The sequence below is a fragment of the Nonomuraea sp. NPDC059194 genome (assembly GCF_042754765.1).
Taxonomy (GTDB): Bacteria; Actinomycetota; Actinomycetes; order Streptosporangiales; family Streptosporangiaceae; genus Nonomuraea.
On sequence record NZ_JBHZBH010000001.1, the window covers coordinates 338,154 to 393,766 of the forward strand.

Annotated in this window: 51 protein-coding genes and 1 pseudogene (2 of these 52 cut by a window edge); 28 read left to right on the forward strand and 24 right to left on the reverse strand. The window is 71.0% G+C overall.

Translation table 11 applies throughout. The features are described 5' to 3' along the window. Window positions 1-107: the 5' end (the start) of a glycosyltransferase family 2 protein gene (locus ACFXJ8_RS01580; RefSeq protein ID WP_379641849.1), read on the reverse strand. It extends 1,393 nt beyond the left edge of the window; the window shows 107 of its 1,500 coding nt (coding positions 1-107); it begins with the start codon at window positions 105-107; the stop codon falls past the left edge of the window. 129 nt (window positions 108-236) lie between these two features. Between ACFXJ8_RS01580 and pseH the strand changes: the two genes are divergently transcribed. Together pseH and pseI are read left to right on the forward strand one after the other, a co-directional pair. Beyond that, window positions 237-737 carry a UDP-4-amino-4,6-dideoxy-N-acetyl-beta-L-altrosamine N-acetyltransferase gene (gene pseH, locus ACFXJ8_RS01585; RefSeq protein ID WP_379641850.1) on the forward strand — a complete coding sequence of 167 codons (501 nt, stop codon included), beginning with the start codon at window positions 237-239 and terminating at the stop codon, window positions 735-737. Further along, window positions 734-1,777, forward strand: coding sequence for a pseudaminic acid synthase (gene pseI, locus ACFXJ8_RS01590; protein ID WP_379641851.1), 1,044 nt, complete (start codon window positions 734-736; stop codon window positions 1,775-1,777). The genes pseH and pseI overlap by 4 nt, the downstream gene beginning before the upstream one ends. On the opposite strand, the gene ACFXJ8_RS01595 is transcribed toward pseI, so the two are convergent. Beyond that, entirely contained in the window at window positions 1,770-2,759 is a 990-nt protein-coding gene (locus tag ACFXJ8_RS01595) for a PseG/SpsG family protein (protein ID WP_379641852.1), read from the reverse strand. The genes pseI and ACFXJ8_RS01595 overlap by 8 nt on opposite strands. Beyond that, window positions 2,756-3,484, reverse strand: coding sequence for a cytidylyltransferase domain-containing protein (locus tag ACFXJ8_RS01600; RefSeq protein WP_379641853.1), 729 nt, complete (start codon window positions 3,482-3,484; stop codon window positions 2,756-2,758). The genes ACFXJ8_RS01595 and ACFXJ8_RS01600 overlap by 4 nt, the downstream gene beginning before the upstream one ends. Before the next feature lie 128 nt (window positions 3,485-3,612). Here ACFXJ8_RS01600 and pseB point away from each other — a divergent pair, with 128 nt between their 5' ends. Then, entirely contained in the window at window positions 3,613-4,572 is a 960-nt protein-coding gene (pseB, locus tag ACFXJ8_RS01605) for a UDP-N-acetylglucosamine 4,6-dehydratase (inverting) (RefSeq protein WP_379641854.1), read from the forward strand. Beyond that, complete coding sequence (locus ACFXJ8_RS01610) at window positions 4,572-5,696, forward strand: DegT/DnrJ/EryC1/StrS family aminotransferase (protein WP_379641855.1); 1,125 nt, start codon at window positions 4,572-4,574, stop codon at window positions 5,694-5,696. The genes pseB and ACFXJ8_RS01610 overlap by 1 nt, the downstream gene beginning before the upstream one ends. Here the strand turns inward: ACFXJ8_RS01610 and ACFXJ8_RS01615 are convergent. Genes ACFXJ8_RS01615 through ACFXJ8_RS01625 form a run of 3 tightly spaced genes read right to left on the reverse strand, consistent with a single transcriptional unit; the run spans window position 5,689 to window position 9,976 of the window. Then, entirely contained in the window at window positions 5,689-7,560 is a 1,872-nt protein-coding gene (locus tag ACFXJ8_RS01615) for a glycosyltransferase family 2 protein (protein ID WP_379641856.1), read from the reverse strand. The genes ACFXJ8_RS01610 and ACFXJ8_RS01615 overlap by 8 nt on opposite strands. Before the next feature lie 20 nt (window positions 7,561-7,580). After that, complete coding sequence (locus tag ACFXJ8_RS01620; protein ID WP_379641857.1) at window positions 7,581-9,239, reverse strand: hypothetical protein; 1,659 nt, start codon at window positions 9,237-9,239, stop codon at window positions 7,581-7,583. After that, a complete protein-coding gene (locus ACFXJ8_RS01625; protein ID WP_379641858.1) occupies window positions 9,230-9,976 on the reverse strand; it encodes a hypothetical protein in 747 nt (248 codons plus the stop codon). Before ACFXJ8_RS01625 ends, ACFXJ8_RS01620 begins: the two co-directional genes overlap by 10 nt. 265 nt (window positions 9,977-10,241) lie before the next feature. Between ACFXJ8_RS01625 and ACFXJ8_RS01630 the strand changes: the two genes are divergently transcribed. Genes ACFXJ8_RS01630 through ACFXJ8_RS01650 form a run of 5 tightly spaced genes read left to right on the forward strand, consistent with a single transcriptional unit; the run spans window position 10,242 to window position 14,834 of the window. After that, window positions 10,242-10,481, forward strand: coding sequence for an acyl carrier protein (locus ACFXJ8_RS01630; RefSeq protein ID WP_379641859.1), 240 nt, complete (start codon window positions 10,242-10,244; stop codon window positions 10,479-10,481). Beyond that, on the forward strand, window positions 10,468-11,214 hold the full coding sequence (locus tag ACFXJ8_RS01635) for an SDR family NAD(P)-dependent oxidoreductase (protein ID WP_379641860.1): 747 nt from the start codon (window positions 10,468-10,470) through the stop codon (window positions 11,212-11,214). The genes ACFXJ8_RS01630 and ACFXJ8_RS01635 overlap by 14 nt, the downstream gene beginning before the upstream one ends. A gap of 31 nt (window positions 11,215-11,245) precedes the next feature. Then, window positions 11,246-12,559 (forward strand): AMP-binding protein, encoded by a 1,314-nt coding sequence (locus ACFXJ8_RS01640; protein ID WP_379641861.1) that lies wholly within the window; start codon window positions 11,246-11,248, stop codon window positions 12,557-12,559. Then, window positions 12,556-13,584, forward strand: coding sequence for an acyl-protein synthetase (locus ACFXJ8_RS01645; RefSeq protein ID WP_379641862.1), 1,029 nt, complete (start codon window positions 12,556-12,558; stop codon window positions 13,582-13,584). Before ACFXJ8_RS01640 ends, ACFXJ8_RS01645 begins: the two co-directional genes overlap by 4 nt. Continuing rightward, the gene (locus ACFXJ8_RS01650) at window positions 13,584-14,834 is read left to right on the forward strand and encodes an acyl-CoA reductase (RefSeq protein WP_379641863.1); all 1,251 of its coding nucleotides are present in this window, start codon (window positions 13,584-13,586) and stop codon (window positions 14,832-14,834) included. The genes ACFXJ8_RS01645 and ACFXJ8_RS01650 overlap by 1 nt, the downstream gene beginning before the upstream one ends. Here the strand turns inward: ACFXJ8_RS01650 and ACFXJ8_RS01655 are convergent. Then, window positions 14,794-16,218, reverse strand: a complete 1,425-nt coding sequence (locus tag ACFXJ8_RS01655) for a glycosyltransferase family 39 protein (protein ID WP_379641864.1) — start codon at window positions 16,216-16,218, stop codon at window positions 14,794-14,796. The two genes, ACFXJ8_RS01650 and ACFXJ8_RS01655, sit on opposite strands and share 41 nt — an antisense overlap. A 161-nt stretch (window positions 16,219-16,379) precedes the next feature. Here ACFXJ8_RS01655 and ACFXJ8_RS01660 point away from each other — a divergent pair, with 161 nt between their 5' ends. From ACFXJ8_RS01660 to ACFXJ8_RS01670, 3 genes are all read left to right on the forward strand, one after another. After that, window positions 16,380-17,066, forward strand: a complete 687-nt coding sequence (locus tag ACFXJ8_RS01660; protein WP_379641865.1) for a polysaccharide deacetylase family protein — start codon at window positions 16,380-16,382, stop codon at window positions 17,064-17,066. A gap of 4 nt (window positions 17,067-17,070) precedes the next feature. Next, window positions 17,071-18,429: a hypothetical protein gene (locus ACFXJ8_RS01665; RefSeq protein ID WP_379641866.1), complete on the forward strand. Its 1,359-nt coding sequence runs from the start codon at window positions 17,071-17,073 to the stop codon at window positions 18,427-18,429. 91 nt (window positions 18,430-18,520) lie between these two features. Further along, the gene (locus ACFXJ8_RS01670; RefSeq protein ID WP_379641867.1) at window positions 18,521-19,678 is read left to right on the forward strand and encodes an acyltransferase family protein; all 1,158 of its coding nucleotides are present in this window, start codon (window positions 18,521-18,523) and stop codon (window positions 19,676-19,678) included. On the opposite strand, the gene ACFXJ8_RS01675 is transcribed toward ACFXJ8_RS01670, so the two are convergent. Next, window positions 19,675-19,956 (reverse strand): winged helix-turn-helix transcriptional regulator, encoded by a 282-nt coding sequence (locus ACFXJ8_RS01675; protein ID WP_379641868.1) that lies wholly within the window; start codon window positions 19,954-19,956, stop codon window positions 19,675-19,677. The two genes, ACFXJ8_RS01670 and ACFXJ8_RS01675, sit on opposite strands and share 4 nt — an antisense overlap. A gap of 52 nt (window positions 19,957-20,008) precedes the next feature. Here ACFXJ8_RS01675 and ACFXJ8_RS01680 point away from each other — a divergent pair. Further along, window positions 20,009-20,731 (forward strand): annotated as a pseudogene (locus ACFXJ8_RS01680) (MFS transporter); the annotation flags it as partial. After that, the gene (locus ACFXJ8_RS01685; protein ID WP_379642058.1) at window positions 20,614-21,294 is read left to right on the forward strand and encodes an MFS transporter; all 681 of its coding nucleotides are present in this window, start codon (window positions 20,614-20,616) and stop codon (window positions 21,292-21,294) included. The pseudogene ACFXJ8_RS01680 and the gene ACFXJ8_RS01685, both read left to right, overlap by 118 nt. A gap of 322 nt (window positions 21,295-21,616) precedes the next feature. On the opposite strand, the gene ACFXJ8_RS01690 is transcribed toward ACFXJ8_RS01685, so the two are convergent. From ACFXJ8_RS01690 to ACFXJ8_RS01710, 5 genes are all read right to left on the reverse strand, one after another. Then, window positions 21,617-22,180, reverse strand: coding sequence for a hypothetical protein (locus tag ACFXJ8_RS01690; protein ID WP_379641869.1), 564 nt, complete (start codon window positions 22,178-22,180; stop codon window positions 21,617-21,619). A 38-nt stretch (window positions 22,181-22,218) separates the two neighbouring features. Further along, window positions 22,219-23,769: a glutamine-hydrolyzing GMP synthase gene (gene guaA, locus ACFXJ8_RS01695; RefSeq protein ID WP_379641870.1), complete on the reverse strand. Its 1,551-nt coding sequence runs from the start codon at window positions 23,767-23,769 to the stop codon at window positions 22,219-22,221. Window positions 23,770-23,840: 71 nt separating this feature from the next. Beyond that, on the reverse strand, window positions 23,841-24,722 hold the full coding sequence (locus ACFXJ8_RS01700; protein ID WP_379641871.1) for an SDR family NAD(P)-dependent oxidoreductase: 882 nt from the start codon (window positions 24,720-24,722) through the stop codon (window positions 23,841-23,843). Window positions 24,723-24,963: 241 nt separating this feature from the next. Next, window positions 24,964-26,457, reverse strand: a complete 1,494-nt coding sequence (locus tag ACFXJ8_RS01705; protein WP_379641872.1) for a DUF885 family protein — start codon at window positions 26,455-26,457, stop codon at window positions 24,964-24,966. After that, on the reverse strand, window positions 26,454-27,431 hold the full coding sequence (locus ACFXJ8_RS01710; RefSeq protein ID WP_379641873.1) for a LacI family DNA-binding transcriptional regulator: 978 nt from the start codon (window positions 27,429-27,431) through the stop codon (window positions 26,454-26,456). Before ACFXJ8_RS01710 ends, ACFXJ8_RS01705 begins: the two co-directional genes overlap by 4 nt. A 92-nt stretch (window positions 27,432-27,523) precedes the next feature. Between ACFXJ8_RS01710 and ACFXJ8_RS01715 the strand changes: the two genes are divergently transcribed. Next, a complete protein-coding gene (locus tag ACFXJ8_RS01715) occupies window positions 27,524-28,756 on the forward strand; it encodes an MFS transporter (protein WP_379641874.1) in 1,233 nt (410 codons plus the stop codon). Here the strand turns inward: ACFXJ8_RS01715 and ACFXJ8_RS01720 are convergent. Beyond that, window positions 28,749-30,104 carry a pyridoxal phosphate-dependent decarboxylase family protein gene (locus tag ACFXJ8_RS01720; RefSeq protein WP_379641875.1) on the reverse strand — a complete coding sequence of 452 codons (1,356 nt, stop codon included), beginning with the start codon at window positions 30,102-30,104 and terminating at the stop codon, window positions 28,749-28,751. The two genes, ACFXJ8_RS01715 and ACFXJ8_RS01720, sit on opposite strands and share 8 nt — an antisense overlap. Window positions 30,105-30,170: 66 nt before the next feature. Between ACFXJ8_RS01720 and ACFXJ8_RS01725 the strand changes: the two genes are divergently transcribed. Both ACFXJ8_RS01725 and ACFXJ8_RS01730 read left to right on the forward strand, forming a co-directional pair. Further along, window positions 30,171-30,638, forward strand: coding sequence for an Lrp/AsnC family transcriptional regulator (locus ACFXJ8_RS01725; RefSeq protein WP_379641876.1), 468 nt, complete (start codon window positions 30,171-30,173; stop codon window positions 30,636-30,638). An 11-nt stretch (window positions 30,639-30,649) separates the two neighbouring features. Next, window positions 30,650-31,390, forward strand: coding sequence for an N-acetyltransferase (locus ACFXJ8_RS01730; RefSeq protein ID WP_379641877.1), 741 nt, complete (start codon window positions 30,650-30,652; stop codon window positions 31,388-31,390). Window positions 31,391-31,429: 39 nt separating this feature from the next. On the opposite strand, the gene ACFXJ8_RS01735 is transcribed toward ACFXJ8_RS01730, so the two are convergent. From ACFXJ8_RS01735 to ACFXJ8_RS01745, 3 genes are read right to left on the reverse strand one after another with little or no spacing between them, the layout of a single operon-like run. Continuing rightward, on the reverse strand, window positions 31,430-31,588 hold the full coding sequence (locus ACFXJ8_RS01735; RefSeq protein ID WP_379641878.1) for a hypothetical protein: 159 nt from the start codon (window positions 31,586-31,588) through the stop codon (window positions 31,430-31,432). Then, window positions 31,585-33,231, reverse strand: coding sequence for a GMC oxidoreductase (locus tag ACFXJ8_RS01740; protein WP_379641879.1), 1,647 nt, complete (start codon window positions 33,229-33,231; stop codon window positions 31,585-31,587). Before ACFXJ8_RS01740 ends, ACFXJ8_RS01735 begins: the two co-directional genes overlap by 4 nt. Further along, window positions 33,228-34,748, reverse strand: a complete 1,521-nt coding sequence (locus ACFXJ8_RS01745) for a succinic semialdehyde dehydrogenase (RefSeq protein WP_379641880.1) — start codon at window positions 34,746-34,748, stop codon at window positions 33,228-33,230. Before ACFXJ8_RS01745 ends, ACFXJ8_RS01740 begins: the two co-directional genes overlap by 4 nt. Before the next feature lie 56 nt (window positions 34,749-34,804). On the opposite strand from ACFXJ8_RS01745, the gene ACFXJ8_RS01750 reads away from it, so the two are divergent. The 3 genes from ACFXJ8_RS01750 to ACFXJ8_RS01760 are packed head-to-tail and all read left to right on the forward strand — an operon-like array spanning window position 34,805 to window position 40,889. Then, window positions 34,805-36,850, forward strand: coding sequence for a protein kinase (locus tag ACFXJ8_RS01750; protein WP_379641881.1), 2,046 nt, complete (start codon window positions 34,805-34,807; stop codon window positions 36,848-36,850). 56 nt (window positions 36,851-36,906) lie between these two features. Then, complete coding sequence (locus ACFXJ8_RS01755) at window positions 36,907-38,925, forward strand: protein kinase (RefSeq protein WP_379641882.1); 2,019 nt, start codon at window positions 36,907-36,909, stop codon at window positions 38,923-38,925. Window positions 38,926-38,957: 32 nt separating this feature from the next. Beyond that, entirely contained in the window at window positions 38,958-40,889 is a 1,932-nt protein-coding gene (locus ACFXJ8_RS01760; protein ID WP_379641883.1) for a beta-propeller domain-containing protein, read from the forward strand. A 127-nt stretch (window positions 40,890-41,016) separates the two neighbouring features. Here ACFXJ8_RS01760 and ACFXJ8_RS01765 read toward each other — a convergent pair whose 3' ends face one another. Next, window positions 41,017-42,753 carry a glycerol-3-phosphate dehydrogenase/oxidase gene (locus ACFXJ8_RS01765; RefSeq protein ID WP_379641884.1) on the reverse strand — a complete coding sequence of 579 codons (1,737 nt, stop codon included), beginning with the start codon at window positions 42,751-42,753 and terminating at the stop codon, window positions 41,017-41,019. 46 nt (window positions 42,754-42,799) lie between these two features. Next, window positions 42,800-43,570 carry a DeoR/GlpR family DNA-binding transcription regulator gene (locus ACFXJ8_RS01770; protein WP_379641885.1) on the reverse strand — a complete coding sequence of 257 codons (771 nt, stop codon included), beginning with the start codon at window positions 43,568-43,570 and terminating at the stop codon, window positions 42,800-42,802. A 103-nt stretch (window positions 43,571-43,673) separates the two neighbouring features. Here ACFXJ8_RS01770 and ACFXJ8_RS01775 point away from each other — a divergent pair, with 103 nt between their 5' ends. From ACFXJ8_RS01775 to ACFXJ8_RS01795, 5 genes are read left to right on the forward strand one after another with little or no spacing between them, the layout of a single operon-like run. Beyond that, on the forward strand, window positions 43,674-44,546 hold the full coding sequence (locus tag ACFXJ8_RS01775; RefSeq protein ID WP_379641886.1) for an SIS domain-containing protein: 873 nt from the start codon (window positions 43,674-43,676) through the stop codon (window positions 44,544-44,546). Then, the gene (gene nagA, locus ACFXJ8_RS01780) at window positions 44,543-45,676 is read left to right on the forward strand and encodes an N-acetylglucosamine-6-phosphate deacetylase (RefSeq protein ID WP_379641887.1); all 1,134 of its coding nucleotides are present in this window, start codon (window positions 44,543-44,545) and stop codon (window positions 45,674-45,676) included. Before ACFXJ8_RS01775 ends, nagA begins: the two co-directional genes overlap by 4 nt. Next, window positions 45,676-46,554, forward strand: coding sequence for a 1-phosphofructokinase family hexose kinase (locus ACFXJ8_RS01785; RefSeq protein WP_379641888.1), 879 nt, complete (start codon window positions 45,676-45,678; stop codon window positions 46,552-46,554). The genes nagA and ACFXJ8_RS01785 overlap by 1 nt, the downstream gene beginning before the upstream one ends. An 18-nt stretch (window positions 46,555-46,572) precedes the next feature. Beyond that, window positions 46,573-47,394: a ketose-bisphosphate aldolase gene (locus ACFXJ8_RS01790; RefSeq protein WP_379641889.1), complete on the forward strand. Its 822-nt coding sequence runs from the start codon at window positions 46,573-46,575 to the stop codon at window positions 47,392-47,394. Window positions 47,395-47,426: 32 nt separating this feature from the next. Continuing rightward, on the forward strand, window positions 47,427-48,074 hold the full coding sequence (locus ACFXJ8_RS01795; RefSeq protein WP_379641890.1) for a hypothetical protein: 648 nt from the start codon (window positions 47,427-47,429) through the stop codon (window positions 48,072-48,074). 70 nt (window positions 48,075-48,144) lie between these two features. Here the strand turns inward: ACFXJ8_RS01795 and ACFXJ8_RS01800 are convergent, their stop codons facing one another. Further along, window positions 48,145-48,717 carry a TetR/AcrR family transcriptional regulator gene (locus ACFXJ8_RS01800; protein ID WP_379641891.1) on the reverse strand — a complete coding sequence of 191 codons (573 nt, stop codon included), beginning with the start codon at window positions 48,715-48,717 and terminating at the stop codon, window positions 48,145-48,147. Window positions 48,718-48,788: 71 nt separating this feature from the next. Here ACFXJ8_RS01800 and ACFXJ8_RS01805 point away from each other — a divergent pair, with 71 nt between their 5' ends. Further along, a complete protein-coding gene (locus tag ACFXJ8_RS01805; RefSeq protein WP_379641892.1) occupies window positions 48,789-49,361 on the forward strand; it encodes a dihydrofolate reductase family protein in 573 nt (190 codons plus the stop codon). Window positions 49,362-49,417: 56 nt separating this feature from the next. On the opposite strand, the gene ACFXJ8_RS01810 is transcribed toward ACFXJ8_RS01805, so the two are convergent. Further along, entirely contained in the window at window positions 49,418-50,536 is a 1,119-nt protein-coding gene (locus ACFXJ8_RS01810) for a GuaB3 family IMP dehydrogenase-related protein (RefSeq protein WP_379641893.1), read from the reverse strand. 9 nt (window positions 50,537-50,545) lie between these two features. After that, window positions 50,546-52,027, reverse strand: a complete 1,482-nt coding sequence (gene guaB / locus ACFXJ8_RS01815; RefSeq protein ID WP_379641894.1) for an IMP dehydrogenase — start codon at window positions 52,025-52,027, stop codon at window positions 50,546-50,548. 447 nt (window positions 52,028-52,474) lie between these two features. On the opposite strand from guaB, the gene ACFXJ8_RS01820 reads away from it, so the two are divergent. Further along, complete coding sequence (locus tag ACFXJ8_RS01820; protein ID WP_379641895.1) at window positions 52,475-53,485, forward strand: helix-turn-helix domain-containing protein; 1,011 nt, start codon at window positions 52,475-52,477, stop codon at window positions 53,483-53,485. A gap of 28 nt (window positions 53,486-53,513) precedes the next feature. After that, a complete protein-coding gene (locus ACFXJ8_RS01825; protein ID WP_358143143.1) occupies window positions 53,514-53,891 on the forward strand; it encodes a DUF5319 domain-containing protein in 378 nt (125 codons plus the stop codon). A gap of 106 nt (window positions 53,892-53,997) precedes the next feature. On the opposite strand, the gene ACFXJ8_RS01830 is transcribed toward ACFXJ8_RS01825, so the two are convergent. Then, on the reverse strand, window positions 53,998-54,636 hold the full coding sequence (locus ACFXJ8_RS01830) for a sigma-70 family RNA polymerase sigma factor (RefSeq protein ID WP_379642059.1): 639 nt from the start codon (window positions 54,634-54,636) through the stop codon (window positions 53,998-54,000). 266 nt (window positions 54,637-54,902) lie between these two features. Continuing rightward, window positions 54,903-55,613, reverse strand: the 3' portion of a protein-coding gene (locus tag ACFXJ8_RS01835; RefSeq protein ID WP_379641896.1) for a DeoR/GlpR family DNA-binding transcription regulator. Its footprint extends 72 nt past the window's final position; 711 of the gene's 783 nt are visible here — the last part of the coding sequence; the start codon falls outside the window, past its right edge; it ends in the stop codon at window positions 54,903-54,905.

The window sequence follows — 55,613 nt, forward strand, 5'->3', positions numbered from 1 at the left end:
AGGATCACTTCAAGGTCTGTCAAAGACTGGGACTCGAGCGACTTCAGACATTCGGTGATGTACGGCTCGACATTGCAGAACGGCACGATCACGCTGAGCAGGGGCATGCTCGCAGGATGCCCTTCCCATGACAGGACGGCAGCCACCATGCCTGTCCCTGATCAGCTCTTTACCTTCACTCGAATCCGCTACGTTGAGCTTCTGGACGAGCACGCTTCGTGCAGGAGGGGGGCGAGGTGCTGAGACACGTCGGCGAGCACGACCTGGAGACCATCAGGCGCTGGCGCAACCATCCGAGGGTCCGCGCGGCCAGCCTGACCACGCACGAGATCGGCCCCGACGAGCACGCCCGATGGTGGGCGGGCGTGAGCGGCGACCCGAGCCGCGAGGTGCTCGTCTACGAGCACGGCGGCACGCCGTCGGGCGTGGTGACGTTCACCGGGCTCGGCCCCGGCGCCACGAGCGCCGTCTGGGGCTTCTACCTCGACCTTGACGGCCTGGAGTCGTCGGGCGAGCTGCTGCGGGCGTGGATCGGCCTGGAGCGGGCCGCGATCGAGCACGCCTTCGGCCCACTCGGCCTGGCGACGCTGCGCGGCGAGGTGCTCGAGGACAACGAGTCGGTCAGGCGCCTGCACCGGCGGTTCGGATTCGCCGAGGTCGGCTCGGACCCGCGCGCCATCGACGGCGTCGACAGGAACGTCATCACCATCCAGCTCACCAGGGAGGCATCCGCGTGATCTCCATCGCAGGGCGCGAGATCGGGGCGGGCCATCCGCCGTTCGTCATCGCCGAGATGTCCGGCAACCACAACGGCGACCTCCGCCGGGCGCTGGCCATCGTCGACGCGGTCGCCGCCGCGGGGGCTCATGCGCTGAAGCTGCAGACCTACCGGCCCGACACCATCACCGTCGACGCCGACGGCCCCGCCTTCCGCATCGGCGAGGGCCACGAGCTGTGGGGCGGCGAGAACCTCTACCGGCTCTTCGAGCGGGCGCACACCCCGTGGGAGTGGCACCAGCCGATCTTCGAGCGGGCCCGCGAGCGGGGGCTGGTGCCGTTCTCCTCGCCGTTCGACCCCACCGCGATCGACCTGCTGGAGAAGCTCGGCGCGCCCGCCTACAAGATCGCCTCCTCGGAGATCGTGGACCTGCCGCTCATCAGGCTGGCGGCGGCCACGGGCAAGCCGCTGATCATCTCCACCGGCATGGCGACGATCGGCGAGATCCACGCCGCCGTCGACGCCGCCCGCGCGGCGGGCTGTGAGCAGCTGGCGGTGCTGGCGTGCACGGCCGCCTATCCGGCCGCGCCCACCGAGAGCAACCTGCGTTCGCTGCCGCTGCTGGCGGGACTGACCGGCACGGTGGTCGGCGTCTCCGACCACACGCCGGGGATCGGGGTGCCGCTGGCGGCGGTCGCGCTGGGCGCGTGCCTGATCGAGAAGCACGTCACGCTCTCGCGCGAGGCCGGAGGGGTCGACGCCGCTTTCTCGCTGGAGCCCGCCGAGCTGGCGGCGCTCGTCGTGGAGAGCGAGCGGGCCTGGCAGTCGCTCGGCGCGCCGGTGATCGGGCCGCGGCCGAGCGAGCGTGAGGGGCTGCGGTTCAGGCGCTCGCTGTACGTCGTGCGCGACGTGCGCGCAGGCGAGCCGCTAACGCCGGAGAACGTCAGGTCGATCAGGCCCGCGGGCGGCCTGCCGCCGGAGACGGCGAGCGAGGTGATGGGCCGCACGTTCAGCAGGGACGCCACCCTGGGGACTCCGCTGACCTGGGACCTCATCTGAGGAAGGCGTCGGCGACGCGCTCCCTGCCCCGGCCGTCGACGAGCGCCGCGCCGCGCGTGCCGTACTCCGCTCGCAGCTCCGGCTCGGTGAGCAGCCGCCGCAGCGTGGGCACGGCCCGCTCGGCGCTGCCGCCGAGCCCGGCGGCCAGGCCGCGACCCACCAGCGCCTCGTAGCCGATGAGCTGGTTGTCGGCCACCCAAGTGAGCGCCGCGGGCACGCCGAGGTAGAGCAGCTCCCAGACGGCCGAGCCCGCGGCGGTCACCACCAGGTCGGCCTCGGCCATCAGGTTCGGCAGCAGGTCGGTGGGCGGCAGGACGGTGATGCCCGCCCTCGCACGCAGCGGCGCCGCGCTGATCTCCGCGCTGATCTCCGCGCTGATCTCCGCGCTGATCACGGTGGCGGTGAACGGCACGCCGGTCGCCCGCAGCGCCTCCACCCATTCGGGCGCCACCCCGGCGGCGTCGGTGCCGCCGAAGAAGCACAGCACGTGCGGCGGGGCGGAGGCGGGGCGGGCGGGCGCGCGTACGGCCCGCCGTACGCTGTCGCGCAGCAGCACATAGCGCACCCCGGCCAGCCGCACCCCCGGGTACGGCAGCGCGCACGGCACCTCCTCCGCGCCGAGGTTCTGGTCAAGGTAGAGGTGCGCCTGCTGACCCAGCGGATCGCCGTCCATGATCGTCAGCACGCGCGCGCCCGCCGACATGAGCACGCCGCCCGTCTCAGGGGGCAGCGTGTAGGAGTCGAGCACGACCGCGTCGAACCCGAGCGCCGCGAGCCGGTCGGGCTCGGCGGGCGCGGGGCGCACCGGCAGGGCGCGCAGGTCGAGCTGCCGCATGGCCCACGGCAGCGACCCCATGTCACCGAGGAAGGACACGTGCGTGCCGCGCGCCCGCAGCTCCTCGGCCAGCGCGACGCAGCGCACCAGGTGCCCCACGCCGATCGAGGTGCCCGCGTCGCAGCGGATGCCGACGCGCACGATCACGCCTCCCGCAGGGCCTTCTGCTCGACATGCGCGTTGATCAGGCACGCCTCCGGCCGTGCGCGCAGCCACGCGACCAGCTCGCGCACGCGCGCGCACCGGTCGCCCATGGCGGCCACCATGGTGGCGATCAGCTGCCAGTCGTCCTCGGTGTCGAGCGTGACCCGCAGGTCGGCGGCGTGCGGGAGGTAGCTGAGGCCGAGCAGGTGGAAGTCGTCGGGATGGGTGTAGATGTGGGAGGTGACGTGCGTGCGGTGGTAGCCGGTGGCGACCTTGCCCACGGCCTCCAGCACATCTCTGCCGACGATCTCGACGTCCATGCCGCGCGGCAGCGTGCGGACCAGGCTCGTGGTCAGGTAGTCGAGGCCGGGAAGCGCGCCGTAGGCCAGCGCGACCTGCCTGATCATCTCGGGGTCGAGCAGCGGGCAGTCGGCGGTGAAGCGCATGACGGCCTCGCACGGCCGGCTCTCCAGCGCCTCGACGAACCTGGTCAGCACGTCGTCGACCGGGCCGCGGTGCCAGGCGACGCCAAGCCGCTCGCACTCCGCCACGATCGCATCGTCGGCGGCCTCCGTCGTGGTCGCGACCACGAGGTCGTCGACGATGTCCGACCGGTCGACGGCCCTGACCACCCAGCCGAGCACCGAGCGACCCCCCAGGTCGCGCAGCACCTTGCCGGGTAGTCGCGATGACCCCATGCGCGCTTGGATGACTCCGACAATACGCACTGATGCCCCATTCCCCCGTGTGACCGTGCGTGTCTATCTCGTCGCGCTAGGCTACCGGCCAGCGTGCGCAGACGCGGGAAGTACCACCGAAATCAGGGGGCGACGTGAGCGTGGTGACGGGATCGTCAATGTTGATCACAGGAGGCACTGGCTCCTTCGGCAAGGCCTTCGTGCGCCACGCCCTCGACCATCTCGGCGTCCGCCGCCTGGTGATCTTCTCTCGCGACGAGCTCAAGCAGTACGAGGCCAGGCAGCTGTTCGGTGAGGACGAGCGGCTGCGCTGGTTCATCGGCGACGTGCGCGACCGCGACCGGCTGACCCGCGCCATGCACGGCGTCGACCACGTCGTGCACGCCGCCGCGCTCAAGCAGGTCGACACCGCCGAGTACAACCCCTTCGAGTACGTCAGGACCAACATCGCGGGCTCGCAGAACGTCGTCGAGGCGGCGATCGACTGCGGCGTGCGCAAGGTCGTGGCGCTGTCCACCGACAAGGCCTCCAGCCCCATCAACCTGTACGGCGCGACCAAGCTCGTCGCCGACAAGCTCTTCGTCTCGGCCAACCACTACGCCGCCAGCCACGTGACCAGGTTCGCCGTGGTGCGCTACGGCAACGTGGTGGGCAGCCGCGGCTCGGTCGTGCCGTTCTTCCTGCGCCTGGCCAAGGAGGGCGGCAGCCTGCCGATCACCGACAAGCGGATGACCCGCTTCTGGATCACGCTCGACCAGGCGGTCAGGTTCGTCGTCGACTCCTTCGACATGATGCAGGGCGGCGAGCTGTACGTGCCGCGCATCCCGAGCATGCGCATCACCGACCTGGCCGAGGCGCTGGCCCCCGAGAGCCCGATGGAGGAGATCGGCATCAGGCCGGGCGAGAAGCTGCACGAGGAGATGATCGCGCCCGACGACGGCAGGCGCACGCTGCGCCTGGCCGACCGCTACGTGGTCCAGCCGACGATCGCGACCTGGGGCTACGTCCCTCCGCAGGGCGGCGAGCTGCTGCCCGAGGGGTTCGCCTACCGCTCCGACACCAACGACCGCTGGCTGTCGGTCGACGAGCTGCGCGAGATGGTGGGGGTGACCGCCTGATGCTTCCCTATGGACGTCAGTCGATCATCGACGCCGATATCGAGGCCGTCGCCGAGGTGTTGCGCGGCGACTGGCTGACGACGGGTCCTGCCGTCGCCCTGTTCGAGCGCGAGCTGGCCGCCTGGACGGGCGGCGTGCCGTGCGTCAGCGTCACCTCGGGCACCGCCGCGCTCCACGTCGCCTACGCGGCGGCGGGCCTCGGCGACGGCGACGAGGTCGTCACCTCGCCGCTGACGTTCGTCGCCACCGCGGCCACGGCCGCCCTCCTGGGTGCGAAGGTCGTCTTCGCCGACGTGGAGCCCGACACCGGCAACCTCGATCCGGCCGCGGCCGCCGCCGCGGTGACGGGCAGGACGCGCGCGATCACCGCGGTCGACTACGCGGGCCATCCGGCCGAGTACGACACGTTGCGCCAGGTCGCCGACGGGTGCGGCGCGACGCTGGTGGGCGATGCCGCCCACTCCATCGGGGCCGCCTACCGGGGCCGCCCGGTCGGCTCGCTGTGCGACCTGACGACGTTCTCGTTCTTCCCCACCAAGACGGTCACCACGGCCGAGGGCGGCGCCGTCGCCGCCGCGGACGCCGGCCTGTTCGGGCGGGCGGCGATGTTCAAGAACCACGGCCTGGTCAGAGACCCCGCTCTGCAGCGCGACCCCGGGGTCGGCGGCTGGCACCAGGAGGTCCACGCCTTCGGCCTCAACTACCGGCTGCCCGACGTGCTGTGCGCGCTCGGGATCAGCCAGCTGCGCCGCCTGGCCGCCTTCAGGGCCCGCAGGGCCGAGCTGGTGGCGCGCTACGACAAGCTGCTGGCCGGGGTGCCCGGCCTGGGCCTGCCCGTCCGGCGCGACCACGTCGAGCCCTCGTGGCACCTCTACCCCGTCCGCGTGCGGGAGGGGCGGCGGCGTGAGGTCTACGACAGGATGCGCGCGGCGGGCATCGGCGTCCAGGTCAACTACATCCCCGCCTACTGGCACCCGGTCTTCGAGGACCTCGGCTACCGGCGTGGCCTGTGCCCAGAGGCCGAGGCGTACTACGGCGAGCAGCTCTCGCTGCCGCTGTTCCCCGACCTGTCCGACGGCGACCAGGACCGCGTCGTCGAGTGCCTGGCAGGCATCCTCAGCTGACGCCGGTCTCCCTGATCATGAGGCAGCCGTCCTCGCTCCTGTCGACGAGGTAGCGCCTGCCCTTCACCTCGACCTCGGGCCTGGCCGCGGTCTCCACCACGGGCCTGACGACCTTGCCCTGGTCGAGGACGAGGTCCCAGCAGGCCTCCTCCTGCTTGGAGTCGTCGATCTCGGCGAACGCGACGCGGGCGGTGAAGGCGTGGCCGTCGAGGGCGACGGGGAAGTAGACCTCCTCGCCGTCGTTCCTGCGGATCAGGCGCAGGACGGGCTCGCCGTCGCCGAGCTTGGCCAGCTCGCCCGACACGACCAGCTCGTCGCCGTGGACGTGGCATTCGCGCACGACGGAGTTGCGCCGGAACAGCTTGACGCCCCATGAGCCGCGGGGGGTCCGCACGGGCACCAGCCACAGGCCGCGCTGCCGTACGGGCACCGGGGTCGTGGGCTGCGCCCAACGCCGGCCGCCGATCCTGCCCTGCAGGTGCAGCCCAGGGCGGCGCAGCTCCATGTGGAGCTCCCAGTGTCCTGAGCCGTGGGCGGCGAGCGTGGCGGGGTCGAGCGTGAACGCGAAGTCGTAGCCGCTCTCCAGCGCGGTGGAGTCGTCCTCCCAGGCGGTCTCCGCCCAGGTGGGGAAGGCCGTCGCGGACCCGAGCGAGATCCTGGCGCCGCTCTTGCGCTCCTTCAGCGAGGTTCTGAGCTGCACCCTGCCGACGGCGCCCGCGTCGAACCTGCCGATCGAGACGCGTCCCTCGCCGCGCAGCATGCCCTCGCGCCAGTCCAGCCGTACGAGACGGGAGGCGAGGGACAGGTCGCCGGACAGCGGCATCAGGTGGTCGGGCATGCGGGAGTGCTCGGCGACCCAGCGCCGCCGCGGCCTGCCGGTCCTGCGCATCAGGGGTTGCAGCGCGCCGCTCTCCACCTCGGCGAAGACCTCCGCGAGCGGGCCGAGCTCCCGCCGGTGCAGGAGGTGGACCAGCAGCCGGCGCTCGAACGGCAGGCCGAGCCAGCCCGACAGCGGGACCTGGTCGAGGTAGGACACGGCCAGCTCGACGATGTCGGACGGCAGGCGGTCGCCGTGACGGGCGACCGCCTCCGCCACCACGTGCATGTCGATCTCGAGCGTGTCGGTGTCGAACGCCGCGCCCAGGCCCGGCGCTCCCCCGCGCAGGATCCTGGAGGCGTCGCAGACCGAGAGCAGCCGGTCGCGCAAGTTGTCGGGTTCGAGCTTGCGCTGCGTGATGGACGACTCGGCCTCGTCGCGCTGCCGCCAGTGGTAGACGACCTCGCGCAGCACGTCGACGGAGGCGGCGCGGACGTGCGCGGCCATGGCGACGGGCTGGTCCTCGTACATCCGGTCGGGGAAGGCCAGGCGCAGATCGTCCCAGAACGAGCGCCTGAAGACCTTGTTCCACACCATGCGGTCGCGGATCAGCGCCGGATGGCGGGTGATGTGGGTGCGCTTCCTCGACACCTTGAAGGCTTCCTTGTGCGCCCACGATCGCACCAGCTGCCCGCCGATGAGCCGCATGGCGTCGCCGCACGCCAGGTCGGAGCCGGTCGACTCCAGGGAGCCGACCAGCTTGGCGAAGGCCGCCCGCGGCACCACGTCGTCGCCGTCGACGAAGGCGAGATAGCGGCGCGTCGCGTGGCGCAGGCCGACGTTGCGCGCCATGCCGGGGCCCATGTTGTGCTGCCTGACCAGGCGGAAGCGATCGTCGATCGCGCACATCGCCGCCGCCACGTCCGCGCTGCCGTCGGTCGATCCGTCGTCGACGCAGATCACCTCGAAGTCGCGCAGGGACTGCCCCGCGACCGACTCCAGGCACTCGCCGACGTACTTCTCCACGTTGCGGAAAGGGATGATCACCGAAAGCACTGAGACTCTCTTCAGTTGGAGAATGTGCGGAGGACCTTGCGGGCCAGCCGCCCTGGGCGGGCGAGCTTCAGCGACAGCCGGTAGCCGAAGGTTCTGCGGCAGGCCAGGACCTTGCGCTGCGCCTTCTTCAGCTTCGCCTTGGTCTTCTTCAGGTCGCGCTCGCGGTAGGTCAGCTTCGCCTCCAGCCTGCTCACCCTCGACTGGGAGGCCGACAGGCACTGGTGGAGGTGGTCGCGGGCGTCGAGCAGCTCGCGGTAGGCGGGCGGCGTCTGGCCCGGCTCGATGACGGTGCCGATCTCCTCCTCCAGCCGCGTCGCCGCCTCCAGGTGCTCCTTGTCGCACGGGATCCCGCACATCCCGGCCAGCGTGAGCGTGAGCTGGTCGGCCTCGATCGGCCATGGCCAGGGGTGGTGGTGACCGGCGGCGAGCAGCCGTACGGCGAAGCGCCACAGGATCCGGCACAGCACCACCTCGACGGCGGGGGCGTCGTCCAGCGTCCACCCCGGCTCGGCCAACTGCAGTTGCTCGCCGTCCCACACGAGGTTGTCGGTCGTGCCGAAGGCGGCGATCGAGGGCGGCTGCGCCTTCACCCACGCGCCGAGCGCGGCGCAGGTGTCCCTGAGCGCCCGCAGGTCGCCGCGGGCGCAGCCCTCCAGCAGGATCTCCTCCAGCACCCTGCCGTGCGGGATGGCCACGGAGGCGTCCCCGGCCACCAGGCGCACCCTTCCGGTGTCCGGAGGCTCTGAGAGCGCGGCGCGGCTCCAGCCCGCGCTGCCGTAGACCACCTCGTGGACGAGGGGGCCGCTCTGCAGCAGGCCCATCGGCAGGATGGTGTGGCTGGGCGCGCACGGGCCCTTCCTGGCGACGGTCACCCACAGCGGGGCGAGGCGGTCGGCCAGTTCGTGCCTGAAGGCGGTACGGGTCAGGTGGAGCGGGTCGGCCACGATCATCCTGGTGTCGTAGCCCCTGGCGCTGAGCGGGACGGTGAGCGCGTCCGGCGGACGCTGGGCCAGCACGTGGGTGGCCAGCAGCGCGCGCGGCGCCTCCCTGGTGGGGAAGGTCGCGTAGCACGTCTCCGCGTGCAGGTTCAGCGCCTGGAGCTCCCGCTCGACCGTCTCGGGGCCGTTGGGATAGGTCATGTCGTAGCCGTGCGGCGTCCACTGCGAATCGTCGCCCTCACGGCCGGCCGGCCTGGCCGACACGAACCGGTCGACGCCCAGGTCGTTCTCCACGCCCAGGATCAGCCGCCCGCCCTCGGCGACCAGCGCCGAAAGCGTGGCGAGCGACTCGCGCCAGCTCTGCGCGGGCTCCTCGGCCGAGTGCACGGTGGTGAACCCGTCGAAGGCGAGCACCAGGTCGTACGGCTGGTCCTGCGCGAGCACGTCGAGCCTGCCGCAGAAGACCCTGGCCGCAGGATGCCTGGTGGCCAGCGCGCACGCGTCGGAGTAGGAGCGCAGCAGCGCCGACAGCGACCCCGCGCGCGCGGCCACCATGTCGAACAGATGCGCCGGGTGCGGCCCCACGACCAGCACCCTGCTTCGCTCGCTCACGAAGAGGGCCGCCAGCTCCGTGGCGACCGCGCCCCAATCCCTCGCCTGTGTGAGGTCCGACCACAACAACATCTCGCCACCGATCAGCTGGACATTGTCCGGCGTCGTGTTCACGCGCATCGCGCCTTTCTCCATCCGAACAGGCGCCGCAGTTCCTCCGGGCCCGCCTGGTACTCGAAACCGAGCTCGCTTCTGGCCACCTCGCGGGCCAGGTCGCGATCGACCTGCACGCCGTGCAGGTCGGGCCACAGCCGCATCCTGCGCGCCGTGCCGCCGTACTCGGGACGTTCGTCCTCGTACTGCATCGGGTCCCCGTACACGGCGATGTCGCAGCCGACGGAGGCGCCGTAGAACAGCGCGCTGCCCAGCCGGTTGGAGGCGACCCTGCGGTGCCGGCGCAGCTCTTTCAGCTGTCCGCGCAGGAAGTCGCGGCCCTTGCCGTCCCATCGTGTGCCCTTGTGGCCGTGGCTGATGACGCGGAATCCGGCCGCCTTGTAGGCCTGCCTGATGGCGGCGTCGCCGTACTCGAGCCAGTAGAGGCAGACGGTGACCGGGCCGGTCTCGACCTCGCGGATCTCCGCCGCCAGCCTGGCGTGGTCGCCCTGGACCGAGCTCTTCTCCCAGCCGTGGAAGGGGTACCAGATCGTGCCTTCGCGCTGGTCCTCCGGCAGCCGGCCCAGGTCCGGCTCCTTGTCGAGCAGGTAGATCCACGGCGCGCCGATCAGGTAGTGGTCCCTGCGGCCCATCGACCAGCCCCTGCGGCGCAGCACGTCCGACCAGATGAACCGGGGATAGCCGGGGCTGCACCAGCCGTCGTTCGGGGGAAAGCCGTGGAGGTAGTTCCAGCCATGCTGCACGAATCCCTGGATACGTGGCGGCCCTCCCCGGGCTATCCCGCAGTAGTCGCCCAAGATCTGTGAGTGCCCGTACCAGTGATTGGATTCGTCCACACCGAACCTCCTCGTGAGCCTGCGCTCGGCAGACCTTTCCAGTCGTCCCCGCGAGCCGCACGGCGCTATACCCATCCATTACTCGCGGCGGAAGTTGCCTTCACGCGCCGCCCCTGACAAGCGCCCGCGGCGCTACACTGCGTCTCGATTCTGTCGCACACGGTGAGGAAACATGAGACATCTTGATCGCCTGCGCGTCGTCTTCTGCAGCTCGCTCAACCTGCCTGAGGGCACCGACGTCGACGGGCTGGAGTACCGCTCCATCCCGCAGTGGGACTCATTGGGCCATATGGCGCTCATCGCCGCGATGGAGGACGAGTTCGACATCATGATCGACACCGACGACATGATCGACATGAGCTCGTTCGGCAAGGCCGTGGAGCTGCTGGAGAAGCAGGGTGTCGCGGTCTGAGCCGAGGGTCGCCCTCGTCACCGGGTCCACCAGGGGCATCGGCAGGGCGATCGCGGCCAGGCTCGCCGCCACGGGGCACGAGGTCGTCGTCCACGGCCGCACGGCGGAAGCGGCCGAGAAGGCCGCGGCCGAGCTCGCCGCGGAGAGCGGCGGCCTGACCTGCGCGGTCCACGGCGACGTGGCCGACGCCGACGCGGTCGCCACCATGATGCGGGAGATCCACCGCCGCCACCGGCGGCTCGACGCGCTGGTGATCAACGCGGGCGTCCACGAGGCGGGCCTGCTCGGCCTGGTGCGCGGCGCGGCGGTGAGCCGTCTGTTCGAGGTCAACGCCGTGGGCGCGGCCCACACCCTGCAGGCCGCGGTGAAGCTGCTGCGCAGGGGTACGGCTCCCGCCGTGCTCCTGGTCGCCTCCGTCATGGGCGTCAAAGGCGGCAGCGGCCAGGCCGTCTACTCGGCCACCAAGGCAGCCGTGCTGGGCCTCACGCTCGCCGCGGCCAAGGAGCTCGGCCCCTCGGGGATCAGGGTCAACGCCGTGGCGCCCGGATTCGTCGAGACGGACCTGCTGGCGACGCTCGACGAGCAGGGCCGCGCCGCCGTCGTCGCCGCCACGCCGCTCGGCAGGCTCGGCAGGCCCGATGACGTCGCCGCGAGCGCCGCCTTCCTGCTCTCGGCCGACGCGGCCTTCGTCACCGGCCAGGTGCTCGGCGTCGACGGCGGCCTGGTGCTCTGACCCCGCCCCGCCCCACAGGAAGGCAGCAGCGATGGATCCGTTCCCACACCCAGCCGCCAGGCTTGTCGTGGCGGGTACGAGCGACGTGCTCGGCGGCGACGCGCTGGGAGCGCGCGTCGCCGAGGCCGGACGGGCGCTGGCCGCCTCGCCGCCGGGCCCGCTGTTCCTCGGCATGCGCAACGACCTGCCGTCCGTGCTCTCCTACCTGGCCGCGCTGCACGCGCGCAGGCCCGTCGCGCTGCTCGACCCCGCCCTTCCCGCCGCCACGCTCGCCGACCTGGCCGCCCGCTTCAAGGCCGCCGCCATCCTCGGCTTCGACAGCTTCGACGGCCAGGGACCGGCTGGGCCGCGCAGTGCGCCCGATCCGCACCCCGACCTGGCCGTGCTGCTGCCAACGTCGGGCTCCACCGGCAATCCCAAGCTCGTACGGCTCTCCCACGCCGCCGTCATGGCCAACGCCTGTTCCATCGCCCAAGCCCTGCGCCTGACCCCCTCCGACATCGCGCCCACCAGCCTGCCGCTCCACTACAGCTACGGCCTGTCGGTGCTCAACAGCCATCTGGCCGTCGGCGCCACCGTCGTCCTGACCGGCGCGAGCCTGCTCGAACGGGCCTTCTGGCGGGAGCTGGCCGAGCACGGCTGCACCTCGCTGGCGGGCGTGCCGTACCAGTACGAGATGCTGCGCAGGCTGCGCTTCGACCCCGCCGCCTACCCCGCGCTGACCACGCTGACCCAGGCGGGCGGCAGGCTGCGGCCCGAGCTGGTCGCCGAGTTCGCCGCCAAGGTCGACAGGTTCTTCGTCATGTACGGCCAGACCGAGGCCACCGCCCGCATCGCGGTGCTGCCCCCCGAGCGGCTGGCCGGCAAGCCCGGCTCGGCGGGCCTCGCGCTGCCCGGCGGCGCGCTCGGCGTCGAGGACGGCGAGGTCCTCTACCGGGGGCCCAACGTGATGATGGGCTACGCCGAGAGCGCGGCCGACCTGGCCAGGGGCGACGACCTGGGCGGCGTGCTCAGGACCGGCGACCTCGGCCACCTCGACGACGAGGGCTTCCTGTACGTCACCGGCAGGGTGAAGCGCATCGCCAAGATCTTCGGCGTGCGCGTCAACCTCGACGACGTGGAGCGGCTGCTGCGCGAGTGCGGGCCCGTCGCGGCCACCGGCGGCGACGACCGGGTGACGGTGTGGACCGAGGGCATGGACCAGGGCGCGCGCGAGGCGGTGGCCAGGCGGCTGGCCGACGAGCTGCGCCTGCACTGGAGCGGGTTCGACGTGCGAGGGGTGGACCGGCTTCCGCTCCTCGCGACCGGCAAGATCGACTACCGAGCGCTGGAGGCCCGCGCGTGAGCGTCTTCACCCTGTCCCAGGCGGCGAAGGAGGCGGCGCTGCTGCCCCAGCTCGCCGCCATGACCGAACGGCACCGGCGCGACTGCGAGCCGTACCGGCGGATCGTCGAGGCGATCGGGGCGGCGCCGCCGTACGGGTCGGTGGCCGACCTGCCGTGGCTGCCGGTCCGGCTGTTCAAGACCCACGAGCTGCGCAGCATCCCCGAGGAGCAGGTGTTCAGGGTGCTGACCTCCAGCGGCACGACCGGGCAGCGGCCCAGCCGCGTCTACCTCGACAAGGAGGCGGCGGCCACGCAGACCCGCATGCTCGCCGCCACCATGCGCGGCGTGCTGGGCGAACGGCGGCTGCCGATGCTGATCGCCGACACCAGGGCGGTCGTGCGCGACCCGACGTTGAGCGCGCGGGGCGCGGGCGTGCTCGGGATGATGAACTTCGGCAGGGACCACACCTTCGCCCTCGACGAGGAGGGACGGCCCGACCACGCGGCGGTCGCGGGATTCCTGGCCGAGCACGGGCGCGAGCCGTTCCTGCTGTTCGGCTTCACGTTCATGGTGTGGCTCTACCTGCGCGAGCTGGAGGCCGACCTGTCCAACGGGATCATGGTCCACTCCGGCGGCTGGAAGAAGCTGGCCGAGCAGGCCGTGGACAACACCGCCTTCCGCCGCCACTTCGCCGAGCGCACGGGGCTGACAGCCGTCCACAACTTCTACGGGATGGTGGAACAGATCGGCACGATCTACCTGGAGGGCGGCGACGGCAGCGGGCTCTACTGCCCCGACTTCGCCGACGTGGTGATCCGCGACCCCGACACGTGGCAGGAGACGCCGGTGGGCGTGCCTGGCCTGATCGAGGTGGTCTCCACGATGCCGACCTCCTATCCGGGGCACGTCCTGCTGACCGAGGACCTCGGCGTCGTCCACGGCGTCGACGACGGGGTGTGGCCGGGCAAGCGGTTCTCCGTCCTGGGCAGGCTGCCCATGGCCGAGGCCCGCGGGTGCGGCGACACGTTCGGAGCGGCGGCCTGATGATCGACGTCCTGTTCCCCGTCGCCGGCAAGGCCGAGGTGGAGACGCTGGTCGCCGAGCTGACCGCCGCACCCGACGGGGTGCCGCTGGCGGTCGGCGACGAGCGGATGCGCGCCTTCCTCACCGCGTTCGGCGCCAGGCTGCTCAGCCCCGCCATCGCCCGCCGCCACCCCGAGCTGGGCTCGCTCGGCTTCTTCCTGCGCCGGGTCGAGCTGGCCAGGGCGCTCGACCTGCTCCACGGCGAGCACCTGCGGGTGCCGCGCGGGCTGGTCTTCCACGTCCCGCCCGCCAACGTCGACACCGTCTTCGTCTACTCGTGGGCGCTGTCGGCGCTCATGGGCAACCGCAATGTCGTACGGCTGTCGCCCCGCGCGGGCGCCGTCGCCCGCACGATCGTCGAGACCCTGGCCAGGGCGCTGCGCGACGCCGATCCCGTCGTGGCGCGCTCGCAGCGGATCGTCTCCTACGACCGTTCCGACGAGGCCACCGCGGCCTTCTCCGCTGCCTGCGACCTGCGGGTCGTCTGGGGCGGCGACGCCGCCGTCACCGCCATCCGCCGCCACCCGCTGGCGCCGCACGCCCGCGACCTCACCTTCCCCGACCGCTCGTCGTTCGCGGTGATCAGGGCGGTGGCGTGGCTGGGCAGCACGGAAGCGGTGCGGGCGGCGGCGGCCGAGGGGTTCGCCAACGATTCCTACTGGTTCGACCAGGCCGCCTGCTCCTCTCCCAGGACCGTGTTCTGGGTCGGCTCGGTGGGCGACGCCGACCGGGCGCACGCCGACTTCACGCTCCGGCTGGCCGAGGCGGTCGCCGCGCGCGGCTGGAGCGTCGACGCGGCCATGGCGGTCGAGAAGCGGGTCGCGACGTACGGCATGGCGGCCGACGGCGCGGGCGAGTCGATCGCCTTCCACGGCAACGCGGTGACCGATGTGCGGCTCACCTCGCCCTCGGCGATGCCGAGGCGCTGGCTGGGCACCGGCACGTTCGCCCACACCAGGCTCGCCGACCTCGGCGAGCTGGTGCCGCTCGTCGAGCGCAAGGACCAGACGATGACGCACTTCGGTTTCGCCAAGGACGAGCTGGAGGAGCTGGCCAGGGCGCTGGCCGGGCGCGGTGTCGATCGCATGGTGCCGTTCGGCTCCGCGCTGACCTTCCACCGGGTGTGGGACGGGGTGGACCTGCCCTCGGAGTTCACCCGCATGGTGACGGTCAGCGCACAGGCCCAGGGACCGGCCGCTCGAAGAGGATGACGCGCGCGCCGGCGAAGCCCCAGCGGCCCGCCATCGTGTAGCCGCCCGCCGCCCTGATCTGGCGGCGCCTGGTCCGCTGCAGGTCCTCCACCCCGCCGCTGTGCTGGCCCAGCCGTACCAACCAGACCCGCCGCCCACCGGAGGCGAGGCGGGCGGAGATGTCCTTCTTGAGAGCGTCCGCGCCGACCAGGGTGCCCGTCTGGCGTGCCGTCGACTCGAGCGTCACGTCACGCAGGCGCGAGCCGGGGCCGGGGTAGGCCGCCCACATGAGCCTGGGCCAGCGCGGCACGTAGACGATCAGGTCGCCGGCCTGCGCGTGCGTGTTGAGCACACCCGCGACGGCCCGCACGTTCATTGGCTTGGCGCCGGGCGCGCGGGCGGCCACGTTGGCGGGAACGAGCAATGCCGTCAGTGCCGCGAGGACGGCCAGGCGTGGTGCGGGGCGGAGCGCGACGGCGCCCGCCGCGGCGGCCAGCGCCCACGCCGGCACGCAGAAGAACAGATAGCGCGGCATGAACAGCGACTGGACGGGCGAGAGCGCCACCAGCGCCAGCGGCGGCAGCAACGCCCACGGCAGGACGACGGCGGCGATCCCCAGGTGCCGCCTTCTGCCGCTCCAGGCGCCCATGCCGATGAGCGCGACCAGGACGACGGTCCCGAGAACCGAACCCGCTATGTCGCGCACGGTGTCCCAGAGGACTGCCCCGGTGGGGACGGGAATCCAGGCCACCGCTCCCTTCTGCTGGTAGGCCGTCAGCACCAGCGGAAGCGTCGCCAGGACGCCCGCCGTCGTGGCCGCCAGCCACCACAGCACCGCCCGCCGCGGAGGCCGGGCCCACAGCAACGTGGCACCGTGCGCCATGACGAGCAGGAGCGCGATCAGGTTGGTCAGCCCCATGAGCGCGAGGGCCACCGCGTAGCCGGCGAACCACCGCCGCCCGCCGTCCTGGATCCCGCGGATCAGCAGCCACGTGGCGACGGTGGCCAGCAGGGCGACCAGAGCGTAGGAGCGGGCCTCGTGGGCGTACAGGCTCACCATCGGCAGCGCGGCGAACAGCACACCCGCAACCAGGCCGACGCCGGGGCCTGCGATCCTGCGGCCGATCCCGGCCAGGACCGCGCTCGCCGCCGTGATCGCGAGCATGGACGGCAGCCGCAGGACCACCTCCCCCGCCTGCCCGGTCAGCTCGGCCAGGCCCTTGGCGATCAGGTAGTACAGCCCGTGCACGGCGTCCACCTTGGCCAGCACGGCCATGATCTCGTCCATGGATCGGGTGGCCAGGTCGGCGGTCACGATCTCGTCGCACCACATCGACGGGCCCGTGAGACCCCAGAGACCCAGACAGAAGGCGATGATCGCGCACGCGAACGACGGGTGCCGCATGGCCGGCAGCATGGCAGCCGCGCCCGGCCCGCCACGCCGCGCTTTGCGGCCTGTTGCCCGCTCCATCGGACAGATCCGGAACGAGCGCGGTGACCAGAGCACGGGAGGAATAGGGGACGATAGACGGGGCCCGTTGATCCCCCCGTCGATGGAGGTGCCTGATGTCCCCGCGTGCTCTCGTCGTGGCCGTCCTTTTGCTGCCGACGCTTTCCGCGCTTCCGGCTCACGCGGCTGCCAAGGTCGACTGCGCGAAGGTCAAGTGTCTCGCGCTGACCTTCGACGACGGGCCGGGTCCTTCGACTGGAGCGCTCCTTTCCACGTTGAAGAAGTCGGGGGCCAAGGCCACGTTCTTCCTCATGGGCAAGCACGTCGAGCAGCGGCCCACGCTGGTGAAGCGCATGGCGGCCGAGGGGCACGAGATCGGCAACCACACCTGGTCGCATCCGAGCCTGCCTACCCTGTTCGACGAGGAGATCACCCGGGAGCTGCGGGCCACCCAGGAGGCCATCGAGGGGCTGATCGGCAGGGCGCCGAGGATGTTCCGCCCGCCGTACGGGCACACCGACGACAGGGTGGCCGGGCTGGCGGGCGAGGAGGGGATGGCGCAGGTGCTGTGGACCGGCACCACCCTCGACTGGAAGCTGCGCGACCAGAAGAAGATCAGGGCAGCCGTGCTCAGGCTGGCCAAGCGCGACGGCGTGATCCTCATGCACGACGTCGTCCCGCAGACCGTCCAGGTGATGCCGGCGCTGGTCAAGGACCTGCGCAAGCGCGGCTACCACCTCGTGACGGTGTCGACGCTGCTGCGGGGCCGCAAGCTCACACCTGGCGAGACATACCCGATCTGATCAAGTGCGGATCTTCCTTTCGGTCCAGGCAGTGCTCCTGCTGTGGTGGGCCGCCTTCTATCCGGGCCTGTTCAGCCGCGACTCCACGCTCTACCTGAGTCACACCATCGTCGGCCCGTGGGTGAGCGACCACTCCGTCCTGTACGACGCGATGCTGTGGCTGAGCGTGCGGGCCACCGGCGCCGTCAGTCCGGTGACGCTGCTGCAGACCACGGCCATGGCGGCGGCGATCTCGCTTCTCGCGCAGGAGCTCAAGAGGCTGGGCGCGCCGAAGATCCCGACGACCGCGGCCGCCGTCCTGCTGCCCTTCGCGCCGCCGTTCGGGGCCTTCTCGGTGACGTTCTGGAAGGACGTGCCCTTCACCGCCTGCGTCATCGGCATCACGGCCGTCTGCGCGCGGATCGCCAGGAACAAGGGCCCGACCAGGGGCACACTGCTCGCGCTCGGCGCGGTCATGCTGGGCGCGGGCCTGTTCAGGGCCAACGGGTTCCTGATCGTGGGCTTCGTCGCCGTCGTGCTGGTGCTCATCGGAAAGGGGGCGCGGCTCCGGCTGGCGGCCGTCGGACTGGTCGCGGCGGGCGTGCCCGTCCTGCTCACCAACCTCGTCCTGCCGCAGGCGGGCATCGTGCCGCCGTCGCGCACGTTCGTCTACCACACCGCCTACGGCGACATCGCGGTCGCGTGGAAGGAGCGGACGGAGCTGTTCACCACGCGGGACGTCGCGCTGATGGCCGAGATCGCGCCGCTGGAGCGCTGGTGGAGGGGCGGCAACTGCAACACGATCAACCCGCTGATCTGGCGCGGCGACTTCGACTGGAAACGCTCCGACGAGCTCAGCCCGCAGGTGATGGCGCTGTGGCAGCGCATCCTCGTGGAGGCGCCCGACCAGGTGATCAAGACCAGGTTGTGCCGAGGGGCGATCGCGTGGCGGCCGGGGGCCGACCGCTGGTCGGAGGGCGGCAAGACCTTCCACTTCTCGCACCGGTGGTTCGCCTGGGAGTACGTGGGCCCCGACATGATCGAACGCCATCCCGAGTTCGAGAGCTTCAACCTGAGCCCGCTGTCGTGGCCGCTGCACGACCTCGCCGAGAAGTGGCTGTGGGCCTCCTACGAGCCCGACCTCGACTGGCTGGTGTGGCGGGGGCCGATCTGGTGCTATGCCGCCTATGTGGCGCTCGCGGTCGCGGCGTGGCTGCGCGGCAACCGGTGGGTGCTCGGGATCGCGGCGGCCATGCTCGGCCAGCAGCTCGCGGTGCTGGCCAACATCTCCGCGCAGGACTTCCGCTACCTGGCCTCGCCGATCTTCATCGGCTTCCTCATGCTCCCGCTGCTCGTCCGCTTCTGGCGCGCGGGGCGGGGGTAGGGCTGTCGCTTCCGGGATGCGGCGCGCGGGCACTTCCGGGGTGCGGCGCGCGGGCGCTTTTGGGGTGCGGCGCGCCGGTAAGCTTCCTCGAATGACACGACGGCTGGCATGGCTCGACGCCCTGCGCGGGCTGGGCGCGACGGCCGTCCTGATCGAGCATCTCAACTACAGCTTCCTCGATCACCTGCGGCCCCGCTGGATGAACCTCGGGATCTACGGGGTGCTCGTCTTCTTCCTGGTCAGCGGCTACATCATTCCCGCCTCGCTGGAGCGCAGGGGCGATGTGAAGGCGTTCTGGATCAGCAGGGTCTTCCGCCTCTACCCCCTCTACCTGCTGCTCATCGCGGTCACCCTGGCGATGTCGCCGCTTCTGCCGTTGCGCGGCGACGTCAACGTGATCGCCCACCTGACCATGCTGATGGAGGTCACGGGCTCGGCGGGCCTGGTCGAGCCGATGTGGACACTCTCCTACGAGATGGTCTTCTACCTGCTGGTCACCGGCCTGTTCGTGGCGGGGGTGCACCGGCGCAGCGGCTGGTTCGCGCTGGCCTTCGCAATGCTGGCGACGCTGGTTGCCTTCACGCTGCCGCGCGAGGGTCACCTGCTCGACGGCCCGTGGGCGCCCGTCGCGGTGCTGGTCGTCGCGGCCGCCGGCCTGGGCTGCGTGCTGTTCGGCTCCCGCCCCGTCCGTACGGCGGGCGCGGTCACGCTGGCCGTCCTCGCTGTGGCGCTGATCTGGATCGGCAGCAGAGAGTCGTGGCAGGGCGCGATGGTCCTGTCGGTGATGTTCACCGGCACCGCGATCCACCGATGGGAGCGCGGGCAGGGCTCGGCCCTGTGGCCGGTGGCGGGGGTCGCGGCGCTGATCCTGGTGGTGCCCTTCCTCAAGCCGGTGACCTTCAACGGCCTGACGAACCTGGCGACGATGGGCCTGGCCGCCGCGACGTTCGCGCTGTTCTTCGCGCTGCGCGGGCGCGCGCTCCCACGCGTGCTGGCCTGGCTCGGCCTGATCAGCTATTCGGTCTACCTCGTGCACGTCCCGATGATCAAGCTCGCGCTGCTCGTCATCGGCGACCCCGGACGGCTGCCGTGGCCCTCGCAGCTGGGCCTCGGCCTGGTGCTGCTGGGGCTGATCCTGGGCGTGAGCTGGCTCACCTACCGCTTCGTCGAACTGCCCGCCCAGCGGTACGGCAGGCGGCTCATCGAACGGCGGGCCGCCAGCCAGGAGCTCGTCACTGCTGCTGTCTAGCGTCGTAGAGCTCTCTCGACCTGGCCACGCACGCGCTGCCGCCGTGACCAGTCGGTGAGCGCCAGCATCGCCTGGTACTCCACCTTGGGCGGCACGATCGGGTAGACGGTGCGGGTCAGCATCCCGTCGCGCTCCAGATTGCGCAGGGTCAGCGTCAGCATGCGCCGGGAGATGCCCTGGATGAGCCGCTCCAGCTCGGTGAACCTGATCGGCTCTCCCGCCGACGCGACGATGATCTGGATGGCCCACTTGCCGGCACTCGCCCTGCTGGCCGCCACCCAGTTCGTCCTGATCCTCGACCTGACGATCATCGGCATCGCGAGCCCCATCATGGGCAGCGAGCTTCACCTGAAACCCCGGGAACTGTCGTGGATGACCACCGCGTACACGCTGGTGTTCGGCGGACTGCTCCTGCTCCGCGGCCGGCTGTCGGACTACCTGGGCCGCCGCCGCGTGTTCGTCGCCGGGATGCTGCTGTTCGCCGCCGCCTCCCTCGCCGGGGGCGTGGCCTCGACGGGCGCCCTCGTCGTCGCGGCACGGGCCGTCCAGGGGCTGGCGGGCGCGCTGGTCGCGCCGGCCGCACTGTCGCTGGTGATGACCATCTTCAAGGGCGACCCGCAGCTCAACAAGGCGATGGGCGTGTGGGGCGCGGTCGGCGGCGCGGCGGGCGTGGTGCTCGGCGGGCTGCTCACCGACTGGTTCGGCTGGCGCTTGGTCTTCTTCGTGAACGTCCCCGTCGGCGTCGTCGTCGCCGTCCTGGCCTTCCGCCTCCTGCCCGCCGCCAGATCCACCGCGGCGCGCGGCGGGTTCGACGTGGCGGGCGCCGTCACCTCCACCGCCGGGCTGGCCCTGCTCACCTACTCCGTCGAGGGCTCCGGCGCGCTGTGGGCCGGCGCGCTTACCGTGCCCCTGCTGGCCGCCTTCCTGGTCATCGAGTGGCGCTCCAAGAACCCGCTCATGCCGCTGGCCATCTTCCGCAAGCGGCAGCTCCGCGCGGGCAACGTGCTGATGTTCCTGGTACCGGCCGCCATGCAGCCGATCTTCTTCATCCTCACCCTCTACACCCAGCTCGTCCTCGGCTACAGCCCCACCCAGTCGGGACTGTCCATGTCGCCATCGCCGTCACCATCGCGGTCACCGCCTCCACCCTGGGCGGCAGGGCACTCAGCCGGTACGGCGTGCGCGCCACCGCCGCCGCGGGAATCGCGTTCATGCTCGTCGGCGTGGCCCTCTACCTGCGCATCGACGTCGACGGCAGCTTCCTGGCCGGCATGCTGGCCCCCGAACTGCTCACCGGCTTCGGCTTCGGCCTCATGGTCGCGCCCGCCGCCGTCGCCGCCACTGCCGAGGCCTCCCCGAGCGAGGCGGGTCTGGCCTCGGGCCTGGTGAACGTCAGCCAGCAGACCGGCATCTCGATCGGCATGGCGGTGCTCATCTCGCTGGCGGCGGCCACCACGGGCGGCTCCACCCAGCCCGCCGACCTGGTGTCCGGCCACCACACGGCCGTCTGGACAGCCGTCGCCATCCTCGCCACCGCCTTGGTGGCGGCTTTGGCGCTACTCCCCAAGCGCGCACCGGTCGTGGCCGAACAGGCCCGGGCCCATCAGATGGCTTGACGAAGGTAGCCGAACGACTACGATCAGTAGCGCGCAGCCCACGAGGGCTGCGAAGTGAGGCCGGGTTTTCCGCCGTACGACGGGCGCCCGGCTTTCGCGTTTTCTACGGGACGATCACTTGGACGACTACCATGGGTATGCGCAGCCCACGAGGGCTGCGAAGTGAGGCCGGGTTTTTCCGCCGGATGGCGGGCGCCCGGCCTCGCGCTTTTCGGCTTGACGATCGCATCCGATCGACTACTATAAGTAGTGCGCAGCCCACTAGGGCTGCGAAGTGAGGCCGGGTTTTCCGCCGGATGACGGGCGCCCGGCCTTTGCGCTGTCAGGATGCTGTCAGCTCACATGAGAGCTCCACTCGCCCGTCCAACGGTTTGAGATACCGTTCCTCTCCCTGCGCGAGCTGGGCGGCCGCGGCACCGACCACGATGTCGGCGACCCATAGGAGTGGCGTCGATCTCGACTCGGCATGCACATAGGTGAAGCGCCGCGGTCGGCCCGCGAACACCGAGAGCACCTTCCGATCGATCTGATTCTGCTTGCCCTCACGTCGGTCGATGATCAGGTGGTCAACGCCCGGGGAAAGCTCCAGCATCGCCCAGCCCAGCGCCCGCGCTCGCGCGGCTTCCTGGCGTTCGGGGACCGCGAATCGGCACGCGTACACGCTCGCTTCGACATCCAGCCTTGCGACAACCTGCACGAGCTCCGCACGCACCGCCTCACCCTCGGTGTGCCAGTGGGGGCGGTGACCGGGAGGGACGCAGGCGGAGAGCTGGCCTCGGGCCTCATCCTCGATCAAAGGATCCGCACGCACCAATCCGAGGAGATACAGACCCTGCTTGTCGTGGATCGACTCGTCGATGTAGCCGAAACGCAAAGGGGGAGTCACGGAACGCGATTATTCCGTAACTCCCCGCTATGCCGTGGCTACTCCCACTCGATGGTGCCCGGAGGCTTGCTGGTCACGTCGACCACCACCCTGTTGATGTCACGCACCTCGTTGGTGATGCGCGTGGAAATGCGCGACAGGACGTCGTAGGGCACCCGCGCCCAGTCGGCCGTCATCGCGTCCTCCGAGGTCACCGGGCGCAGGACCACCGGGTGACCGTAGGTGCGGCCGTCGCCCTGGACGCCGACCGAGCGGACGTCGGCCAGCAGCACGACGGGGCACTGCCAGATGTCGCGGTCGAGCCCCGCCCTGGACAGCTCCTCCCTGGCGATGGCGTCGGCCTCGCGCAGGAGGTCGAGGCGCTCCTGGGTGACCGAGCCGATGATGCGGATGCCGAGACCAGGACCGGGGAACGGCTGGCGCCACACCATCGCGGCGGGCAGGCCGAGCTCCTCGCCCGCCCTGCGCACCTCGTCCTTGAACAGCGTGCGCAGCGGCTCGACGAGCGAGAACTGCAGGTCTTCGGGCAGGCCGCCGACGTTGTGGTGCGACTTGATGTTGGCGGTGCCGGTGCCGCCGCCCGACTCCACCACGTCGGGGTAGAGGGTGCCCTGGACCAGGAAGTCGACCGGCCCCTCCGACATGATGGCGCGCTGCTCGTCCTCGAAGACGCGGATGAACTCGCGGCCGATGATCTTGCGCTTCTCCTCGGGGTCGGTGACCCCGTCGAGCGCCTTCAGGAAGCGGTCGGCGGCGTCGACCACGCGGAGCTTGACGCCCGTGGCGGCCACGAAGTCGCGCTCGACCTGCTCGGCCTCGCCCTTGCGCAGCAGGCCGTGGTCGACGAACACACAGGTGAGGCGGTCGCCGATGGCGCGCTGGACGATGGCGGCGGCCACGGCGGAGTCGACGCCGCCCGACAGCGCGCAGATGGCGCGGCCGTCGGGGCCGATCTGCTGCTGGACGGCAGCCACCGCGTCTTCGACGATGTTGAGCATCGTCCACGCGGGCCGGCACCCGGCGGCGTCGAGGAAGTGCTTGAGCACGGCCTGGCCATGCTCGGAGTGGAGCACCTCGGGGTGGAACTGCACGCCGTACAGACCCTTGCCGGGATGCTCGAAGGCGGCCACCGGCGTCTCGTCGGTGGCGGCGGTGACGGTGAAGCCGACCGGCGCCGCCGCGACGCTGTCGCCGTGGGACATCCAGACGGTCTGCTTGGCGGGCAGGCCGGCGAAGAGCACGCCCTCGCGGCCGACGCGCAGCTCGGTGCCGCCGTACTCGGCGACGCCGGTGTGGGCCACCTCGCCGCCCAGCGTCTGGGCCATGGCCTGGAAGCCGTAACAGATGCCGAAGGTCGGCACCCCGGTCTCGAACAGGCCTTCAGGAACGGCGGGCGCGCCCTCGGCGTAGACCGAGGAGGGGCCGCCGGACAGGATGATCGCCTTCGGCTTCTTCGCCAGCATCTCCTCGACCGACATCGTCGAGGGGACGATCTCGGAGTAGACGTGGCATTCGCGCACCCGCCTGGCTATGAGCTGTGCGTACTGCGCACCGAAGTCGACCACGAGCACTGTGTCGAATTCAGACACCGAGAGAACCCCCTACCAGGTGAATGCGGTGCTCTCAGTGTATCCGTAGGCCGGTGAGCACCCGGCAGGCGTCACTCGTAGTCGGGCGGCTCGGGTATCTCGCCGTCGAGCAGCGCGGAAATCTGCTCCCTCAGGCTCCGCTCGTAGCCCTCGTGGGTCAGGACGAGGAAGCGCTCGTCCCTGATGGCGTCGACGGTCGCGTCGGCGACCTCGGCGGGATCGACGCCCTTGTCCACCACCTCGTCGAGCCACTCCTGCGAGGAGAGGTCGTCGCGGGTACGGGCCACCGCCAGGTCGGCGGGCCTGACCCGCTCGGAACGGCTGATACCGGTGCGCACCCCGCCGGGGCACAGCGCGGTGACGCGCAGCTTGGAGCCGACCTGGCGCAGGTCGTGGGCCAGCGCCTGGGAGGCGGCGAGGGCGGCGTACTTGCTGACCGCCTGCCCGCCGAGGTTGGGCCCGGCGAACAGGCCCGCGACGGACACGCTGTTGACGATGTGGCCCTCGGTGTCCTGCTCGATCATGCGCGGCACGAACTCGCGGATGCCGTGGAGCACGCCCCAGACGTTAACCCCCAGCAGCCAGGCGAAGTCCTCCTCCGTGCGGGTCCACATGCGCCCGCCCTGGAAGACGCCCGCGTTGTTGCACAGCACGTGCACCCCGCCGAGCTCGCCGAAGGCCCTGTTGGCCAGATGGTGTACGGCAGGCGCGTCGGAGACGTCGGTGATCTGGGTGAGCACCTTGCCCCCCGAGCCCGTCGAGACGGCTCCCGAGTCCCCCGAGGCCATTGCGGCGGCCTCCGAGGCCATTGCGGCCGTCTCGGTCAGGCCGCGCGCATCGACGTCGGCGAGCATCAGCGACATGCCCTCCGCCGCGAACCGCACCGCCAGCGCCCTGCCGATCCCGCTCGACGCGCCCGTCACCACCGCGACCTTGCCGGAGAGCTCCCGCACCGCCCCTCCCTAGCGCTCGGTTGGAAGAGACGTTAGCGTGATCCCCGCCGCGACGAAAGGACACCGGAGGGCGCGGTAAACGTTACCCACGCCCCCGACGGCGGCCCCAGCGCGCACCGTCGAGCGCACCGAGCGACCGTCGACCCGCCCCCGCGAGCAGGCCGAACGACCCCCGGCGCGCCCTGCCGAGCGGCCTCACAGCACCCTGTCGAGCGGTCTCAGCGCGCCCTGCCGAGCGGCCTCACAGCGCCCTGTCGAGCAGGCCGAGCGGCGGGGAGCCCAGGTCGAGCATCGCCTTGTGGAAGCGCTGCAGCGTGAACCCCGCGCCCCATTCGGCGCGCGCCCGCTCCCTGAGGTCCTGGATGAGCAGCTTGCCCCAGGTGTAGCGGCCGTAGGTGGGGTCGAAGCTCGCCCTGCGCGCCTCGGCCAGCGCGGCGGGCCCGGCGAGCTGGGTGTCGGACTCGAAGCGGCGCGCGCCGTCCTCGACCGTCATCTGCCCGGTGTGCACACCGATCGCGCAGGCCAGGCGGGTGACGCGGATCAGCGCCTCCACCCAGACGCCGATCTCGAAGCGCGGGTCGTGGGCCTCGAAGCCCTCCTCGACGCACAGCTCCTCGCCGTAGTGGGCCCACCCCTCGGCGAACGACATCGACTGCAGGAGGCGCCGCACGTCAGAGCTCACGTGTCGCAGGGCGCGGCCGTGGGAGAAGTGGCCGGGCGCCACCTCGTGCACGTTGATCGCGGGAAGCGTGGTGTCGCTGAAGACCTCCAGCCACTCCTCCTGCTCCTCCACCGGCCACGAGGCGTCGGGCGGGGTGATGTGGTACCACGAGGGGCCCTCGGGCTCGCCGGGCGCGTTCCATGACATCATCGCCATCGCCCAGCGGCGCGACTCGGGGGCGAGCCCGACCAGGCACTCGCCGTCGTGGTAGGGGACCAGGTCCTTCTCGCGGGTGAACGCGATGGCCTTCTCGGTACCGACCCTGGCCGCCTCGATCACGCCGCTCGCGTCGGGATGCTGCTTGACCAGCTCGCGGGCCACCTCAAGCGGCGGCCTGCCGGGGTGGCCGAGCCTGGCGCAGGCGTCGGCGAGCCGCTCCATCAGCCGGTCGCGCTCGGCGTCGGCGCGCTCGGCGAGCCTGCCGAGGTCGACGGGCAGCCCCTCGCCGGCGCCCATCAGCCTGGCCAGCGCCTGCCCGCCGAGGGCGGCGTCGGGCTCGCCCTCGGCGACGGCCCGCTCGACGTGGGCCACCAGCCTCGCGTGGGCCTTCAAGGCGTCGTCGTCGGTGACGCCCGCCGCCAGCCCCTTGACCGGGCTGAGCAGCGAGGCGGCGACCGGCGCCGGAACCCGGTCGAGGGAGGCGATCGCGTGGTCGACGGCCTCGGGCCACATCGACAGGTGCGCGGCCTTGGCGGCGGCCCGCTCCTGCTCGGGCGCATAGTCGCGGTCGTAGCAGGCCACGTCGAGGTTGGACAGGTGGAACAGCGGGTTGCTTCGGTGGAGCTCCAGCTCGCCGAAGGTGACCCTCGCCGCCTCCTCGAACACCTCCAGGTGGGCGGCGTCGTAGGCGTCGGCGGGCGCGGGACCGTCACCGACCCGTGCGAGCCCCGCCCGCACGCCGTCGGGCGACAGGTCCTGGATCCGGCCGTCGTACTCGTGGCGGCCGCCCAGCTCCCGCGCGTCGGCCTGCCCCAGATCGAGGACGGCGCGCAGCCTCGCGTCGAGGTCGGTCATGTGGAATCCCTTCCGATGAGCTCGAGTGTCCAGATGCCGACGTCGCCGCATCTCTCGCCGCGGACGAGCCGGTCGATCAACGTGGCAATACTGGCAGGCGCCACCGACAGATCGGGCCGCACGGTGGTCAGTCTGGGCCTGGTCAGGCGCGAGAGCGGCAGGTCGTCGCAGCCCACCACCGCCACCTCGCCCGGTACGGCCAGGCCCGCGTCGTGGAGCGCGGCCAGCAGCAGCATCGCGTAGTCGTCGTTGTAGGCGAACACGCCCTCGCCACCCGACAGGCCCGCCACGAAGGCGGCCGCCTCGCCCTCGTCGAAGGCCAGGTCGACGGCCCTGACGGGCACGCCGACCGACCGCGCTCCGCGCAGCCGTTCGAGGCCCATGGGCCTGATGCCCTCCTCGCGGGGCACGACCACCACGATCTCCGAGCGCCCCTTGTCCACCAGATGTCGTACGGCCAGCGCGCCCACCCCCCCGTGGTCGGTGAGCACGGACGGGACCCCGCCGGCCGCCCCCGCCCCCATGCCGATGATCGCCTTGACCCCCGCGGCGCGCAGCACGTCGACGCCCGCGCCGGTCAGCCGGTCCGCGTCGGCCAGCACGGCGGCCGGTCGCAGCTCGGCCCACGCCTTCGCCGCGGCCACGCCCTTCACCTGGCGCGCGCCGTACTGGACCATCATGTAGCCGCGCCCGCCCAGCTCCCTGTCGAGCCCCTCGAAGAAGCCGGTGGCCAGCGTCCCCTGGGGGATGTCCGGCAGCGCGACGAGCACCAGCCCGCTGCTGCCCGTGCGCAGGGTGCGGGCGCCGGCGTGGGGGACGTAGCCGAGCCGTTCGGCCGCGTCGCGCACGCGGGCCCTGGTCTCCTCGCTGATCCGGCTGCCCGGCCGGTCGTTGAGCACGTACGAGACGGTGGCCTGGGAGACGCCCGCCGCCCTGGCCACGTCCATGCTGGTGGCGGGCCTGTTGCCGCTCATCACGTTCAGAACATTCCTCTTGTCAGGTGACGTCACTCGATGCTATCCAGTGCTTATACGTATAACCACCCCCCTCACAGTCAGGAGTCGCCATGGCCCCCACCACTGGCGTCCGCCGTGACGGCCTGCCGAGGCTGCTCACCGTCCTCGGCGTGGGCAACGCCGTCATGTACGCCCTCTACCTGGGCGTCGGCGGCCTGCTCGTGCAGACCCAGATCGCCGAGATCGACCCCGCGAACAAGGTCGCCAACGTCGGCCTCGTCGCCGGCGTGAGCGCGATCTTCGCCACCGTCTTCAACCCGATCGGCGGCATGCTCTCCGACAGGACCACCCGCTCCCGCTGGGGCAGGCGCAACCCCTGGATCATCGGCGGCGCGCTCGCGGCCCTGGCCACCATGCTGCTGATGAGCCAGGTCTCGACCATCCCGATGATCCTGCTCGCCTGGTCGCTGGCCCAGGCGATGATGAACATCTACCAGGCCGCCATCACCGCGATCGTCCCCGACCGGGTGCCGCACGAGCGCCGCGGCACCGCCTCGGCCGTCCTCGGCGTCGCCCTGTCGGTCGGCACCGTCCTCGGCACCCAGGTCGCGGTGTTCTTCGTCGGCGCCATCTCGCTCGGCTACCTCGTCTACGGCTCCGCGGTCGTGCTCGGCGCGCTGCTGATCGTCACGCTCACGCACGACCCGCGCCCCGGCGAGTACGAGGTCGTCGTCAAGCCCAAGCGGTCGATCGGCGACTTCGTCTCCGCGCTGAGGCACCGCGACTTCATGTGGGTCTTCCTGGGCCGCGCGATGATGGTGCTCGGCTACTTCATGCCGTTGATGTTCACCCTGTTCATCCTCCAGGACTACATCGGCATCCCGCAGGAGCAGGCGCCGCAGGCGGTGGCCACCATCATGATCGTCTCCACGCTGAGCGGCATCGTCGCGACCGTGATCTGCGGGCCGCTGTCGGACCGGCTCGACCGCCGCAAGCTGTTCGTCACCGTCTCCGGCGTCGTGGCGGCGCTGGCGATGGCGCTGCCGCTGCTGTGGCCGACCTGGACGGCCATGCTGGCCTTCGCCGTCGTGCAGGGCGCCGCCTTCGGCGCGTACGGCGCGGTCGACATCGCCATCGTCACGCTGGTCCTGCCCAGTAAGGAAGACGCCGCCCGCGACATGGGCATCCTCAACATCGCGAACGCGGGACCGCAGATGATCGCACCCTTCATCGCCGCGGCGATCATCGGGAACCTGGGCGGCTACTCCTCTCTATGGCTCGCGGCCATGGTGATCTCGCTCGTCGGGGCGGTCGCCGTCCTGCCCGTCAAGGGGGTCAGGTAGGGCTCTGGGCCACGGCGTCGAGCAGCGCCTCCAGGTGCTGCTCGTCCGTCGCGGGCGCCATGACGGTGACGCGCAGGTGGCGCACGCCGTCCACCTCGGTCGACGTCAGGTGGAAGGAGCCGTCGGCCATCAGCCGCTCACGGATCGCGGCCTGGTCGCCGTCGCCGTACCTGAAGCAGACGATGTTGCTCTCCGGCTCGTACGGCAGGACGAACCCCGGGCGCCTGCGCGCCAGTTCCCAGAAGCGGTGCGCGGTGTCGTACTGCCTGGCCACGTAGTCGCCGAGCCCCCGCTCCCCCCGCCAGGCCAGGTTGAGGAACACCTTCAGCCCGAGCGCGGCCTTGGTGCACTCCACGGTCCTGCTGATCAGGTCGAAGCCCTGGTCGCCGTAGAACAGGTAGCTGGCCTGCTGCCGGAAGGCCGCGTCGAGATCGCCCTCGCGCCGCACCAGCACCGCGGCCGACAGCGCCGAGGTGCGCAGCATCTTGTGGGCGTCCCAGATCACCGAGTCGGCCAGGGAGATCCCGTCGAGCAGGTGCGCGTGGCGCTCGCTGAGCAGTGCCGAAGCCCCGTGCGCGGCGTCCACGTGGAACCAGATGCCGCGCTCGCGGCACCACCGCCCGATGGCGCGCAGGTCGTCGTGGAGCCCGGTGCCGGTCGCGCACGCGCCCGCGACCAGCGCGATCGGCCGCCGGTCGAACGAGGACGGCAGGCGGGCGACGTCGATGCGGCCCAGCGAGTCGGTGGGCAGCGGGATCACCGCGCGCTGCCCCATGCCGAGGATGCTCGCCGCCCGCGACACCGAGTAGTGCGCCGAGGACGGCGCGAGGATCGCCAGATCGCCGGGGACGCCCTCCTCCCACGCGGAGGGAACGGCACGGGCCCTGGCGGCCAGCAGGGCGGTCAGGTTGGCCAGCGAACCGCCGTGGGTGAGCACCCCGCCGCCCTCGGGGAAGCCGACCTTGTCCAGCATCCACCGCAGCACCTCGAACTCCACGGTGGCCGCGGCCGCGCCCATCTCGTAGACGGCCATCGGGTTGTTCGCCGCGCCGTGCACGAGGTCGGCCAGCGCGGCGGGGAAGTCGGGTGAGGCGACCTGGTGGGCAAGATAGGCGGGATGGTGCAGCCTGGTCCCCTCGTCAAGGAAGGCCCGCAGGAAGTCGCGGAAGGTCTCGGGCGTGAGGCCGCCCTTCTCGATCAGCTCGGCGAGGCGCAGGCGTTCGGCCAGCTCGCGCGGCGGCGTGCGGGTGACCACCCGCGCCGCACCGCGCTGGCTGTCGTCCACGTAGCGCGCCAGCTCCTCGACGGCGATCCGGGCTGCGTTCTCAAACTCCTCGATGTCCCACATACGGCCATAATCAGGTCAGCGTGCGGCGAGAGGCCAGAGCGGCCGAATCGAAGGAGCAGATGGACCATGGGTGCCGAACTGGATTCGATCGATCTGGCGATTCTGAAGGAGCTGCAGAACGACGCGCGACTGCCGAACAAGGAGCTGGCGGCGCGGCTCGGGGTGGCGCCCTCGACCGCGCTCGAACGGGTCAGGTCGCTGCGCCGCCGTGGCGTGATCACCGGATTCAGGGCGACGATCGACACCTCGGCACTGGGCAGGCCGCTGCAGGCCTTCCTGGCGCTGAAGGTGCGGCCGCACACCAGCCAGTTGGTGGATCCGCTGCGCGTGTTCATCCTGGGGCTGCCGGAGACGATCGCCTTCTACGCCGTCGCGGGGCCCGACGACTTCCTCGTGCACGTGGCCGTCGCCGACGCCGAGAACCTGCACCGGCTCGTGCTGGAGAAGTATCTCGTCCGCCCCGAGATCGTGCACCTGCAGACCACGTTGATCTTCAGGACCTACGACCAGCCTGTGCAGCGGCCCGCTGTGTGAGTATGTCCGTCATGACCCTTCGGATCACTACCCTGGCCGAGCGGCCGGATCTCGCGGACACCCTGTGGGACATGCCCAACTCGTGGCCCGAGTTCATGCTCAACGACCCCATCGCCGGGCTCTACTACGGGCACGCCACGAGCGACTTCGCCGACTACGTCCTCGTGGCGGTCGACGACGAGGCACCCGGCACCCTGGTGGCCAGGGCGTGCACCGTGCCGTTCGCGCGGCCCGGCGGCGACCTGCCCGACGACGGGTGGGACGCGGTGGTCCGCTGGGGAGGCGCCACCCGCAGGAGGGGAGGCGTTCCCGACGCGATCTCGGCCCTGGAGATCACGATCAGGGAGGACCTGCAGGGCGGCGGCCTGTCGTCGCTGATGCTGGCCGCGATGCGGGACAACGCGGCGAAGCTTGGCTTCACCGAACTGCTCGCGCCGGTCAGGCCGAACCAGAAGCATCTCGAACCGCGTACGCCGATGGCGGAGTACGCCTTCCGCACGCGTGAGGACGGCCTGCCGTACGACGCCTGGCTGCGGGTCCACGTGCGGGCGGGAGGGAAGATCGTGAAGGTCGCGCCCCGGTCGATGGTGGTGCCGGGCACGCTGGCCGAGTGGCGGGCGTGGACCGGGCTGCCGTTCGACCGCAGCGGTCCCGTCGAGGTGCCGAAGGCGCTGGCGCCCGTCCACGTCGACCTCGACCAGGACCACGCCGTCTACGTCGAGCCGAACGTCTGGATCAGCCACCCACTGTGATCTGCTCGCCCGGCTTCAGAGGCGGTCGGGTCGGCGGGCTCACCGAGAGGCCGTTAGTCCCCCCAGCATGGTCCCCGTCGGATGCGCCGACTCGTCCTTCAGCAGGATCCTGACGTCCCCGCCGGTCGGGAACTCGATGAGCGGCGTCGGCTCGCGGGACTCGTCCAGCAGGGCGAGCGCCCACTCCTGCCAGCTCATGACACGATCCGCAGCCGCAGCGCCCCCGGAGCCGCCTCGGGTACGGCGGGCCGCGCGGGCGCGATCGGTGTGATCTTCATGTAGGCCGACCCTACAGCGGGCCGCGGATCGGCCTGGCCCGCGTTCGGCCAGAACGCCATCGCGCGCTCAGCCTGCGCGGTGATGGTGAGCGAGGGGTTGACGCCGGGGTTGGCCGAGATCGCCGAGCCGTCCACGACGTGCAGGCCCTCGTAGCCGTGGACCCGGTGGTACGGGTCGATGACGCCGCTGTCGCGGGAGTCGCCGATCACGCAGCCGCCGAGGAAGTGCGCGGTCGCCGGGGTGTCGAACAGGTCGAGCCACGACCCGCCGGGGATGCCGCCGATCTCCTCGGCCGCGTGCCGTACCGCCTCGTGGCCCGCGGGGATCCAGGTCGGGTTCCTGCCGCCCTCGCTGCGCAGGCCGAACAGCGACCTGCGGGTGGTGATGGCGTTGTGGTTGGCCTGCATGACCAGCGCGATGATCGTGCGCTCCGACCAGCGGCGCAGGTCGAGCAGGCGCAGCGCGGTCAGCGGGTCCGCGGCGGCCTGGCGCAGGAAGGCGCGCCATCGGGAGCGGTCGCCGTCGACGAGCAGGGTGCGCAGCAGGCCCATGGCGTTGGAGCCGTCGCCGTAGCGGACCGGCTCGATGTGGGTCTCGGCGTCGGGGTGGATCGAGGAGGTGATCGCGACGCCGTGGTTGAGCTTGTCGCCACCGGTGGACAGCCGCTCGAAGCCGAGCAGCGCCTCCGAGTTGGTGCGGGTCAGCGCGCCGAGCCTGGGCGAGAGCCCCGGCAGCGTGGTGGCCCTGAGCCGGTGCAGGAGGCGCTGCGTGCCGTACGCGCCCGCCGCGAAGACCACCTGCCTGGCCCGGAAGGTACGGCGCTGCCACGGCGCGCCCGTGCGGTGCGCGGTGACCAGGTAGCCGTCGCCGTCGGGCCGGACCGAGACCGCCGTGCACTCCGGATAGACCTTCGCGCCCGCCCGCTCGGCCAGGTAGAGGTAGTTCTTGGTCAGCATGTTCTTGGCGCCGTGGCGGCAGCCCGTCATGCACTCGCCGCACTCGACGCAGCCCCGGCGGACCGGGCCCGCGCCGCCGAAGTACGGGTCCTGGCCCGAGGGGCCGAAGTACACGCCGACCGGGGCCAGGCGGAAGGTCTCCTCGACGCCCATCCTGGCCGCGACCTTCTTCATCACCTCGTCGGCGCGGGTGAGCGTCGGGTTGACGACCACGCCGAGCATGCGTTTGGCCTGGTCGTAGTAGGGGGCGAGCTCCGCCTTCCAGTCGGTGATCGACGCCCACTGCGGGTCGGCGAAGAACGGGTCGAGCGGCTCGTAGAGGGTGTTGGCGTAGACGAGGGAGCCGCCGCCGACCCCCGCGCCCGCCAGCACCATGACGCGGGTGCCCTTCGCGCCGCCGAGCACGTGGATGCGCTGGATGCCCTTGCACCCGAGCCAGGGCGCCCACAGGAAGTCGCGCAGCCTCCACGAGGTCTTCGGCAGCCTCGACTCGTCGAACCTGCGGCCCGCCTCCAGGACGCCGACCTTGTACCCCTTCTCGGTCAGGCGCAGGGCGGACACGCTGCCGCCGAAGCCCGATCCGATGACCAGGACGTCGAAGCTCACTTCAGCCGCAGCTTCTTCATCGTCTTGAGCAGGCCCGACAGCAGGTCGGCGTACTTGTCGTACGGCATGCCCATGGGCGGGTCGAAGCCCAGCCACGACGCCTGGCTGGCGACGTTCTGCACCTCGGTGAACTTCAGCAGCCCTTCGACGCCGTGCCTGCGGCCCAGGCCCGAGGCCTTCATGCCGCCCATCGGCGCGTCGTAGGAGGCGTAGGCCGAGCCGTACCCCTCGTTGATGTTGACGGTGCCCGCCTTGACCCGCGCGGCCAGGGCCCGCCCGCGCGCGCGGTCGCCGGTCCAGATGGAGGCGTTGAGCCCGTAGATGGTGTCGTTGGCCAGCGCCAGGACCTCCTCCTCCGTGGAGTAGGGGTACAGGCTGACGACGGGACCGAACGTCTCGTCGCGGCAGAGCGCCATGTCCTCGGTGACGCCGGTCAGCACGGTCGGCTCGTAGAACAGCGGGCCGAGGTCGGGGCGGGCCCTGCCGCCGGTCAGCACCTTGGCGCCCTTGTCGACCGCGTCGGTGACGTGTGCGATCACGCCGTCGAGCTGGCGCTGCGAGGTCAGCGACCCCATCTGGATCGACCAGTCGTGGCCCGCGCCGAGCTTCATGGCCTCGACCTGGCGCACCAGGCGGTCGGCGAACGCGTCGAAGATCGACTCGTGCACGTAGAGGCGCTCGATGGAGATGCACAGCTGACCGGCGTTGGTGAAGCAGGCGCGGATCGCGCCCTGGGCGGCGACGTCGAGGTCGGCATCGTCCAGCACGATCATCGGGTTCTTGCCGCCGAGTTCGAGCGAGCAGCCGATGAGCCGCTTGGCCGCCTCCTCGGCGATCTTGCGGCCGCCGCGCGTGGAGCCGGTGAAGGCGACGTAGTCGGCGCCGTCCATGAGCGCGTCGCCGATGTCGGCGGGCTCGCCCAGCACGACCTGCCAGATCTCGCGCGGCATGCCCAGCTCGGCCAGCAGATCGATGGTCCACAGCGTCGAGCGCGAGGTCTGCGTGTCGGGCTTGTGCACGACCGCGTTGCCCGCCAGCAGCGCGGGCATCACGTCGCCGACGCCGAGCGAGAGCGGGTAGTTCCACGGCGAGATCAGCGCGACCACGCCCTTGGGGTGGCGCAGCTCGACCACGCGCGTGGCCACGGGGAAGATCCCCTTGCGGGCCTTCGGCGCCAGCAGCCCGGCGGCTCGGCGGGCGTAGTAGAGCGCGCAGCCGGCGACGTCGAGCACCTCCTCGAAGGCGTGCCTGCGGGCCTTGCCCGTCTCCTGCTGGATGACGTCGAGGATCTCGGCGCGCCGGTCGAGGATCGCGTCGTGCAGGCGCAGGAACGGCTTGGCGCGTTCGGCGGGGGGCAGCGCGGCCCACGCCTCCTGGGCGGCGCGCGCCCGCTCGTAGGCCGTGCGGACGTCGTCGGGGGTGGAGATCGGCATCGTGGCCAGTGGTTCGCCGGTGAACGGGGTGTTGATCTCCTGCGTCTTTCCGCTGGAGACCACGTGGCGGAGGCTTTGCGGCATACCTGGAAGAATATTCGGTAGCGCAACCGTTATGGCGGCGCGCGACAATCAGAGATATGCCGTCCTACGATCCGCCCAGGTCAGGGGACCCGGCCAGTCTCGGTGACTACGCGATCGTCGGCAGGCTCGGTGACGGCAGCCAGGGCGTCGTCTACCTCGCCACCGACCGCACGGGCGCGCGTGTCGCGATCAAGTGGCTGCGGTTCGCCGATGCCGTCAGCACCGAGAGGTTCCTGCGCGAGGTCAAGGTCGTCCAGCAGGTCGCGCCCTTCTGCACCGCGCCCGTCCTGGCCACGGGGGCCGCGCAGGACCGGCCGTACATCGTCAGCGAGTACGTAGAGGGCCCCACCCTGCAGCGCGTCGTCGAGGAGCAGGGCCCGCGCACCGGGGCCGCCCTGCACCGGCTGGCGATCGGCATCGCCACCGCGCTGGCGGCGATCCACCAGGCGGGCATCGTGCACCGCGACCTCAAACCGGCCAACGTCATCATCGCCGCCGACGGGCCCAGAGTGATCGACTTCGGCATCGCCAGGGCGCTGAACGCCACCTCCACGATCAGCTCCTCACCGGTCGGGACACCGTCGTTCATGGCTCCAGAACAACTCCTCGGCCACCAGGTCGGCCCGGCCGCGGACCTGTTCGCCTGGGCCTGCACGATCGTCTACGCCGCCTCAGGCCGGGCGCCGTTCGGCAGCGACACGATGCCCGCCGTCATCAACAGGGTGCTGAACGCGCGACCCGACGTCTCGGGCCTCGACGAGCCGCTGGTCGGAGTGGTGCACGCCTGCCTGTCCAAGGACCCCTCGCAGCGGCCCACCGCCGAGCAGGTCATCGTACGGCTGCTGCAGCACCCGGTGACCCCCGGCGGCATGCTGCGGGAGGCCGCCGCCGCGTCCATGGTCGACTCCACCCTCGCCTTTCCCCGCCACAGCGTCCCGCCTCCCCAGAGCCCGGTGGCGGGCCGCGCTCCACCGCGAGGTCCCACCGAACCGCCGCCCGGAGCCGGGCGGGGCTGGGTGCCGTTCGCCCCTGACCAGCCGCCGCCGAGGAAGAGCAGGAAAGGGCTGGTCGCCGCGTTGGCGGCGGCGTTCACCGCGCTGCTCCTCGTCGGGGCGGCCGTCCTCGTGCCGTGGGGGCGAGTCTTCGACCGGGCCGCGCCCTCGACTCCGTCTGCCGCCTCAGTCCCGCCGTCCCACCCGGCCGGGCCCACGCAGGGGGTGACCCGCCTGCGACCGCTGAACACGGAGGCCACGCTCTACGAGCGTGCCGACGATGCGATCAGGCTCACCGGCTACGACCTCTACGACAGCAAGACCAAGGAGTGGGTGAACTACGCCAGAGACTCGCTGACCGGCCCGTTCCGCCGCTACGCGGGCAAGGCCGAGACCAGGCTCTCCCCCGACGGCCGCCTGGTGGCGACCCGCCCCAACTTCTACTCCTCCGGCGCCTACGACACCATCGAGATCATCGACACGAGTACCCGCGAGAAGCGGGCCACCATCAAGACCGTCCAGAGTCCGCAGATCAGCGCCATCCAGGGCTGGTCGAAGGACGGCTCGAAGATCCTGCTCAACATCGAGGAGGGGCAGGACGAGTCCTGGCGCAACCCGGGCTTCGTCATCGTGGACGTGGCGGCGAGGAAGGCGACCCCGGTCAAGGTGCCGGGCGACAGCAAAGACGTTCCCGGGTTCGGATGGGACGGCCAGACCAGGGGCGTGGTCAACCTCTACGGCTCCGACCTGCGCTTCTTCGACTCCTCGGGCAAACGGCTGCGCGACGCCGTCAACGTCGGCGAACTCCCCGTCGGCACGCAGGACATCTTCTCCCCCTCGGGCAGATCGTTCGCCACGAAGTGCGCCGACGGCGACGACGGCGAGTTCTGCCTGTGGGACACCGAGTCGGGAAAGAGCCTGCACAAGGTCGCCACCGCCTGCGACATGTACCTCGGCTGGTACGACGAGGGCCACCTGTACTGCTGGGAGAGCGACAACGACACCAAGGCCCGGGTCGTGGTCGTCGACTTCACCGGCACGGAGGTCCGCACGCTGCTCGACACCCCGAACGCGGTCAACTTCAGCCCGACATTCACCACCATGCAATGAACCGTGCGGAAGATCCGGTGGCGCAACCGTTATGGCGACACGCCAGAATTCCGGCTATGCCGCCCTACGATCAGCTCAGATCTGGAGACCCAGCCAGACTCGGCGACCACACGCTCCTCGGCAGGCTCGGCGAGGGCGGCCAGGGCGTCGTCTACCTCGCCACCGACCGCACAGGGGCGCGGGTCGCGATCAAGTGGCTGCGTCCCGGCGACCCGGTCAGCGCCGAGCGGTTCCTGCGGGAGGTGCGGGTCGCCCAGCAGGTCGCCCCCTTCTGCACGGCGCAGGTCCTGGCCACCGGCGCCGAGGACGGCCGGCCGTACATCGTCAGCGAGTACATCGAGGGGCCCTCGCTCCATCGAGTCGTCCAGGAGCAGGGGCCGCGCACCGGTCCCGCCCTGCACCGCCTGGCGATCGGCACCGCCACCGCGCTGGCCGCGATCCACCAGGCGGGCATCGTGCACCGCGACTTCAAGCCCGCCAACGTCATCATCGCCCCCGACGGGCCGCGCGTGATCGACTTCGGCATCGCCAGGGCGCTCGACGCCACCTCGACGATCACCTCCTCCCCCGTGGGCACGCCGTCGTACATGGCGCCCGAGCAGCTGCTCGGCCACCAGGTGGGGCCCGCCGCCGACCTGTTCACCTGGGCCGCCACGATCGCCTACGCCGCCTCGGGCAGGGCACCGTTCGGCAGCGACACGATGCCGGCCGTCATCAACAGGGTGCTGAACGCACCGCCCGAGGTGTCGGGCCTCGACGAGCCGCTGCGCGGGGTGGTGCACGCGTGCCTGTCCAAGGACCCCTTACAGCGGCCCACCGCCGAACAGGTCATCATGCGGCTGCTGCAGCACCCGGTGACGCCTGGCGGCATGCTGCGGGAGGCCGCGGCGGCGGCCGCCGTGGTTCCGAATCCCCAGGTCTCGCATCCGGGTTACCCACCGCCCCCTCCTCCCCAGCAGTGGACGGCCCCTCCGACGTACCCGCAGGGCGGCTACCCGCCGCCGAAGAAGAGCAGGGCCGGGCTGGTCGCCGGGCTCGTGGCGGGCGCCGTCGCGCTGCTCGTCGTGGTCGCGGTCGTCGCGGTGCCGTGGGGAAGGCTGTCCGAGCGCGCCGCTCCCTCGCCGTCGCCCACCGGGCGGCAGCCGAGCGCCACCAGCGCGGCCCCCTCTGTCTCGCCGTCCCGCACGGCCGTACCCACGCGGGGGCTGGCCCAGCAGCGGCTGCTCGGCACGCGGGCCATCGCCTACGAGCACCCGGACGACCCGATCAGGCTCACCTCCTACGAGGTCTACAACAAGACCTCCAAGGAGTGGGTCAACTACGCCAGGAAGGCGCTGACGGGGTCGTTCAACCGCTACGGCGGCAACTGGGAGACCCTGCTGTCCCCCGACGGCCGCCATCTCGCCGGACGCAGCAAGAACTACACCTCCGACCGCTACGACTCCGTCGAGATCACCGACACCAGGACCGGCGAGAAGACCTCCGTCAAGACCGTCAAGGAGCCGCTGATCAGCAGCATCCGCGCCTGGTCGGGCGACGGCTCGAAGATCCTGCTCAATGTCGAGCGGTCCAAGGGCGACGATTGGCTCTACCTGGGCTTCGTCATCGTCGACGTGGCCACGCGCAAGGCCGAGGTGGTCAAGGTCACGGGCAAGGGCTCCTTCGGCTGGGACGGCCAGACCGAGGGCGTGGTCAACGTCGTCGGCTCCGGCCTGCGCTTCTTCGACGCCTCTGGCAACAAGGTGCGCGACGCCGCCAACATCGGCGAGCTGCCCGCGGGCACCCTGGACATCTTCTCCCCCTCGGGCGACGCTTTCGCCAGCCGCTGCCCCGACGGCGACGCGGGCGAGCTGTGCGTCTGGGACAGCGCCTCGGGAGACAGGCTGCGCACGGTCACCACCCCCTGCGACAAACTCCTCGGCTGGTACGACGAGACCCACCTCTACTGCTGGGAGCTCGACAACGCCCCCAAGGACCGCGTCCAGGTCGTCGACTTCTCCGGCAAGGAGGTCCGCACGCTGCTCGACATCTCCGACGGCGTCGGTTACAGCCCGACATTCACCAGAACCTCATGAACCGTTCCGTGCGGCCGCCCGTGTAGGTGGACATGAAGACGTTCATCCGGACGGCACTGTCCGCCGCCGCCCTCGCGACGGCGGTCGCCGCCTGCTCCGCTCCCGCCACCAAGCCCGTCTCGGCGCCGCTCGACCTGAGCGACGTGAAGCTGGTCTCCTACGACAGCTGCGACGACATGCTGTCCGGGCTGCGCGAGAACACCGCCAAGAACGTCTCGTCCTGGGGCCTCGGCGGGCCGCCCATCATGTACATGGAGCGCTCGGACGTCGCGGGCAAGGCCGTACCCCAGTCGGCGAACGAGGGCAAGGCCGCCGACCACTCCACCACGAACGTGCACGAGCAGGGCGTCGACGAGCCCGACCTGGTCAAGACCGACGGCAGGCGGGTCATCACCGTCAGCAACGGCAAGCTCCGCGTCATCGACGCCGCGACCAGGAAGATCACCGGCACGCTCGAACTGGCCAAGGAGAACTGGGTCGCGGGCGACCTGCTCGTGTCGGGCGACCGGGCGCTGGTGCTGTTCAACGGCGGCGGCATCCCGTTCGGCGCCGTCGCCAAGCGCGCCTTCGCGCCGACCGGCGGCCCCCAGTACGCGCTGGTGGACCTGTCCGGCGAGCCCAGGCTGCTCGGCACCGTCGAGCCGGGCGGCATGCACGTGGACGCCAGGCTCGTGGGCTCCACGGTACGGCTGGTCGTGCGCAGCCAGCCCGACATCACCTTCCCTCAGGCGCGCGAGGACGTGTCCGAGGCCGAGCGCATCAAGGTCAACCAGGCCGTGGTACGGCAGGCGCCGATCTCGGCGTGGCTGCCGAAGTTCACGATCACCGACGCGGCGGGGAACGCGCGAGCGGAGTCGGTGAAGTGCGAGCAGGTCAGCCACCCCGACGAGTACACGGGCACGTCGCTGCTGACCGTGCACACCATCGACCTGACGCAGGACCTGGCGGCCGCGGCGGCCAACCCGATCGCGGTGGCGGCCGACGGCGACACCGTTTACGGGACGGGCACCAGCCTGTACGTCACCAGCAATCCGCGCTGGTGGTTCCCCGTCCCGATCGACCCGCGTCCCCTTGACGTCAACACGGCCCCGCCTGGGACGCCCGCCGGCGGCAACGCCGTACCGCCTGAGGAGACCGAGGTCCACCGGTTCGACATCAGCCAGGCGGGCGCCCCCAAGTACCTCGCGTCCGGCAAGATCCCCGGACGGCTGCTGAACCAGTACGCGATGTCGGAGTACCAGGGCAACCTGCGCGTCGCCACCACCACGGCCGACCAGAAGACCAGCTCAAGCAGCGTCTACGTGCTGCGCGCCGACACCCTGGCCAAGATCGGCGAGGTCGGCGGCCTGGGCAAGGACGAGCGCATCTACTCGGTCCGCTTCATCGGCCCCGTCGGGTACGTGGTGACCTTCCGGCAGGTCGACCCGCTCTACACGCTCGACCTTCGCGACCCGGCGGCGCCCAAGGTGACGGGCGAGCTCAAGATCACCGGATACTCGGCGTACCTGCACCCCGCGGGCGAGGGGCGGCTCATCGGGCTCGGCCAGGAGGCCAGCGAGAAGGGCAGGACGCTCGGCACCCAGGTCTCCCTGTTCGACGTCAGCGACCCGGCCAACCCGCGGCGGCTGTCGCAGCTGTTCCAGAAGGACACGGGGTCCGAGGCCGAGTGGGACCCGCACGCCTTCCTGTACTGGCCCAAGACGGGGACGGCCGTCATCCCCGTGTCCAGCTACAAGAACGGGGAGTCGGAGTCGGGGGCGATGGTGCTGAAGATCACCGACAGCGGGGTGAGCGAGGCGGGCACGATCAAGCACCCGCGGGTGAAGGAGCGCGACTACACCTACGAGCCGAACATCCAGCGCTCCGTGGTGATCGGCGACTCGCTGTGGACGGTGTCACCTTCTGGCATCAAGGTCAACGACCTGAACACCCTTGACGAGCAGGCCTGGATCCCGCTCACCTGAGCGCTGTCCGCCACCTCCCCGCTTCCCTCGAAGACAGGCCAATCAAAAGGTTCGTCGGCGGCCAGGTGGATTCCTTCACCGATGATCTCAGCCGCTTCTGGATCGGCATCATGCATCCCGAGCTTCTTCAGGGGTGGGTGGGAAGGGCGACGGGGACGATCTCGGGGGCGCCCAGGCGGATGGCGTCGGCCTCCTGGTCGGTGTCCTGCTCCTGGGAGAGGCGCTCGGCCTCCACCCGCTTGGAGTAGTACTCGACCTCCCGCTTCACGTGGTCGTCGTCCCACTCCAGCGGCCCGGCCATCAGCTCGGCCGCCTCCTGGGCCACCGCGAGCCCCCGGTGGAAGGTCTCGATGGAGATGTGGGTGCGCCGGGTCAGCACGTCGTTGAGGTGCCTGGCCCCCTCGTGGGTCGCCGCGTAGACGATCTCGGCGCGCAGGTAGTCGTCGGCCCCGTTGAGCGGCCTGGCCAGCGAGCGGTCCTGCTCGATCAGCTCCAGCACCTCGTCGATGAGCGAGCCGTACCGCTGGAGCAGGTGTTCGATGCGGGCCACGTGCAGGCCAGAGGCACGGGCGAGCCGGTGGCGGGAGTTCCACAGCGCCTGGTAGCCCTCGCCGCCGACCAGCGGGATGCGGTCGGTGCACGAGACGGGCACGCGCTGGTCGAGACCGTGCGCGACGGCGTCGACCGCGTCCTTGGCCATCACCCGGTAGGTGGTGTACTTGCCGCCAGCGATCATCACCAGGCCCGGCACCGGGTGCGCGACGACGTGCTCCCTGGACAGCTTGGAGGTCTCCTCCGACTCCCCCGACAGCAGCGGGCGCAACCCGGCGTAGACGCCCTCGACGTCGTCCCTGGTCAGCGGCACCGAGAGCACCGCGTTGACGTGGTCGAGCAGGTAGTCGATGTCGACCCGCGAGGCGGCGGGGTGCGCCCGGTCGAGCGTCCACTCGGTGTCGGTGGTGCCGATGATCCAGTGCCGGCCCCACGGGATCACGAAGAGCACGGATTTCTCGGTGCGCAGGATGATGCCGGTCATGGAGTGGATGCGGTCGCGCGGGACCACCAGGTGGATGCCCTTGGAGGCGCGTACGTGGATCTGGCCCCTGCCGCCGACCAGTTCCTGGATGTCGTCGGTCCACACGCCTGTCGCGTTGACGACCTGCCGCGCTCTGATCTCGACCTCGGCGGAGCTCTCCAGGTCGCGCACCCTGACCCCGGTCACCCGCTCCCCTTCGCGCAGGAAGCCGACCACCTGCGCCCGCTGCGCCACGTGCGCGCCGTAGGCGGCCGCGGTGCGGAGCATGGTCATCACGTAGCGGGCGTCGTCGACCTGGGCGTCCCAGTACTGCACGGCGCCGGTGAAGGAGGTGCGTTTCAGCGCGGGCGCCAGCCGCAGCGCCCTGCTCCTGGACAGGTGCCGATGCCCCGGTACGCCACGGGTGAGGCCGGAGGCGAAGCCGAGCGCGTCGTAGAGGGCCACGCCCGCCCCGACGTAGGGGCGTTCCCATCCGAAGTGGGTCATCGGGAACAGGAACGGCACCGGCCGTACCAGATGGGGGGCGATGCGCTGCAGCAGCAGCGCCCGCTCCTGCAGCGCCTCCCTGACCAGGTCGAAGTTGAGCTGCTCCAGGTAGCGCAGGCCGCCATGGATCAGCTTGGACGATCGGGAGGAGGTGCCTGAGGCGAAGTCGCGCGCCTCGACGAGCCCGACGGAAAGGCCACGGGTGGCGGCGTCGAGCGCCACGCCCGCGCCCACGACGCCGCCACCCACGACGACCACGTCAAGCTCTCGTTCCGCCAGCGCGGTCAGCGCGGCCGTTCTCTCGGCGGGGCCGAGCCTGGAGGCTCCGATGTTCGCCGTCATGACTCGAAACGTACCCGCTTTCGTCTGGGTCGAGCGTTGACGGACTTCATGCGCGGATGACCTTGACACCCGCGTCGGCGAACCCGCTCGCCAGCTCGTCGGACAGCTGCTCGTCGGTCACCAGCGTGTCGATCTGGCTGACGGGGCAGATCCTGGCGAAGGCCCGCTTGCCCAGCTTGGAGGAGTCGGCGATGACCACCACCTGGGCGGCCCTGCCGATGAGCAGGCTGTTGACCGCCGCCTCGCCCTCGTGGTGGGCGGAGGCGCCGAGCTCGACGTCGAGCGCGTCGACGCCGAGGAAGGCCACGTCCAGCGTCACCTGTTCGAGCACGCCGCTTGCCAGTGGTCCGATGAGCTCGTAGGACTGCTGCCGCGCCACCCCGCCCGTGACCACGATCTTCACGTGCTGGCGGACGGTGAGCTCGGAGGCGATGTTGAGCGCGTTGGTGACGATCGTGAAACCGGCTTCGAGGGTCGAGCGGGTGGCCAGCGTGCGGGCCAGCTCCGAGGTGGTGGTGCCGCCGTTCATCCCGACCACGGCCCCGGGGGAGACCAGTTCGGCGGCCGCGGCGGCGATGCGGTGCTTCTCGTCGGCGTGCCGCGCGGTCTTGTAGCGCAGGGGCAGGTCGTAGCTGACGCTCTGCGCGACGGCGCCGCCGCGGGTGCGCATGAGCATCTGCTGCTGAGCGAGTTGGTCGAAGTCGCGGCGGATGGTCGCGGTGGAGACGTCGAGCGCCTCGGCGGCCTCCTCGACCGAGAGCCGTCCCTCCTCGGCGAGCAGCTCGAGAATCGAGTTCCAGCGGTCATAACGGCTCATGGGGGCAAGCGTGGCACATCCGTTGACCCACCTACCAGCACTGCCCAGTTATGCTCTTTTCTGATATAAAAAGAGCAGAAACAAACATCTCTGGGAGGAAGCCGTGACCACCCACACCGAGGCCGAGATCGCGTCTCAGCCCGACTGCTGGCGTCGTGCCGTCGAGAGCATCCCGGCCGACGCCCTGCCCCAGCCGGGCGAGCGGGTCGCCGTGGTCGGCTGCGGCACCTCCTGGTTCATCGCGATGGCCTACGCCACGCTGCGCGAGCAGGCGGGCCTGGGCGAGACCGACGCCTTCGCCGCGTCGGAGGCGCCGCTCGGCCGTACCTATGACAGGGTGCTGGCGCTGACCCGCTCGGGCACCACCACCGAGGTCCTCGAGCTGCTCGGCAAGGTCTCCACCAGGACCACGGCCATCACCGCCGACCCCGACACCCCCGTCATGACGCTGGCCGACCAGGTCGTCGTCCTCGACTACGCCGACGAGAAGTCGGTCGTGCAGACCCGCTTCGCCACCACCCAGCTCGCGCTGCTGCGCGGCAGCCTCGGCGAGGACCTCACCCAGGCCATCGCCGACGCGAGCGAGGCCGTCGCCGCCCCGCTGCCCGCCGAGCTGGTCGAGGCCGAGCAGTTCAGCTTCCTCGGCTCCGGCTGGTCGGTCGGCCTGGCGCAGGAGGCGGCGCTGAAGATGCGCGAGGCCTCCAGGTCGTGGACCGAGGCCTACCCGGCGATGGAGTACCGCCACGGCCCGATCAGCATCGCCGGGCCCGGCCGCGTCACCTGGATGCTCGGCGCCGCCCCCGAGGGCCTGCGCGAGCAGGTCGAAGTCACCGGCGGCACGTTCTTCGAGACCTCCCTCGACCCGATGGCCGAGCTGATCCGCGCCCAGCGGGTCGCGGTAGCGCGCGCCTTCGCCCGCGGGCTGAACCCCGACGAGCCGATGCACCTCACGCGATCTGTGATTCTTTCTTCATGAGCCTTACTCTCGCCGACGCCCGGATCGCGACTCCCGACGGAGTTCACGACGGGTGGCTGACCATCGAAGACGGCCGCATCACGCATGTCGGTCACGGACCCGCCCCCCGAGCGGGCCACAGCCTGTCCGGGCGGCTGGTCGTGCCCGGCTTCGTCGACATTCACAACCATGGCGGCGCGGGCGGGTCCTTCCCGACAGGTCAGCAGGACAAGGCGCGCGACGCCGTCGCGCTCCACGAGAGTCACGGCACCACCACGATGGTCGCGAGCCTGGTGACGGGGGCGATCGACGACATCGCCGCCGCCACCTCGTCGCTGGCTGACCTGTGCGAGGACGGGATCATCGCGGGCATCCACTTCGAGGGCCCCTACATCTCGAAGGCACGATGCGGCGCGCACAACCCCAGGCTGCTGCGCGAGCCCGACCCGAAGGAGTTCGCCCAGCTGGCCAAGGCGGGGCGCGGCCATGTCCGCATGCTCACCATCGCCGCCGAGCTGCCGGGGGCACTCGACACCATCCGTACGGCGGTCGCCGAAGGCGTCATCGCCGCCCTCGGCCACAGCGACGCCACCTACGACCAGACGATCGCGGGCATCGACGCGGGCGCGAGCGTCGCCACCCACCTCTACAACGCGCTTCCCCCTCTCGGTCACCGCACGCCCGGCCCCATCGCGGCCCTGCTGGAGGACGAGCGGGTCACCGTCGAGCTGATCAACGACGGCGTCCACGTCCACCCCGCCATGCTCCGCCTCGCCTACACCGCCGCAGGCCCCGAGCGCACCGCGCTGATCACCGACGCGATGGCCGCGACCGGCATGGGCGACGGCACCTACGTGCTCGGCTCCATGCAGGTCGACGTCAGCAACGGCGTCGCGCGCCTGGTCGAGGGCGGCTCCATCGCGGGCAGCACCCTCACCATGGACGTCGCCTTCCGCCGGGCCGTCCAGCAGGTCGGGCTGTCCATCACCGAGGCCGTCGAGATCTCCTCGCTGACCCCCGCCCGCGTGCTCGGCCTGGCCGACGAGGTGGGGTCCATCGCCGCGGGCAAGGTCGCCGACCTGGTCGTTCTCAACGATTCCTTCGAGGTCGCCGGCGTCATGAAGCGCGGCGGCTGGATCACGGAGCCCTGATGATCCTCACCGTCACCGCCAACGCCGCCCTCGACGTCACCTACCAGGTGCCCGACGCCGACTGGGACGGAGTGAACCGGGTCTCCTCGGTGCACAGGCGTGCCGGTGGCAAGGGCGTCAACGTCGCACGGGTGCTCGCCGCGCTCGGCCGCGAGGTCGTGGTGGCGGGCCTCGCGGGCGGGCCGACGGGCGAGGCCATCCGCGCCGACCTCGACGCCGCGGGCCTGCCCGGCGCGCTCACCCCGATCTCGGGCGACTCCCGCACCACACTGGTGATCCACTCGGACACCACGGCGCTGTTCAACGAGCCCGGCCCGCTCGTCACCCCCGACGAGCTCGACCGCTTCCTCGCCGACTTCGAGCGCCTGGCCAAGGACGCCGAAGCCGTCGTGATCTCCGGCAGCCTGCCCAGGGGCGCCCCCGCCGATCTCTACGCCACGCTCGCCGCCATGACCGGCGTGCCGACGATCGTCGACGCCGACGGCGAGCCGCTGCGCCACGCGCCCAGGGGGCGGCCCTCGATCGTCAAGCCGAACAAGGACGAGCTGGCCCGCGCCTTCCCCGACGGCGGCGCCGAGGCCGTCCTGGCGGAGGGGGCGGGGGCGGTCGTCGTGTCCATGGGCGAGGAGGGGCTGCACGCCATCACGCCCGCGGGAACGTTCCGCGCGCGCATGCCGTACCGCGTGGAGGGCAATCCGACGGGAGCGGGCGACGCGCTGGTGGCGGGGCTCGCCCTGGGGCTGGTGGAGCAGCTGCCGTGGCCCGACCTGCTGCGCAGGGCGGCCGCGCTGGGAGCGGCGGCCGTCGCCGCGCCCGTCGCGGGCGACTTCGACCGCGGCGTGTACGACGCCATCCACCCCGAGATCGTCATCGGCTAGAAATCGATAAGGAGCCTCATGCCTCTCGTCGGCATCGCAGAGATCGTCAACAGCGCGAAGGCGGGCGTCGGCGCGTTCAACGTGATCCAGCTGGAGCACGCGACCGCGATCGTCGCGGGCGCGCAGGCCGCGGGCGCGCCCGTGGTGCTGCAGATCAGCGAGAACGCCGTCCGCTACCACGGCGCGCTGGAGCCCATCGCCCTGGCCACGCTCGCCGTCGCCAGACGCGCGGCCGTGCCCGTCGCCGTCCATCTCGACCATGCCACCGACCGGGCGCTGGTCGAGGAGGCCGTCGCGCTGGGCCTCGGCTCGGTCATGTTCGACGCCTCCGCGCTGCCCGACGAGGAGAACGTCGCCGCCACCGCCGAGGTCGTCGCCCACTGCCACGCGCACGGCGTCTGGGTGGAGGCCGAGCTCGGCGAGGTCGGCGGCAAGGACGGCGTCCACGCCCCCGGCGCCCGTACCAAGCCGCACGAGGCCGTCGACTACGTCGCCCGCACCGGCGTCGACGCGCTGGCCGTCGCCGTCGGCACCTCCCACGCGATGACGACCAAGGACGCGGTGCTGGACCTGGCGCTGATCGCCGAACTGCACGCCGCGGTGCCGGTGCCGCTGGTCCTGCACGGCTCGTCCGGGGTGTCCGACGACAACCTGCGCGATGCCGTACGGCACGGCATGAAGAAGATCAACATCGCCACGCACCTCAACAAGGCCTTCACCGGGGCCGTCCGCGAGTACCTGGCCGACGACCCCAAGGTCGTCGACTCCCGCAAGTACCTCAAGGCGGGCCGCGAGGCGGTGGCCCGCGAGGTCACCCACCTGCTCGGCGTCCTGTCGTGAACCGGAGGCGCGCCGGGCACGTGTGAGTGGGCATGCGCCTTCTCGCGGCTTTGGCCCTGCTCGCCGCCCTTGTCCTGGCCCCCGCCGGTACGGCATGCGCCTGCTCCTGCGCGACCCTGAAGCCCAAGGAGGCCGTGAAGGGGGCGGCCGCGGTGTTCATCGGAACGGTGAAGGCCGTCCGCCGGCTGCCCGGATCACCTCTCGGCCCCCGGCCGCCCTACGTGGTCACTTTCGCGGTCGACCAGGTCTACAAGGGCGACCGTGTGGCGACGGTCGAGCTGGCGACCAACGCCGACTCGGCCTCGTGCGGGTACGACTTCACGGCGGGGGCGCGCTACCTGGTGTTCGCGGCGTCGGGGGCGCGGGATAGTGGCCTGTTCGCGACCGATCCGGGCACGGCGCTGTACTCGTCGCTGTGCTCGGGCAACGTGGAGCTCAAGCCGGGCAGCAGCGGGCCGTTGCGGCGGGGTGACGAGGTCGGCTCGCCGGTCTCCAAGGAGCTGCTCGCCGCCCTCGGCGCCCCGACCCGCCCCACCGCAGCTCCGACCACGACGCCCGTGTCGCCGGAGGATGCAAACGACTCCTCCCTCGGCGGCCTGCCCTGGGGGCCGATCGCGGGCGGCGCCGTCGCGGCGGCGGCGCTGGCGGCAGGGCTCGCCGGGCTGCTCAGACGGCGCTGAGGGCGCCTCAGCCGTCCAGCGCTCGCAGGACCCGCTCGACCTGCCGCCCGAACGTCCCCGGCGGGAGATCTCAGCCGGACACCAGTCGTTCGACCGCACGTGCGACCAGTTCCTCCGCCTCCTCTGCCGAGAACACCTCCGGCAGCGTCAGCCGTTCCACGATCAGCCAGTTCAGCGCCAGGTAGAGCAGCTTCACCGCGGTCGCGTCGCCGGGCAGTCCCGACTCCAGGTGGTAGCGCACGTTCGCGTCCACGTCGGCGCGGATCCGCTCGGTCAGTACGGCCCGCAGCTCCGGCCGCCGCGTCGCCTCCAACCGCAGCTCCAGCAGCGCGAGGTAGCCGGTCGAGTAGGCGGTGATCCGCGCCACCAGCTCCTTGAGCAACGCGACGGTCCTGTCCTTGTCGCGCGGACCCTCCAGGCTGAGCGCCATGGTGGCCTCGTCGGGCTGGAGCCGCTCGTAGATGCGCCCGCCCGCCTGGGTGAGCAGGTCGTCGCGGTTGGCGAAGTAGTTGGAGGCCGTGCCGGTCGGCACCGCCGCCTGCGCGTCGACCGCCCTGAAGGTCAGGCCCCTCGCGCCGTCACGGGCCAGCACCTCGATGGCCGCGTCGATGAGCGCCGCCCGCCGTTCGGGATTCTTCCGCACTTGACCCACTCCAGATGTAGTACTACGGTGAAACCACTTCAAACAGAGTACTACATACGGAGTTGCTTCTCATGCGAAAGCTCGTGTACTACGTGGGCGTCTCGATCGACGGCTACATCGCGGGTCCCGGTGGCGAGTGGGAGTTCTACCCGCTGGCCGACGACATGATGGCGTGGATGAACACCGAGCAGCCCGAGACGGTGCCCGCGCACATCCGCGCGGCGATCGGCCTCGACGCTCCCGCGCGCCGCTTCGACACGGTGCTGATGGGCCGCGGCACCTACGTCCCCGGTCTCGACGCCGGTGTGGCCAGCCCGTACAGCCCGCTGCGGCAGTACGTGGTCTCCGCCACCCTGCCCGACAGCACCGACCCCGAGGTCGAGATCGTCAGGGGGGAGCCGCTGGAGCTGGTGCGGCGGCTGAAGAAGGAGGACGGCATGGACATCTACCTGTGCGGCGGCGGCAAGCTCGCGGCGGCCGTCCTGCCCGAGATCGACGAACTGATCATCAAGCACTACCCGGTGGTCGCGGGCACCGGCATCCCCGCCTTCTCCGGCGAGTTCCGGCCCACGCAGTTCACCCCGCGGCAGAGCAGGACGTTCAGCAACGGAGCCACGGTCACCTGGTACGCCAGAGCGAACTGACCAACAAAAGACCCGCACCCCCTGTACGGCGGTGCGGGTCTTCTCGTTCGTCGAAGTCAGCGCTGGACCGGCGCCACGACCACCTCGACGCGCTGGAACTCCTTGATGTCGGAGTAGCCCGTCGAGGCCATCGTCCGCTTCAGCGCGCCCATCAGGTTCATCGAACCGTCGGCCACGCTGGACGGCCCGTGCAGGATCTGCTCCAGCGTGCCCACGGTGCCGAACTGCACCCTGCGCCCGCGCGGCAGGTCGGGGTGGTGCGCCTCGGAACCCCAGTGGAACCCGTGCCCGGGAGCCTCGGTCGCCCGCGCCAGCGGCGAGCCGACCATCACCGCGTCGGCCCCGCAGGCGATCGCCTTGGCGATGTCACCCGAGGTGCCCATGCCACCGTCGGCGATCACGTGGACGTAGCGGCCACCGGACTCGTCGAGGTAGTCGCGCCGCGCCGCCGCCACGTCGGAGATCGCCGTGGCCATCGGTACGGCGACGCCGAGCACGTTGCGCGTGGTGTGGGAGGCGCCGCCGCCGAAGCCGACCAGCACGCCGGCCGCGCCCGTACGCATCAGGTGCAGGGCCGCGGTGTAGGTGGCGCACCCTCCGACGATCACCGGCACGTCAAGCTCGTAGATGAACTGCTTGAGGTTCAGCGGCTCGGCCTTGCTCGACACGTGCTCGGCCGAGACCGTCGTGCCGCGGATGACGAAGATGTCGACGCCCGCGTCGATGACCGCCTTGTGGAACTGCACCGTGCGCTGCGGCGACAGCCGGACCGCGGTGGTTACGCCCGCGTCGCGGATCTCCTGGATCCTGCGCCCGATCAGCTCCTCCTTGATCGGCGCCGTGTAGATCTCCTGGAGCCTGCGTGTGGCCGCCTCGGTGTCGAGGGCGGCGCACTCCTGCAACAGCGGCAGCGGGTCCTCGTAGCGGGTCCACAGGCCCTCAAGATCGAGCGGTGCCAGACCGCCGAGCTTGCCGATCGCGATCGCCGTGGCGGGCGAGACGACGCTGTCCATGGGCGCGACCACGACGGGCAGCTCGAACCGGTAGGCGTCGATCTGCCAGGCGATCGAGACCTCCTCCGGGTCACGCGTGCGCCGCGAGGGCACCAGGCCGATCTCGTCGAGCGCGTAGGCACGGCGGCCGGTCTTGCCGCGCCCGATCTCCACCTGAGTCATCAAACTTGTTTACCTTCTGTGATAGTTCGGGGCTTCGACCGTCATCTGGATGTCGTGCGGGTGGCTCTCCTTGAGCCCCGCCGACGTGATCGGCATGAGCTGGCTGCGCTCGTGCATCTCGTCGATCGTGCGGCATCCGGCGTACCACATGCCCTGGTGCAGGCCGCCGACGAGCTGGTAGGTGACCGCCGAGACCGGGCCGCGATAGGGGACCTGGCCCTCGATGCCCTCGGGGATGTACTTGTCCTCGGAGCTGACGGTGTCCTGGCCGTAGCGGTCCTTGCTGAAGGAGGTGCCGCCGCGCTCGCGGTTGCGGACCGCGCCGAGCGAGCCCATGCCCCGGTAGGACTTGAACTGCTTGCCGTTGATGAAGATCAGGTCGCCGGGCGACTCCTCGCAGCCCGCGAGCAGGGAGCCGAGCATGACGGTGTCGGCGCCGGCCGCGATGGCCTTGACGATGTCTCCTGAGTACTGCAGGCCGCCGTCGCCGATCAACGGGACGCCGGCGGGACCGCAGGCCAGCGAGGCCTGGTGGATGGCGGTGATCTGCGGCGCGCCCACACCGGCGACCACGCGGGTGGTGCAGATGGAGCCGGGGCCCACGCCGACCTTGACCGCGTCGGCGCCCGCGTCGACGAGCAGCTGCGCACCGGCGCGCGTGGCGACATTGCCGCCGATCACGTCGATGCGGCTGTTGGCCTTGAGCTTGGCGATCATGTCGCCGATGCCCTTGGAGTCGCCGTGGGCGACGTCGACGATGATGACGTCGACGCCCGCGTCGATGAGGGCCTGCGCGCGCTTCTCCCCGTCGGCGCCCACGCCGACGGCCGCGCCGACGACCAGGCGGCCGTCGGCGTCCTTGGTGGAGAGCGGGTACTGCTCGCTCTTGGTGAAGTCCTTGATGGTGATGAGGCCGCGCAGCCTGCCCTGGGCGTCGACCAGCGGCAGCTTCTCGATCTTGTTGGCCTTGAGCAGCGCGAACGCCTCGTCGCGCGACACCCCGACCGGCGCGGTGACCAGCGGCATCGGGGTCATGACGTCGCGCACGGTCCGGCTCTGGTCGCTCTCGTAGCGCATGTCGCGGTTGGTGACGATGCCGACGAGCACGCCGTCGGCATCGGTGACCGGGGCGCCGGAGATGCGGTAGTTGGCGCACAGCCGCTCGACGTCGGCGAGGGTGTCGTCGGGCGAGCACGTCACCGGATTGGTGACCATGCCGGCCTCGGAGCGCTTGACCAGGTCGGCCTGCTGGGCCTGCTCCTCGATCGACAGGTTGCGGTGGAGGATGCCGATGCCGCCCTGGCGGGCCATCGCGACGGCCATGCGCGCCTCGGTCACGGTGTCCATCGCCGCCGACACCAGCGGGATCGACAGCGTGATGCCGCGCGAGAGCCGGGTGGCGGTGCTGGCATCACCCGGCTGCATGTCCGAATAGGCGGGTACGAGCAACACGTCGTCAAACGTGAGCCCCGTTTCGGTGAACTTGGACATGCCGTGACCCCTCCAGCCGCCATTCTTCATGCTTGTGGCAGCAAGTTTAGTGGGTGCGGCCAAAACGATCAGCGCGGGGATGAGTGCGAGGATGGAGGACGATGACCCCCACGGTCCGTCGTCCTCCACGCATCGTGGTCCACGCATCGTGAAGTGCCGGAGAACCGGGGCGGTCGGTGATCCGCCCCGGTTCTCCGGCCACCGGCAACCTCAGGTGAGGCGCGAATGCCACCGAACCCCCCTCCGCGTCCAAGTGGCGGCGCTGCTCACCTTCCGGGTGCCGACGCTGGGTTAATGCTGCGTTACGCGGTGGCACACCGCAATGTGAAAACGTGCAATTGCACGAAGTTGCACGCGGGGCGGAGGAGTCGGCGCAAGGACAGGACAGGGCGGGGCGACCGGGTTATCCTCGCGGCACGCCCGTGTCCCCTCTACGGAGCACCGCACATGCGCAACATCTCCAGCACCACGTCCGACCCGCTCGAGGCCCTTGGCCTCGATCCTGGTCAGGTCGCGCTCTACACGGCGGTGCTGAGGCTGCACAGGGCCACGCTGGCCGAGCTGGCCGCGGCCATGGACGGCCCCGCCGACGCCGTCGGCAGGCAGCTCGACGACCTCGTACGGCTCGGCGTCGTCGACGAGCAGTCAGGCCACTACCTCGCCCGCCACCCCGCCGCCGCCCTCGGCAGGCTCATCGCCCAGCGCCTCGACCTGCTGGCCGAGGAGAGCCGCCGCATCGACTCCGCGCTCAGCTCCATCCGCCCCCTGATCCGCGACTACGACGCAGGCCGCGACTACCAGAGCGGCCCCTTCCCCGTCGAGCTGGTCAGCGGCGCCGACATCCTGTACGAGAGCGTGGTCGGCATCGCCGTACAGGCGCCGCCGATGGATCTGATCACCGCGATCCCCGACGAGCGCACCATGCTCGACTTCGCCAGGAAGTTCGCCGACCCGTGGGTCGACGCGCAGCAGCGCGACCTGCTGTCGCTGCGCGCGATCATCCCGGTCTCGACGCTGCCGCTGCCAGGGGTGCGCGACCACCTAAGTCGTTTACTGGCCAGCGGCGGGCAGGTGCGCACGCTCGACAAGGTGCCGAGCTGGTTCATGGCCGCGGGGCCCGGCGTGGCGGGGCTGCCCGCCGCGTGGGGCGGCAACCTGCCCGACCACGCCTACAACTTCTACGTCGTCAGGGCGCCGATCGTGGTAGGGGTGCTGCGCTCGCTGTTCGAGGAGCTGTGGGCGCGTGCCGTACCCCTGCCATGGGGGCGCAAGAGCGACGGCATGGTGCAGGTGCTGCGGCTGGCCGCGCAGGGCATGTGCGACGACTCCATCGCGCGCCATCTCGGCGTGTCGGTCCGCACGGTCCGTGCCAGGTTCGCCGACGCCATCGCCGAACTGGGCGCGCAGTCACGCTTCCACGCCGGCGTGGAGGCCGCTCGGAGGGGATGGCTCACCTGAGGCGCCCCGTCGGTCTTATGGTGGGAAGGTGCTGGAAGACGTGCCACAGGACCCGTTCGCGGACGACCCGAACGATCCCAGCTCGGCGCTGGGTGATCTCGACGACGCCGAGCCGCTGACGGCTGCCGAACGCGACGAGGCCATCACCGACCTGGCCGACGTCGAGGTCTTCCGCTCACTGCTGGAGCCGCAGGGCGTGCTCGGGCTGGTCCTCGACTGTCCCGAATGCTCAGAACAGCACTTCTTCGACTGGGAGCTGCTGCGCGGCAACCTGCGCCAGATGATCGAGAACGGCCAGCCGCAGGTGCACGAGCCCGCCTTCCACCCCGACCCGTCCGACTACGTGAGCTGGGAGTACGCCAGAGGCTACGTCGACGGCGTCATCGACACCGAAGAGCGGCACTGACCGACGTCTTCGACCAGCGCCGCGAGCAGCCTGGCGGCCGGATCCCACGCGGGCGGCGCCGCACCCCGCGACAACGCGTCGAGGAGCGCGTCGCTCTCGTCTTCGGTCAAGCGATCGACTCCAGCTGGGCCATCTGCCGCAGCCTGGCCAGCGCCCGATGCTGGGCGACCCGCACGGCACCCGGTGTCATGCCGAGTACATTACCCGTCTCCTCGGCCGACAGCCCCGAAACCACCCGCAACAGCAGCAGCTCGCGCTGGTTGTCCGGCAGTCGCGACAGCAGCCTGCGGGCCTGCTCCACCTCGATGTAGCGGACGACCGTCTCCTCCGGCCCCGGCCCCTCGTCGGGGCCGTCGGGAAGATCCTGCGTCGGTACGGCGGAGCGCACCGAACTGCGCAGCGCGTCGGCCACCTTGTGCGAGGCGATCCCGAACACGAACGAGGCGAACGGCCGCCCCATGTCGCGATAGCGGGGCAGCGCGGACAGGACGGCGATGCACACTTCCTGCGCCACGTCATCGGCAATGTGATATTGCCCTGAAACCCTTCCCAGACGCGCACGGCAATAGCGCACCACCATCGGGCGGAGCGCCCCGAGCAGAGATTCGATCGCGCTGCGATCCCCCTGGACGGCGAGGCTCGTCAGTTCCCGAAGGTCGGACTCATCCGATCTTGCCGGAAGTCTCGACGCTAGCCTTACCCCAATTTTGGCGTCGGCGACGCTTCCCTCGCTCACGTTAGGCATGATGCCCGCACTGATCCTGCCTGTCGTCATAGCGAACGGCTACGGATTGGTCACATTGAAGCGACGATAACGGGGAGTAATCGAGCGACCACACTAGGGCTTTCGAGCTACCCTGATATTTCAAGCCATTTGCAGAAATGCACGAAACGCGGCAGACGCGTGGACGCTTTACGAGCGTGTTCGGTTTACCGGGAAATAGCCCATTTCCGGACACCTTCCTCTCGCGACCCACCCCTTTCTTCTACTTTGAGGCGCGCGGCCCCAGCTCATACCTGGACTATCCGCACCCCCGATTCGGTGAGCCTGGCCAGCAGCTCGGCAGGGGCGGTGGAGTCGGTGACCAGGATGTCGATCTGGGACAGCGGGCAGATACGGGCGAAGGCGCGCCTGCCGAGCTTGGAGCCGTCGGCCACGATGATCACCTGGCGCGCCTTGGCCGCCATGAGCTGGTTGATCGCGGCCTCGCCCTCGTTGTGCGCGCTCGCCCCGTGGTCGACGTCGAGGGCGTCCACGCCGAGCACCGCCACGTCCAGGGCGATGCGCTCCAGCATGCCGGTGGCGACGGGGCCGACCAGCTCGTAGGACTGGGCGCGCGCCGAGCCGCCGGTCGTGACCACGTGCAGGTGCGGGCGGACGACCAGCTCGTGCGCGATGTTGAGCGCGTTGGTGACCACGGTCAGCGCCGGGCCGCGCTGGTCTCTACCCAGGTCGCGGGTGGCCAGGGCGCGCGCGACCTCGGTGGTCGTGGTGCCGCCGTTGAGTCCGACCGTCGAGCCCTCAGGCACCAGCGCGGCGGCGGCGGCCCCGATGCGCTGCTTCTCGGGGGCATGTTGAGCCACCTTGTAGCGCAGCGGCAGGTCGTAGGAGACGCTGTGCGCGATCGCGCCGCCCCTGGTCCTGGTCAGCAGCTGCTGGGCGGCCAGCTCGTCGAAGTCGCGCCTGATCGTCGCGGTGGACACGTTCAGCTTCTCGGCCGT

Coding starts and splice junctions, on each gene's coding strand:
- pseB (WP_379641854.1), top strand. CDS start 3,613: ATGTTGATCACAGGAGGCACTGGCTCCTTCGGCAAGGCCTTCGTGCGC.
- ACFXJ8_RS01610 (WP_379641855.1), top strand. CDS start 4,572: ATGCTTCCCTATGGACGTCAGTCGATCATCGACGCCGATATCGAGGCC.
- ACFXJ8_RS01620 (WP_379641857.1), bottom strand. CDS start 9,239: ATGCGCGTGAACACGACGCCGGACAATGTCCAGCTGATCGGTGGCGAG.
- ACFXJ8_RS01630 (WP_379641859.1), top strand. CDS start 10,242: ATGAGACATCTTGATCGCCTGCGCGTCGTCTTCTGCAGCTCGCTCAAC.
- ACFXJ8_RS01640 (WP_379641861.1), top strand. CDS start 11,246: ATGGATCCGTTCCCACACCCAGCCGCCAGGCTTGTCGTGGCGGGTACG.
- ACFXJ8_RS01650 (WP_379641863.1), top strand. CDS start 13,584: ATGATCGACGTCCTGTTCCCCGTCGCCGGCAAGGCCGAGGTGGAGACG.
- ACFXJ8_RS01655 (WP_379641864.1), bottom strand. CDS start 16,218: ATGCGGCACCCGTCGTTCGCGTGCGCGATCATCGCCTTCTGTCTGGGT.
- ACFXJ8_RS01660 (WP_379641865.1), top strand. CDS start 16,380: ATGTCCCCGCGTGCTCTCGTCGTGGCCGTCCTTTTGCTGCCGACGCTT.
- ACFXJ8_RS01670 (WP_379641867.1), top strand. CDS start 18,521: ATGACACGACGGCTGGCATGGCTCGACGCCCTGCGCGGGCTGGGCGCG.
- ACFXJ8_RS01705 (WP_379641872.1), bottom strand. CDS start 26,457: ATGACCGACCTCGACGCGAGGCTGCGCGCCGTCCTCGATCTGGGGCAG.
- ACFXJ8_RS01710 (WP_379641873.1), bottom strand. CDS start 27,431: ATGAGCGGCAACAGGCCCGCCACCAGCATGGACGTGGCCAGGGCGGCG.
- ACFXJ8_RS01715 (WP_379641874.1), top strand. CDS start 27,524: ATGGCCCCCACCACTGGCGTCCGCCGTGACGGCCTGCCGAGGCTGCTC.
- ACFXJ8_RS01720 (WP_379641875.1), bottom strand. CDS start 30,104: ATGTGGGACATCGAGGAGTTTGAGAACGCAGCCCGGATCGCCGTCGAG.
- ACFXJ8_RS01725 (WP_379641876.1), top strand. CDS start 30,171: ATGGGTGCCGAACTGGATTCGATCGATCTGGCGATTCTGAAGGAGCTG.
- ACFXJ8_RS01730 (WP_379641877.1), top strand. CDS start 30,650: ATGACCCTTCGGATCACTACCCTGGCCGAGCGGCCGGATCTCGCGGAC.
- ACFXJ8_RS01735 (WP_379641878.1), bottom strand. CDS start 31,588: ATGAGCTGGCAGGAGTGGGCGCTCGCCCTGCTGGACGAGTCCCGCGAG.
- ACFXJ8_RS01745 (WP_379641880.1), bottom strand. CDS start 34,748: ATGCCGCAAAGCCTCCGCCACGTGGTCTCCAGCGGAAAGACGCAGGAG.
- ACFXJ8_RS01750 (WP_379641881.1), top strand. CDS start 34,805: ATGCCGTCCTACGATCCGCCCAGGTCAGGGGACCCGGCCAGTCTCGGT.
- ACFXJ8_RS01755 (WP_379641882.1), top strand. CDS start 36,907: ATGCCGCCCTACGATCAGCTCAGATCTGGAGACCCAGCCAGACTCGGC.
- ACFXJ8_RS01760 (WP_379641883.1), top strand. CDS start 38,958: ATGAAGACGTTCATCCGGACGGCACTGTCCGCCGCCGCCCTCGCGACG.
- ACFXJ8_RS01765 (WP_379641884.1), bottom strand. CDS start 42,753: ATGACGGCGAACATCGGAGCCTCCAGGCTCGGCCCCGCCGAGAGAACG.
- ACFXJ8_RS01770 (WP_379641885.1), bottom strand. CDS start 43,570: ATGAGCCGTTATGACCGCTGGAACTCGATTCTCGAGCTGCTCGCCGAG.
- nagA (WP_379641887.1), top strand. CDS start 44,543: ATGAGCCTTACTCTCGCCGACGCCCGGATCGCGACTCCCGACGGAGTT.
- ACFXJ8_RS01785 (WP_379641888.1), top strand. CDS start 45,676: ATGATCCTCACCGTCACCGCCAACGCCGCCCTCGACGTCACCTACCAG.
- ACFXJ8_RS01790 (WP_379641889.1), top strand. CDS start 46,573: ATGCCTCTCGTCGGCATCGCAGAGATCGTCAACAGCGCGAAGGCGGGC.
- ACFXJ8_RS01795 (WP_379641890.1), top strand. CDS start 47,427: ATGCGCCTTCTCGCGGCTTTGGCCCTGCTCGCCGCCCTTGTCCTGGCC.
- ACFXJ8_RS01805 (WP_379641892.1), top strand. CDS start 48,789: ATGCGAAAGCTCGTGTACTACGTGGGCGTCTCGATCGACGGCTACATC.
- ACFXJ8_RS01810 (WP_379641893.1), bottom strand. CDS start 50,536: ATGACTCAGGTGGAGATCGGGCGCGGCAAGACCGGCCGCCGTGCCTAC.
- guaB (WP_379641894.1), bottom strand. CDS start 52,027: ATGTCCAAGTTCACCGAAACGGGGCTCACGTTTGACGACGTGTTGCTC.
- ACFXJ8_RS01820 (WP_379641895.1), top strand. CDS start 52,475: ATGCGCAACATCTCCAGCACCACGTCCGACCCGCTCGAGGCCCTTGGC.
- ACFXJ8_RS01830 (WP_379642059.1), bottom strand. CDS start 54,636: ATGCCTAACGTGAGCGAGGGAAGCGTCGCCGACGCCAAAATTGGGGTA.